Source organism: Edwardsiella piscicida, from assembly GCF_001896205.1.
GTDB lineage: Bacteria > Pseudomonadota > Gammaproteobacteria > Enterobacterales > Enterobacteriaceae > Edwardsiella > Edwardsiella piscicida.
Genome location: NZ_MPNU01000001.1, coordinates 2,274,240 through 2,331,910, shown reverse-complemented (window position 1 = coordinate 2,331,910; position 57,671 = coordinate 2,274,240). Strand labels below are relative to the sequence as shown.

Genomic DNA, 57,671 nt, shown 5'->3' with positions numbered 1-57,671 from the left:
GCCGCCGTCACGCTGTCGCGCCGCTACCTGACCGGGCGTCAGCTGCCGGATAAAGCCGTGGATCTGCTGGACACCGCCGCCGCCCGCGTACGTATGAGCCTGGATACCGTGCCGGAGGCGATCGCTCTCCTGAGCGCGCAGCGGACGGCGCTGGAATTAGAAGCGCAGGCGCTGCGGGACGATGCCGCCGTCGGCGACAGCCAACAGGGTGAGCGCCTGTGCGCTATCGCCCGGCAGCAGAGCGCGCTGGAAAACCGCCTGCAGCAGCAGCAGGCACGCTTTGAACAGCAAAAAGAGATCGCCCTGCAGCTGATGGCCAGCCGTCAAGATATCAGTCAGCGGGCCGACATGTGTGCGCTGCAGCGGCAGCTGGATCGGGCGCGGCAGGATGACGGGCTGATCCAGATTGATGTCGATCCCCGCGCGGTGGCCAACGTGATTGCCGACTGGACCGGCGTGCCGCTCTCCGCGCTGATGAAAGACGAGCAGAGTGAACTGCTGACCCTGGAGGCTGCCATCGGCCAGCGGGTGGTGGGGCAAGATATCGCCCTGATGGCCATCGCGCAGCGCCTGCGCGCGGCCAAAACCGGCCTGACGTCGGAAAACGGCCCGCAGGGGGTGTTCCTGCTGGTGGGGCCCAGCGGCGTCGGTAAAACCGAAACCGCCCTGGCGCTGGCCGATGTGCTGTACGGCGGCGAGAAGTCGCTGATCACCATCAACTTGTCCGAATACCAGGAGCCGCACACCGTTTCCCAACTCAAAGGCTCACCGCCGGGCTACGTCGGCTACGGTCAGGGCGGCATCCTCACCGAAGCGGTGCGTAAGCGCCCGTACAGCGTGGTGCTGCTGGATGAAGTGGAAAAGGCGCACCGCGACGTGATGAGCCTGTTCTATCAGGTGTTCGATCGCGGCGTCATGCGCGACGGCGAGGGGCGTGAAATCGACTTTCGCAACACCGTCATTCTGATGACCGCCAACCTGGGCAGCGACCCGCTGATGCAGCGGCTCGATGAACGGCCAGACGCCAGCGAGGCGGCGCTGTATGAGCTGCTGCACCCGATCCTGCGCGCCCACTTCCAGCCCGCGCTGCTGGCCCGCTTTCAAACCGTGATCTACCGGCCGCTGAATGAGCCTGCCATGCGCAGCATCGTGGCAATGAAGCTCGACCAGGTCAGCAAGCGCCTCAACCGCCACTACGGCCTGACCACGCAGATTGATGAAAGCCTATACGACGCGCTGACCGCCGCCTGCCTGCTGCCGGATACCGGCGCGCGCAACGTCGACAGCCTGCTCAATCAACAGATCCTGCCGGTGCTCAGCCAGCAGCTGCTGGCCCACATGGCGGCCAGACAGAAACCTCAGTCGCTATGCCTTAGCTGGAGTGAGGAAGAGGGTATCGGGCTGGAGTTTTTAGGCGCGGCTGAAGCTAATCCGGAGGTAGGGAATGTCCATTCATGATGCCAGTGGGAAGAAAAAGAAGGACGACAAGAAGCAGGAGGATGATTCTGTCAGAAAACTGACCACCGGGGAAATCGCCTTAGCCAGAACAGTATTCGGTAACCGGATCGATTACGAGATGGTGAAAATTCATCATGGCAGTTATCTGCCATTTGGATTGCAGGGTGAGAATGTGGCAATGACACCTAATGGTGAAATATATTTCATTAATCAGTACCAGGATGATTTTTCACAATCGACGTATTCGCTTCAACATCTGTTTATTCACGAAATGAGTCATATCTGGCAGCGTGAAAAAGGAATGAATGTTATTGGAAGAGGGCTTGTAAGCTGGCTTGTCAGCTACCGCTACACCCTTGATGGTCGTCTGTTAAGCGATTATCCAATGGAACAGCAGGCGCAGATAATTGCCGATAATTTTGTTTTACAGACATTTGGCTATGAAATCTGGTGGCACCTTGAAAATGGAAAATATCCCGATATTACGCTTGATGGTGACACGTCTGAGGCAGAAATACGCGAAGGGTATAAAAATTCCCTGAGAGGTTTTCCATGGTAAGCGTGAGCCATTTTCGAAAAATTATCTTTATCGTTTCATTAGGCATTTTTTCGGTAGCCCTGACAGGGTGTCCGGGGCCTGGCGACAGAATGAGCTTGGATGAAACTGCGCAGGTAAGCAGGCAGGGTAATGACGTTTGCATGAGTATTAATGATGCGCGAGATTATCAGCCTGCAGACATGGGAATCAATCTTCGGGGAACGCCGCCTAAAGAGAAAAAATTCAACTTCTCGCCAGGCCTTAAGATTATTGATGGTGCATTGTGCATTCCTTCGTCTTACTACCACTTTATGGATAGTAATAAATACATTGTTGAATTCGTGCTTCATTCAGCAGGCAACAAAGATGAATCCCGGAATTTTGTTGTCGGAGTAGGTGTTAATAAAGCCAAGGTATATAACTTTCCTTTAACCGATCGCGAAATCTCAAGACCTTATGGCTCAATTAAAGTTTCTGAATAGTACCCTAGCATAACATCATGAATATTTTTATCTTTTTAACTTTAGTGGTGGCGGGAGTGCTGTTTCTTCCGGATACATACTTTTACACATTTGTTAAGCGCTTTATCCCCATTAGTGGCGACGGTGAATACAGCATGAACAATTTTGAAATGACCGTTTTGCGATGAAAACCCTCGTCGGAGCCATCGGGGCTGGAGCCGTAATCACGCTTTTTCGTACTCGCTGAGTACCCCGATTAAACCTGTTACTTGCCCGTCGGTAAGAAAAGTAATGGACTGCAGGTTATCCCATGGAGTCAATAATCATGAGTCTGACAGATACGCTTAAGAACCCCCTGTCTGCGCTAACTGAAGGCGGACTTAATCGCTACCGTCTAGATATTCCGTCCTGCACAGCCTCACTGGATGTGGAAGAGTTTAACGGTAAGGAGTTCATGAGTGAGCTCTACTACTACGAAGTTATCTTTACCAGCAGCGATCAGAATATCAGTTCAGCGCAGTTGTTGACTAAGCCTGCCACGCTGACTATGGGAACCGGGCCACTGATGGGGCTGACCGGGCAGAAAGTGGTGCATGGCGTGGTGACGCATTTTAAGCGTATCAGTGGCTCTCGTGACCAGGCGACGTACCAGATTATTATTGAGCCGTTCCTGTCTTTGCTGCGCAAGCAATTCCGAACTCACCGCTTTTTTGTCAATAAGTCGGTCCCGGAAGTGGTGGCAGAGGTGCTCATGGAGCATGGGCTCAAAGGCTGGGAGTATGAGTTCACCCTCAAAGCCGACTATCCAAAGCGTGAACAGATTAACCAGTACAAGGAAAATGACCTCGCGTTTATTGAACGCCTGCTGGCCGAAGTGGGGATTTTCTATTTCTTTACCCTGCAGCCCGACACCCAGACCGAAGTGGTGCATTTCGCGGATAAACAGAGCGCATGGACGTTCGGTAAAAAACTGCCGCTCAGCAGCCCATCGGGAATGAGTGACAATGGGGTCGACTCGGTGTGGGATGTGCACGTCCGACAGAGCGTGGTGGAGCGCTCTGTCACCGCCAGTGATTACAATCACCGTGAAGCCCAGAATGTCCTGACCTCGGTACCGGCGGACATGACCCGCGGCGACGGTGACGGTGTTACCTACGGTGAGGTCTATCACTACCTGCCACGTCATCTTGAGCGTGGCGACAAAATCACGCCGACGGCGGAAACCGGTAACTTCTGGGCGCGTCTGGAGCATGAACGTTTCCTGTCTACCCAGACCACGGTGACTGGCAGCAGCACCGACCACACCCTCGGCCCGGCGCAGGTAGTGACTATTACCGACATGGCTATCCCGCCAACACTGCCCCGGGAAACGGAGAACGGTGTTGTTATCATCCGCACTGGTTACTACGCCAGCCGTAAGAATGCCCTGAAAGTGGCATGGGTAGCGATGCCGTACTACGAGAACCGCTGCTGGCGTCCTGCCGCTAAAAAGCGCCCAGTGGTCAGCGGCACCCTGACGGCGCGCGTAACCAGCGCCAAAGATAACGATATCTATGCCTGGCAGGATGCCTCCGGCATGTACCGGGTGAAGTTTGATGCAGACCGCGATGATAAACGCCAGGGCATGGAAAGTATGCCGGTGCGCTTTGCCAAGCCTTACGGCGGTGATAAATACGGCTTCCACTTCCCGCTGATACAGGGCACTGAGGTCGCGATTGCGTTCCATGAAGGCGACCCCGATCGTCCGTATATCGCCCATGCGATGCACGACTCCCGCCACGTTGACCACGTCACTGAGGCCAACAGCACGCGTAACGTTATCCGCACCGCTGGCCTGAACAAGCTGCGGATGGAGGACAAGCGCGGCGAGGAGCACGTCAAGCTCAGTACAGAGTACGGGGGAAAAACGCAGCTGAATTTAGGGCACAACGTTGATGCTGCCCGCGAACCGCGCGGCGAGGGTGCGGAGTTACGTACCGATCGGTATGTGTCCATCCGGGGTGGTGCCGGAGTGTTCATCACCGCTGATAAACAGCCGTTTGCCAGCGATAAGATGCTGTCCATGCGGGAAGCGATATCTCAACTGGAAAATGCATTAAGTATTGCCAGAAGCCTTTCTGATGCTGCCGAAACGGCAGACGCATTGCCAGCAGATATTCAGAGCCAGGTTAATCTGACAGATGCCCTGAAAGACCTTGTCCAGCCTGGAATGGTGCTGAATGCGCCTGAAGGTGTGAGCATCACTAGCCCACAGGCGGTTCGTATGGCATCGGGGAGTGCAAGCGTCGGGATTATGTCCCAGCAGAATACAGACATCAGCGCGCTTAAGCGTTTTACTGTGGCAGCGGGTGAAGCTGTGAGTATGCTGGCCCGAAAGGCCGGGATGAAGCTTTTTGCGGCGAAGGGCAAAGTAGAAATCCAGGCTCAGGATGATGCGATTGAGGCTATTGCAAAAAAAGACGTCACGGTGACCAGTGTGGAAGGCAAAGTAGTCATCACAGGGGCAACAGAGCTGGTTGTTAACTGTGACGGTGCATTTATAAAGCTGGCGGGAGGAGATATGGAGTTCGGTGCTCCAGGAAATATTCTACTGAAATGTGCCAACGTTCAGAAAATGGGAAGTGCGGACTATGACGCACCTAAACCGGAACTTCCGCAAGGATATAGTGAGAACTTTATTGCACAGGATAAGGAGTCTGGCGATATCCTGGCTAATACGCGATATCGGATAACCACTGCTGATGGTTCTGTTTATGAAGGGCGTACTGACAGTGAAGGTAAGACAGCTGAAATATTCGGTGTGGCAAAAAGCAAAATCAATATTGAACTACTCGGTGGCTAACTCAGGGAGTTAGAAAATGACTAAAGGTACACAGCAAAGTAGCCTGGATAACGTGAGTAAAAATACTGTCGTCAACGGAGAACATGGTCCTCAGGTTTATTTTCACCCGGGCAGTGCAACGCTACTTTGCGTTGATGTAAAAGATAACCGCTTCCTCATACAGGAACAGCTAAAAATGACAGCGTTGCTGGAAAATCAGAAGAGAGCGCAAATTGCATTGGATGAACTCAATTTCGAAATGTTGACTCAGGCAGGCAAGCAACCGCAGCGTACTTATGACAGCAAACTTCAGATCACCTATCAACAACTCAATGACGCTAACGAACAATTAAAGGCAGAGCTTAAAACGCTGACTGCAAAGATTCCCGAGGGGGAACTGCTTGATGAGAACTCCAAGGGTTCAGCGATAGGCCTTATTGAGTTGATTCCTCTCCAGAAGACTGCCGGGTTTAAGAGTACTTATGTTCGCTCCGATAAAATTCGCAGCCACTGGCGGAAGTACAAACTTAGTGAGGTAGATAAGGAAAGCGGTGAGGCCAGCTTCATTAAATATACAGATAAAGAAGTTACGGGTGTCGATGCTAATGGGAATGAAACAAAAAAAACAGTTCGATCGGGAAAGATTGATGCCGAAGAGTTAATAAAACAATTAAAAGAAGCATCAGTAAGCCTTAAGTTTGAAGATGAGCTATTAGAAGATAGCAATGTTGCGCTTACTGACTGGGCAAAAAAAATGAATAAAGGGCTTACCTGGCCCAAAGAAAATGATAAGCCTGACGATGAGTCTACTTATCATCAGTACGTCGACATCAGCGCACAGGCACAGTTGATGCGCTATAGCCAGGGGGCCGGACTGTCTGCTGAATTTAACCCTTTAGAAAAGAAAGCCTCCGCAAAGATGGAAGGCCACTCAAGTTTTGCACTGGGTGAGGCGAAAGCATCGACTGAACTATTTATTCCCGATCGACTTGGTATTGCATTGTTGTTTCCTGCCAAAGCATCTGCGGGGTTAGCGGGTGATGTCTGTAACATGGGTGCTATCCGCTACACGATTAATGCGGTGTTGTCCGGTAATGTCGGGGCAAGCCTGGGGATTGAGCTGGGTGTGGAAGCTGATTTTAGTGGAGAAATGGCAAAGGGCTATGGGATTAAGGGAAGCCCTGCGAAACTTGCACCTCCGCCACCTCCAGGTCAGAGGAAGATTAATTTGGCCATTCCACTGCCGGATGCTCAGGCTGGTGAAGAAATTGGCGCTTTTGCTGGCGTTCAGGCGGGTGGCAATGTCAGCGGTGCTATTGAATGGTTTGATCCGTATCCTGATGTCGACAAGCAAATCGCTCACGATAGTAACAAGAAAATTTTTGCTAAAGAGAAAAAATTCACAGCGATTGCCAAACTGTCTCTTGGTGTAACTGCTCAGGCTGGAGCTGGCGGATCCGCAGTTTTTTACGTGACGTATATTAACAGTCGCTTCAGAATTTATTGTAAGGCAGCACTTTGCTGGGGTGTTGGTGCCAAGGGGTCTTTAGGCTTTGAAGTTGACGGTAATTCATTTTCTGCATTTATGAAGAGTTTTATGTATATGCTCAGGAATGTTGACTACCAGAAGCTTGAAAAAATGATGCCGCCAGATACCTTTCAGTCGTTATGCGCGATACCAATAATATTAGCTGCCGAAGGGATTCAAGTGGGAATCGATATGTTTAAGAGCATTAAAAGCGATATTCAAGGTGTCTTGAAACAGCTTGATAACGCACTGGATAATGAAGAAAAAAGGGTTGTATTGATGAAGAATATTATAGATAACCCTGATCAGTTGAAATATACTCCACCAGAAACAAAAGGCTCTATAATATCACAATTAATGAATTTTAACGCCTTGGATGTTATAGATCAAAGAAACCAAAAAAAGGACACTAGTAAATGGGGGGTGATGCAGTTAAGGAAAACAGCAATAATGTATTGCTTCAAATGGGTGCAGAGTAAAGCAGATTATAATAATGTTATGCAACACATGACTGCTATACCGGCAGAAGGAAAGGGTAGTGCAGAAGTTAATGAAAAGGCATTGTTGAGTTTTTTAGGAATGACGGAGTTCGGATTGATGGGGAGTTACTCCACGCAATACGAACAAAATATCCATACTCTCTATGAAAGGCTTCCTGACACAGTTGACTCAGATGAACCTTTTAGACCAATTCCTCATGACGAAATGAAACAATATATTGCATTGATTAATGATTGTCACAATGTTAATACTCAAATGGCATAAGGCAGGTAGTAATGAAAAATAGAAATGTAGAAAAAACATTGTTGCTCCTTGTTTTCACAATTGTTGCTTGTGATGGTTCATCAAAAAAATCAGAATTAGCCAATAAGCTTATTGATAAATCAATTGCAAACATGGTGAGTGTTAATGGCGGTGATTTTCTGATGGGAGACTTTGGACCGTTGGTTGGGGAGAAATTACCTTTTAGTATTCAACAAGACGATAAAGTACTTCATAAGGTCGTTCTTGGAAGCTTTATGATCTCAAAATATAAGGTCACAAATGCCGACTATAAAATATATCTGGAAGTGACAGGCACACCCTCCCCGCTTGTTGACATTCTTTCCAAGAACTCTCCGTTGCTTCTGAGTGATGATTACTCTGCGAGTGTTACCTGGCAGCGAGCAAAGGATTATTGTATATGGCTAGGGGCGCAGTCAGGGAAAGAAATAGATTTACCGACAGAAGCTCAATGGGAGTATGCAGCTCGCTCAGAGGGTAAGTATTTACCTTTTGCAACCGATAATGGAAAGTTAGAGCGTGGCAGCAACTATCCAACATATGATGCATTGCAAAAGTTTACTGGTGGGTTATATTTACCAATATACCCAATTGGTAAATACCCCCCAAATCCATTGGGGCTTTATGATATGGGATTAAGTGGAAAGGAATGGACGAATGACTGGTATGCATCAGATTATTATTCGTATTCTCCAATGAAAGATCCACGGGGACCAACGAAAGGAGAAAGGAAAGTTCAGCGCGGAGCTGTAGGTGGGGATGACCAATATGCGTTAACGATGTTCAGGCAATCTTCACCACCAAGTCAAAAATCAGAAGACGATCATGATTATGACGATGGTGTTTTTCGTTGTGTGATTAATAAGTAACCACTTTTTCAGTGCTCAGGCCTAATTTCAAAACGTATCCGTTTTCAATTATGATAAAGATGGGATTCTGCCTACCTATGTTTTTCGGTATGTGGTTAACGACTAGATAAAATGGATTTATGTATGAAATTAACATTCCCTAAAGTTCTTGTTGTTTTTTGCTCATTGCTTTTTTCATTAAATTCTCTTGCGAGTAACCAGTATTATCTTGTTAGAGATATTAAGAACCTCAATCTGTACTTGTGGAACGGTCCAGATGTTAAAGAACGAATGCTAATTGGATACAATTTATCAGGTGGCATGGATTTTAATGCGACTACCGGGGTTATCTGGGGTGGGATAGGTGGAGCAAGTCATTATCTATGGGCTGCTGACGTTAAGTCCGGGGTTAAGAGAATACAGTTTCGACCGAGAGATGTGTACTCCAACGTTGCACCCATGAATGATGTTATCATTTCTTCAAGTGATAGCCATTGTATCTTTACTGACGGGAATGGTTTTTATTCTTACAGCATTGACGCCCCTGTATCTAGAATCATGTTTTCCGGGGCAGCAAGCAATGCCTCAGATAAAGCTCACCGAGTTTTCTTTGACGATAAAAATAATGTAACTATTGCTCTTTTTGATAAGCACTTTTCTCTTTTATCAAAGAGCACGAAGGGTAATAAGCTGACAGTGGCCCATTTTCTAAAAAAACATAAATTATTCACTTAAATCACTTGGCGACTTTGCCTCTCTTTCTGATAATGGAGATGCTTTATACACCAGTGCGTCTGTTTAATATAATGAGGGGTGTGGATTTTCTGCGATATTGTCAATGAATATGAGGAACGGTGTTGTTAATAAAATTATACTGCCGTATTTGAATGGTGTTAAATATAAAGTAAAACAATTTTATATAGTTGATGGTGAGCGTAAAATCGCAATGCTTCTTGAGGGGAGAGCAAAGCCTACATGGTATGCTTACACGGCAAATGCCACATCAGAAAATAACTCTGAAAACAGCAATGATAACTATCAGCAGCTTTTTAATAAGTACGATGCAGGATTAGAAACTGTACAATACCCAGTCGGTGATGACTACTTTTATTCCGTGACTACAGATAAGGGAGATTTAATAAAAATAGATCTTTCTGGTGGTTTTAATATCACTTCCTTTGAGGTTAAAGGTGAAATGAATGGTGCGGTTACGGTTTCGCATGGTGATGTTGCTTATCCGTTTGTAGAACCTAAACTATCCAGCCCAAAGAAAGGCAGTGCTGTGAAAGTGCTGGGTGATTATATGGTTTGTAAGGATTTGAATAACTCTCCTGACGAAAAGAACTGTGGCTCGGCAAGAACTGGTGTTGATGCCATTGTTCAGGAAATAAGAACTATTGAATCTCAGCAATTTGTGAAGATATCGGCAGAGAAAGATCCGACTCTGGTTTTCTGGATGGTTATTGAAAATGTACAGCCAGTCAATTAATTACTTTTTTATAGCAAAAGGAAGATTGTCATGTCCAAAGGATTCGTATTACTCGGTGATCAAACTACCCATGGGGGGCAGGTGCTTTCAGCATCCTCGACCATGATTGTTAATGGTAAAAAGGTTGCTCTGATCGGAGATAAAGTTAGCTGTCCGAAAGAAGGGCATGGTGTTAATACCATTATTGAAGGTTCGCCTGAATGGTCTTCAGACGGTAAAGCGATTGCTGTGGATGGTTGCCGCTGTGAATGTGGTTGTCAGCTGATATCCAGCGCACCGGATTGTGTTGTAGGATAATTAATGAGCTGGGAGCGTGAGAAATCAACGGTATCCAAGAAGCCTGAAGAGCCTTCTTTTGTTCTTTGGCTTATGTTGGGAGTTATCGCAGTTGTAGGGAGTGTGGTGCTGTTCGTCCTGCATGTTAATAAGCTTTCAGGGCCTTTACAGGAATTTAATATTTGGGTCGTCACAGCAAGCCCCATCGTTATCTGGTTTTTCTTCCTTTGCCTGCGGGGTTGGCTCTTCAATAGTGCATTTGATAAGCATGAGTTCGAGGCTAATGAGGCTGATTACGCCCAGCAACAATGGACTGAATGGGCCGGCAGAAACATTGCAGTGCTCCATAGCAGTGTCATTTTTCCGGAAGCCCTGACGCCATTTCGTTTTTTGCAGGCCTCAGCTGAGCAGGTGCAGCGCACAACATTGACGCAGCATTTTTATCACTCAACTCCAGAAAACTGTTTTTCACAACTACTTGAATGTGTCAGTGATGCCCTGGTCTGGGTTCCATCAGACTTACCCCTTGGTGCCACTTTGCTGACGGATTGGCAGGAAGATCCTCTGATACTTCAGGCCGAATTTGCAAAGGTCTGGCAGGAAATAGTTCCTTTATGCCCTGCACCTGTTTTGAATATACAGACCGCAAATACCTTTATCTGGCTGGAAGAACGGATCAAATCGCCAACGCTGGATGTGGATCTTATTCTGGTGCATCAGACTCAGGGGAAAGGGCGTTATAGCGACATCCTGGCCTCTTTGTTGCTGACATCAAATGATGTTGCCACAAAATATCAACTTACTCATGATGCCTGCCTGCTACGGCCAATGTCGTTAGATATGGGTGATATGAATAAATCACTGGATACGTTTTTCTCGACGCAGACTCAGGCCTGTGCCACCGCCAGTATTGTTGGCGACAACGTGGAATGGGGAAATGCATTCTCTGGTCTGCTTGAAGCAGCACAAAGTTATGGTGGTCACTGGAAACCTGAACAGCTCCACTGGCTGGAAAAATATGCCGGGCTCAGCGGCCCCTTTTCTCCATGGATAATGGCCGCAGTCGCCAGCGATATCGTGAATATACAAAAAGCAGACTGTCTGATTCTTTCTACAGATGGTGAGCGAAAATTTATTAATACAGTGCAAACAGGGAACCGAGATAATGACAACAGGTAATTCGTCATGGCGTGGAGGGTGGGGCAAGCTGGGATTCTCCGCTCTTATTGCAGGGGGGATTACCTGGTTAATCTGGCACTTTGGCGACCAGATTGGGCTGCACACTACGCTGCTGAAAAGCCTAGCGCTTGCCGGCGTTTTATTTCTGTTACTCATGTTCCGCCACGGCAAAACCATCACGCTCGCCATCAAACAGGGCTGGCATCGTTTTCAGGCAAAGCGTCTAAGTGTCCTGCCTGCCGATGAAGGCCGCGTCAAGCAGACCGCACCCCGCAACGTCACCGTCGACACCATCCGTGACGCCATGCGTAACCTCTATGGTCGTCGCTGGGGACGTAAAACACGCATCCTGCTGATAACCGGTACGGCCGCTGAAGTGGAGCAACTGACTCCCGGCCTTACCAGCCAGCTCTGGCAGGAAGACCGCGGCACGCTGTTGCTGTGGGGCGGTGATCTCAATATCCCGGCCGACAGCGTCTGGCTAAGCGCGCTGCGCAAATTGCGTCGTCGTCCGGTGGATGGACTGGTGTGGGTCACCTCGGCGTTTGACCAGCTCTCAGCGCCGGGGCTGGAACAGCCGCTGCCGCTGCCGTCGGAAAGCACTATGGATTCCCTCTCTCATGCCATCAGCGTCCGTATGGAAACGCTTGGCTGGCAGCTCCCGCTGTATGTTTGGTCCCTGCACCCGCGCGCTGGTAAGCCGGAAGGCCGCACCGTGCAGGCCACAGGTTGCCTGCTGTCAGCCGGATGCACTCCTGAAGGGTTGGCTGAACAGCTTGCGGCACTGACGCCAGATTTGACTTCACAGGGTCTGCAGCAGAGCTGTGGTGAGGTAAAACACAACTTCCTGCTGACGCTTGCCGACCAGCTTATTCGTGAGCCGGAAAGCGTGACCGCGCCGCTGTCGGTGATGCTCAATCCGTACCGTCCGCTGCCGCTGGCCGGGGTGGTGTTCAGTCAGCCTTCAGCCGGCGCCGACCGTGCCGTGCCGCACCACTGGGGCATGGATAAGCGCTGGGAGGCTCTGCCTGAAGCGGTACGGATGCTCCCTGCCGGACTGCGTCCGCGCAAGCCGGGCATGCCCTGGCGTAACCTGTTTGCGTCGGTTATTGCCCTGGCGATGGTGGGCTGGGCTGCATGGATGAGCATCGCGTATGTCACCAACCGCAGCCAGATTGACGGTGCAAATGCTCAGGCCGAACTTGCCGCCCGTCAGAATCAGCCGCTCCCACAGCGCCTGTACGTGCTGTTGGAGCTGCAGAAAACGCTGGCCCGTCTGCAGTACCGCGCTGAGCATGGGGTGCCATGGTATGAGCAGGCCGGGCTGAGCCAGAATGACGCCCTGCTGGCGGCGCTCTGGCCACGTTATCAGGACAGCGCGCTGCCTTTGCTGCGCGATACGGCCGCTGACCATTTGCAGAAACAGCTAAATATCTTTAATGCCCTGCCGCCGAGCAGCCCACTGCGCGAGCAGAGGGCAAAAACCACCTATGGCCAGCTTAGGCTCTACCTGATGCTGGCGCGTCCAGCGCATATGGACGCAGCCTGGTTCAGCGCTGCCTTGCTGAACGACTGGCCAAAGCGTGATGGCGTGAGAGACGGCGTCTGGCAGGGGATGGCACCGTCGCTGCTGTCGTTCTATGGCGCGCAGCTGGTCGCGCACCCAGAGTGGAGGATTCGAGCGGATGAGCGCATGGTCAGTCAAGTACGCTCCCTGCTGGTGCGCCTGATGGGCGTGCGTAATAGCGAATCGTCCCTTTATCAGACGATGCTCTCTGAGGTAGCCCATCTGTATGTCGACATGCGCCTTGACGATATGACCGGCGATACCGACGCATCCCGTCTGTTCAGCACCACCAACATCGTACCGGGAATGTTTACCCGTCAGGCCTGGGAGCAGGCGGTGCAGCCTGCCATTGAGAAGGTGGTGAAGGCGCGACGGGACGAGCTGGACTGGGTGCTTACGGACAACACTCGTCAGGCAAAAATGCAGGACGAAGCCTCGCCGGATGCGCTGAAAAGGCGCCTGACCGCGCGTTACTTTGCTGACTTTGGCGGGGCCTGGTTGTCGTTTCTCAACAGCCTGCGGCTTCGCCGGGCGACCACGCTGTCGGATGCCATTGATCAACTGACCCTGATGGCCGACGTGCGCCAGTCGCCGCTGGTGGCGCTGATGAATACCCTGAACGTTCAGGGACGCGCTGGGCAGACTGGCGAGGCGATTTCCGACTCCCTGGTGAAATCAGCCAAAAACCTGCTCGGTGGTGACAGCAAGAAGGCCATAGACCAGAGTGCCGGCGTTCATGGCCCGCTGGATGCCACCTTTGGCCCGCTGCTGGCGCTGATGGACAAGAACCGCACGGGGACACAGGAGCAGAGCCTGCAGTCGTACTTGACCCGGGTGACCCAGGTACGTCTGCGCCTGCAGCAGGTGACCAACGCCGCCGACCCGCAGGCGATGGCCCAGACCATGGCCCAGACGGTCTTCCAGGGCAAGGCGGTGGATCTGACCGAAACCCGTGACTACGGCAGCCTGATTGCCGCGGGTCTGGGTCAGGAGTGGAGTGGCTTTGGGCGTACGGTGTTTGTGAACCCGATGGAGCGGGCCTGGCAACAGGTGCTGACCCCGGCGGCCGAAAGCCTCAATGCCCAGTGGCAGCAGGCGGTGGTGGCCGAGTGGAACCGTGCCTTTGGAGGACGCTATCCGTTTAACCACTCCAGCAGTGACGTGTCCCTGCCGTTGCTGGCCAAATACCTCAATGCCGACTCCGGGCGTATTGCGCAGTTCCTGCAGACCCGTCTTAAGGGCGTACTGCACCAAGAGGGCAACCACTGGGTGCCGGACAGCATCAACGCGCAGGGGCTCGCGTTCAACCCGGCGTTCCTCAATGCCATCAATACCCTGAGTTATATCTCGGACGTGGCCTTCCCCGAAGGCAACGCCGGCATGAGCTTCGAACTGCGCCCAGGCACCGCCGCGGGCGTGATGCAGACCGACCTGATTATCGATAGCCAGACGTTGACCTATGTGAACCAGCTGCCGGCGTGGAAGCGTTTCACCTGGCCTGCGGATACGGAGGCGCCCGGCACGCACCTGAGCTGGATTAGCACGCAGGCGGGCACCCGTCAGTATGCGGACATTCCCGGCGCCTGGGGCTGGGTACGCCTGCTTGAGAAGGCGGCGGTGGAGGCTTACCCGGGGCTCGGCAGCGGTTACAGCCTGAGCTGGAGGGCACAGGACGGGCGCATGCTCAATTACACCCTGCGTACCGATGCCGGAGAAGGGCCGCTGGCGCTGCTGAAGCTGCGCAATTTCCGCCTGCCTGAGACCATCTTCAGCACCACCGGCGTGGCGGCGCCAGATCCGCTCGCCGGCGCAACCCGTGGTGCCGAGGAGGTCTACTGATGAGTACGCTGAATGCGTTATTGCAGGCCTGCCAGGCTGAGCCTGCATCACTGCTTGCCGCGACCCGTGAGCGCGTGGCGCAGTGGGATAACTGGCTGCAGCCGTTGCCCGGCTCATCCCCCGTCGGTGACGATCCGAGCTATGACGATGACTTCCAGCGGATGCGCGAGGAGGTCAATAAACTCTCCGGGGCAGACACGGATCTTATCTGCCGGCTGGCAGAGAAGCTGCTCACCACCCTCGCCAAAGATATCCGTGTTGCCACCTACTACTGCTGGGCAAAGCTGCACCGTGAAGGCGAGAAGGGATTGGCCGAGGGCTTTGAATTGTTGGCCGGTCTGATAGACCGCTTCGGCGCGCAGCTGCATCCGCAGCGTGACCGCAGCCGTAAGGCGGCGCTGGAGTGGCTGGCCGGCTCGCGTATGGCTGATTCACTTTCCCTGTATCCGGAAGTGGTCAGGAACGATGCGATGCGGACCAGCGGGGCGCTGCTGCTGATAGCGCAGCTTACCGAACATGAACCGGATCAAACCCGCCCGGAACTCAATGCGCTGTACGGTGCGCTGGAAAACCGTCTGCAGAAAGCGGGCGGGGTGGATGCGGTGGTGCCGCAGAACGCCGGTAGCAGCGAAACACCCTCAGCGGCCAGCCACCGCGATGCCCCGGCCATCGGGCGCATCACCTCCGGTCAGGATTTGCTGGCCCAGGCCCGCACGCTCACCGAATATTTGCGCGAACAGCCGGACGGCTGGCTGTCAGCACATCATCTGATGAAAAGCCTGCGTCACGACACCCTGCGGGCCATTCCGGCCCCGGATGCGCAGGGGCGTACACGCATCGAGCCACCAAGGGCGGACCAGCGTGCACTGCTCAAACGCCTCTATCTGCAGCAGAACTGGGCTGAAATGCTGGAAACGGCTGACAGCACCTTTTCCCGCGGTGCCAACCACCTGTGGCTGGATTTGCAGTGGTATATCCACCAGGCGCTGACGAAATCCGGCCAAGAGACGCTGGCCGACATTGTCGCGGCTGACCTGAAAGGGCTGTTGTCGCGCCTGTCCGGGCTGGAGACGCTGGCGTTCAGTGACGGTACCCCGTTTGCGGACGACGTGACGCTGAACTGGATCCAGCAGCGCGTGCTGGACACCGTCGGTGGGTGGGGTGATGACACGCCATCAGCCCCGGTTACCTCTGGTAACGACGACATTCTGGCGCTGGAGCCGGAAGCGGTGGCACTGGCCGACAGTGAAGGCCCGGATGCCGCGTTGGCCTGGTTACAGCGGCGTCCCGGTGTCACCACGGCGCGGCAACAGTGGCTGCTGCGTCTGCTAATGGGCCGTATTGCCGAGCAGTACGGTAAAAATGAGCTGGCGGTGCACCTGTTTGCAGAGCTGGGTGAACGTGCAAGAGAAGTGACCCTTAGCAACTGGGAGCCTGAGCTGCTGTTCGAGGTCCAGGCCCGTCATCTGAAACTCCTGCGCTTGAAAGCCGCTCGCAGTGAGGCTGACAAGGTGCGCCTGAATCCACTGATGGAACAGTTGCTGGCTGGACTGATTGCGGTTGATCCGGTTCGTGCTTCTGTCTTGTGCGCGTAATTTATTTTTAATAAGATTAATGAGAAAATAATGAGTAAAAAATATTTAGCTGTAATGCTATTTTTATCAACCGTGATATTAAGTGTGTGTACTCCAATCCTTTGGGCCTTGAATAATCCAAATGATAGTCGCAGACATTCTGAACGAGTTGAAGCATATAGTGATGAAATCCAGCCTGCTTTTGAATACAAAAATGTCAATCTGAGTACTAAGTCACTCTCAGGAGAAACAGGAAGTATTGAGCTTCCATCTGAAGGTGTCGGTTTTATTGGTAAGAAGAATGTGTATTTTGTCACTCAGAATGGCAATGCTTTGCTATCCCTCAATAAACTAATGAAAGATATTCCGCTTAAGGAAATTGGAAATGGTAAGTATGTAGATATTAGTCTTGTCAGCGATTATCAGGGTTATGGTAACGCCGGATTTAATTAGTTCATTCATGTAAAAACTCGGCAACCTGCGTCATCATTAACGATTAAAGAAAGAACCCGTCTTACGGATGCCTCTTTTCAATTAAAAGATGGATTCTATCAACGGTCTATCGAGATCAAAGGTGTGATTATCAATAAGTCAAGACTCGGAGGAGTTATACCGGGTGAAGCATCTCTCAATGACCGCTATCAGGCTCGTTTTTATAAATACACATCCAGTGTAGGTATGGGCGGAGGGAAGCTTGCATTCAATGTATTGATGACCCCCGTCACTCTGACCGGAGACATCCTGCTGCTTCCTTTATATCTCCTGATGACGATGAATTGATGATATACCACATCTCATCATGCTCGCGTTTGCCCTGGTCTGGTTATGTTGTAAACCAACAAAAATAAAATACCCGACCTCATCTTCTGATTCGATAAATTAATTACCCGGGATTTATTTTTATGAAAGATTTAACCCTGCGCTATTTCGATGCGGAAATGCGCTATCTCCGCGAGGCGGCAAAAGAGTTTGCTCAGACCCACCCCGATCGGGCCGCGATGCTGGATCTGGATAAGGCTGGCACACCCGATCCCTACGTTGAACGCCTGTTCGAAGGCTTTGCCTTCTCGATGGGGCGGCTGCGCGAAAAGATTGATGACGACCTGCCGGAACTGACCGAAGGGCTGGTCAGTATGCTCTGGCCACACTACCTGCGCACCATTCCGTCCCTCTCGGTGGTGGCGCTGACCCCCTCGCTCCATGCCATGAAAATGGCGGAGGTCGTGCCAGCGGGCCTTGAGGTGTACTCCCGTCCGGTGGGGCCGAAGAACACGGTCTGCCGTTACCGCACCACCCGTGATGTGATGCTCAACCCGCTGAGCATCACAGGGGTGACCATGGCCACGGAGCCTGACGGGCGTTCGTTGTTGCAGATGCGCTTTGCCTGCAGCCGCCAGGCGGACTGGTCCAGCGCTGATCTCCGCCGCCTAAGCCTGTATCTCGGCGCGGATGCGCCCGTCAGCAGCCAGCTGCATCTGATGCTGACCAAACGGCAGGCCGCCCTGTATATGCGCCTGCCCGGGCAGAGCGACCGTATCCGGCTTGACGGGTACTTCTCGCCGGGCGGTTTTGCCGAAGAGGAGGGGCTGTGGCCGAAAGGTGATACCGCCTTCAGCGGCTATCAGCTGTTGTTAGAGTACTTCACCTTCCGCGATAAGTTTATGTTCGTCCATCTCAACGGCCTGGACGGCATTACACCGCCTGTTGGAGCGGAGTATTTCGATATCGAAGTCGTGTTCAGCACACAGTGGCCATCAGAGCTGCCGGTCACCGATGACGCCATCCGCCTCCACTGCGTGCCGGTCATCAACCTGTTTACGCTGGAAGCCGACCCACTCACCATCACCGGGCTAGAAAGTGAGTACCTGTTGCGCCCTAAACGCCTTCAGGACGGGCATACCGAGATTTATTCGGTGGATTCGGTGACCGGCTCAAACCGGACCCATGACGCGGAGTATGTACCGTTCAGCAGTTTCCGCCACAAGGGCGGGATGATGCGCCGCCATGCCCCGCCACGCTATTACCACACCCGAGTAAAGCGCGGCGTCACCGGGCTGTATGACACCTGGCTGATTCTTGGTGGCCACCAATGGGAAGATGACCGCCAGTTTGAGCGCGAGGCCGTGTCGCTGCAAATCACCGGCACCAACGGCCAGCTGCCGCGCCGGGCGCTGCAGAGTACGCTGCTGGACCGCTGTGAGCAGGTGGTCCAGACGCCGCTGTCGGTGAAAAACCTCGGCAAACCCACGCTGCCGGTTTACCCGCCGGCGGAGGACCGTTTCCACTGGCGGGTACTGAGCCACTTGGGATCGGGGTTTCTGAACATGATGAGCACCGCCGACGTGCTGCGCGGCACGCTGGCGCTCTATAACTGGCAGGAGGATGAGCTGAATACCCGCCGTTTAGAGGCGATTCAGCAGGTGGCTCATCATCGGCTACAGCGCTTTGAACAGGGTTTTCTGCTGCGGGGGCTGGATATCGAGGTCACCCTCGATAGTAACGGCTTCACCGGCGAGGGGGATATTCACCTGTTCGGCGAAATGCTCAACCGGTTCTTCGCGCTGTATGCCGACATGAACCAGTTTAACCAGCTCACGCTTATCGTTCAGCCAGAAGGAAAATGCATCCGGTGGAAAGAAAACCACAGCCCGCGCCTGCCCAGCTGATAGCGCAGCTGGGCGACCGGCTGCCATACCTGAATTTTTACCGATTCTGCCAGTTACTGGAGCAGAGCCAGCCGGATAAGCCGCTCATCGGCAGCACCTGGCAGGTTCGGCACGAGCCGGTGCGCTTCCGGCCTCATCCGGGGATGGGGTTCCCGGCCGCTGAAATCAAAGGCGTAGAGCTGCCGGAGTATCCGCACCTGCCGCCGACGGTACGCATCACCTTTATGGGACTCTACGGCGTGGAGTCCCCGCTACCGATGCACTGTATCGATGATATCACCCAGCGGCGGGAAGGGTATGAAGCGACAGCCGATTTTCTCGATATCTTCAACCACCGGTTGATTGCCCAGTATTACCGAATCTGGCGGAAATACTCTTACCCGGCGAGCTTCGCCGCCGGCGGTAAGGACAATATCTCGCAGTACCTGCTGGGGTTGGCGGGACTGGGGCTAGATGGCTGCAGTGAAAGCATCGCGGCCCCGGCCTCACGTTTTTTGGCGCTGTTGCCGCTCATGTTGCTACCGGGACGTACCGCAGAAGGTCTAGCCTCACTGGTGCGTCTGCTGGCACCCAACACGCAGGCGAAAGTCTGGCACCACGATAAACGTCGGGTGCCGCTGAAGACGCCCCTGACCATGAGCGTCAGTCAGCCGATCGCCCTGATAAACCGCCCGGTGATAGGGCGCTATGCCACCGACGTGAACAGTCAGGTGCTGATGAGGCTCACGACCCCTGACCCGACGGAAGTGCAGGGCTGGTTACCGGGCGGGGCGCTTCACTCGGATTTAATGGCGCTGCTGCACGTCTATCTTGGGGCTCGGCTGGATGTGCGCCTGCAGCTGTGCGTCGACCTTAGCCTACTGCCGGACGCGACAATGAGCACTAAACCTGAGGCTGGCGCAGTGCAGCTGGGGCGTACCGCTGTGATGCGGCCGCTGAAGGCGGCGAACACGGCCACACAGTCCAAAACCATAACCATCAATCTTGGCCGCTATGAGCGGGTACAGGAAAATATTCACCGCAGGGAGACCGATGAAGATGGCGATTACCGCGGATAAATTGACTCTGGCTGCGCTGGCCGCCGGTATCACACTGGTACTGGCGGGCTGTGGGCTGACCCAACGCGTCACGGACGGCACCGTCGCGGTGACCAAATCGATTTTTTATAAGCAGATAAAGACCCTGCATCTGGATATTCGCGCCCGTGAAGCCGTCAACAGCAATGCTGGTGGTGTAGCGCTGTCGACGGTGGTGCAGATCTACCAGCTTAAGGGCCGTAAAACGTTCGACAGTACGGACTACCCGTCACTGTTTAACGATGACGGCCAGGCCATCAAAGCGGACCGAGTGGCAGAGAACGCTATCCGCCTGCAGCCGGGTGGGGCGGTGATGATCGATATGCCGATGGCGGAAAACGCGCAGTACGTGGCGGTGGCGGGGATGTTTATGTCGCCTGACCAGGAGAACAACACCTGGCGGGTGGTTCTGAGCCGTGACGACCTCGATCCGGATCACGCCCGGGTGATTGAGGCTGGCAACAACCGTCTGACCCTGAAGGCGCTGAAAGATGAGTGAGTCACCACGCCCGTCGCTGTATGAAACGCTCTTTGGCAACTTTACCGGCGGCCTCGACCTGAATCAGGTCAGTGAACAGAATCAGGTCATTCTCTCCGTACTCGACAACCTGCGGCGCATTGTTAACTGTCGCGCCGGGACGCTAGCGCATCTGCCGGACTACGGCCTGCCGGATATGACTAAAATTCTCCAGGGGATGCCGGGGTCGGCCCATGAACTGATGGGCACCCTGTCGGCTGTTCTGCTCAAATATGAGCCCCGTCTGAAAAAAATAGCCGTTGTCCTGCTGGAACCGAGCGTCCCCGGCGAGCTGCGCTATGCCATTGATGCCGAGCTCAAGGGCGTTGGCCTGGTGCGCTATGGCACCGAGTTTACGCCCGAAGGCCGAGTGCTGTTGCGACACCTCAAACAGCAGCAGTATCTCGATAATAGCGCCAGCGCATGAGCCTGTGGGCGGCGAAACGATGTAGCCAAATAGCCAAAGCGCACACGCGGCGCCGCATCATCCCCTGCTATGCAGCAAGGCCATAATAATATGTAAAGCGGAGAGGCTATAAACGGAATGGACAATATAGCGTAATTGAAAACAGGTAGCGTAATTAAAAACAGCCAGTAATGCCCTGATTGCACGGGAACCTGCGCCGTGCGCATTGATCATTGAGCATTTGAAACGTCGTATTTAAAGATCCCATTAAAATACCGAGCGCGGCAAATAGCGATGACTTTTTTGACGTCGACGTCTGCTATTTCCGAGCGCAGCTATGCCGGTCGGGTTAGCTACGCAGGCTGAACCCCGGCGCCCGATCGTCGCTGCATCGGGTGTCTTCCCGCGTCGGGTGCTCTGGCGCATCGGCACCGTTCTGACGAGGCGAAGCACCGCCGCATACACCATTATCTTCCACCGCTGTAGAGACCTCAGATGGATATCTGGTTATGAATGAGACCTCCCCCCGTAAAATTAAAACCGGCGGTGACCCGCGAACCCTGCCGGATTATGCCGCCCTGCGCGATGAAATGAGCAAATTAACCCATCCGGCGCGCCCGGATGTGAACTGGCACTATGTCGAAAAGCGTTGTCTCTCGCTGTTTGAACACAATGGCGTGGAGCTACAGACCGCGGTCTGGTACACGCTGGCCCGCACGCACCTGGCCGGGTTGTACGGACTCAATGAGGGGCTGGCGATTTTGGATGCCTTGATAAGCCATCAGTGGGGCGCGCTCTGGCCGCAGCCGATACATACCCGCATGGAGATCCTCGGCGGTCTGAGCCAGCGTCTGCAGCAGCTGATGCGTACGCTTCCGCTAAGCTACAGCGATCTCAGTCAGCTGTATCAGGCAGAGCAGCTGCTTAGCCGTCTCGGGGGCGTGTTACAGCGTCTGGAGCTTAAGCACCTGAGCCAGCTTGATCCCCTGCGAGCGATGATACACAACAGTGCGGTCCGGCTGGAAAACAGCGACGCCGCATCCCGCGCCGATACCGCTATTCAGGCCGGTATTGTCGTGCCAGCGACGGTCATGAGCGGCATGGGTGCCTCGGCTGATATCTTGTCCGGCGTCGGGCGTCAAGAGCGCAATGAGCCCGGCGGTTCGGTCAAGTGGGTGTATGTCGCGCAGCCAAGGCGACAGGCGAATGTGGAGGTGCTGGCGGCGCTACCGCCCCCGGCGAAAAAATGGCGGTTCTTCATCGCCGGCATCTGCTCGACGCTGGCGATAGGCGCGGCCACCGCGTGGGGCTGGCAGGCGATCAACCCGAATCCGCTCAGCCCGGTGCCCGTTGCGGCAAAGGGCGCCTCGCTGAAGACGCTTGAGCAGATGCCCGCGCTGTGGCGACAGGAGTATGGCTTTGCGCTGGCCGCGCGGGCGGTGCCCGCTGAGGCGGAGAAAATGCGGGAACAGTGGCAGCGCTATATCAGCGGAAACGCCCTGCCCGCCGAGTCGCTTTCCGGCTGGCATCAGGGCATGGCGGGGTTAACGGATTTGACCCGCCGCCTGAATGCCCTGGATGAGCGTAAAGGCAAATATCTGACCGGCTCAGAGTTGAAATCGATGGTCTTTACCATAACGCAAAGCTTCGGGCGGACGATCCCCGTAGAGGAGCGTCTGTATCGATTAAGTCAGAGAGATAAGGGGGCGGCGCTGCCGTCTGCGCAGATATTGCAGGAGGATATCTATTTTGAGCAACTATTAAATCGCTATGCGCTGATCAAGCAGCAGGCAATGCGCTGAATGGATATGCCGGCATAAAAATATGGGCAATACGCGCTTTCAGTGTGCCGAACGGTATCGGCGAGCGGCGCTGCCTGTGTCGCCGTCGCGGCGGTATTCGCGTTGAATACGGTGAGCGGACGCCGTCGGGGTCACGCCTCTATGAGGCCGTCGCCGAGGCATATCAAGCCTGAGTGGCTACACCGTGCAGTCAGAGCATCATGGGCGCTCGATTGATGAGGGCTTGATTGCCACGGTGCCAGTCGATGATGCTGAACGTCTGCTTTACCTTGGAACGGCCGGCGTTGGCGGGATGATGCGTGATCGGAACCTTCTATTTAGCAAAAGTCCGATTTATTCAATAACGCTGGGCTGTCCAACGATTGGGCCGGATCGTCTACCGAGGTGGGCGGCCCATTTTATATTAGAAACCCGTCACATCCATGAGTTGATTATCGCTTGGTATAATTCGTGTAATCATTCGCTCTCTGCAGTCTAACGCTGAGGCATAGGCCAGCGCTACGGAGTATATTTGTCCGTGAGGTGTGATTATGCTGTAAAATGCTTCAAATTCTGACTCTATGGGTACAAACGGGTCGAAGGCGTGTAATGGAGTGATTATGTTACTGTTTACCGCCGCCCGCCATGATGCCTTTGCTTGCTCACTGAGCTCAGCGCATAAGGATGTTCCAATATGCGCGACATAGCGCTTCCCGTGACTTTCGAATACAGAAACCCAGCAGCCTGACATTGGGCCTGTAAGTATATCGATGGTGCTTATCGGTGAGTATGTCACGGCGCCTTCAACCCATGGCAACCAGAGGAAGTTTCTGGATTGAGATTTTGCATGTGGGCCCTCAGCGATTAAACTGGTTTTTTGCCTATTGAAAAATGTTCCAGATTTTACGGATGTTTGAATATTATATATCATCCCCGATGCTTTTAAAAAATCAGGAGGGAGGCCAGGATCGGGTGCGGTGCATGAGTTATTAAACCCGTCAAGAATAATGCGGCGATTTGGGACGATCTTTTTTAGCATTTTGCTACCCTCGGCATTAGTTGGTTTAACATGCTGTTAACATAAGCACTATCGATGACGCTTGCTTTTGTTTTTCTGTAGACAGTTCTATAAAACTGTCTATTGCTATTAACCGCGGGGAGCGCGTGCTCTCTGAGTTTTTTAGAAAAAATTCATTACTATTGATTATTGAATCTGCATATGAAAAAAAGTTGACAGGGGAAATAGAGGGCTATAGCTTTAAGTTTAGAAAATAAACATATATACATCTGACATTTATTCCAAAATCAACGTGGTTAGATAATATACTCTACTTTGCGATAACCCCAAAGAGACCAAGGTTAGACGATAACGGCATCGATTAGCGATGCACTCGATCAACAGGGGGTGATGGTAATAGGTCATAGGATGAGTGAAGGCTTTGCCGTCAATATCGATATCGGTAAAGATTGGGGGGGTAGGGTGCACCAATTATCTATTGATATTAACATGGAATAGACTTTTAAGCGAAGTGCTTATAATGGCATAGACACTAACTTTAACTATCAGAGGTGAGGCCGAAAATGGATTTTTTCTACAAGGTAGAGATGTTTAACCAATGGAGACCTGGCGTCGGTGGCGTTATTGATCTTAACTGCGGGTGGTATTGCCAAGATGCGTTGTTAAAATGGTATTGCAAAAAAAACTACTTGCCAAGTGATATCTTCACCAAGACTGCAAAGTGTAATAGGATGAGCTTCGGCTTTGATCCGGAGGAAAGCTTTTGCCAAAAGATTAACATCATTAATAAGCCAGAAAAATATAAAGAAGAGTTACTGCGCCACGGACCCATTATTGCCGCTATAAAGTCAAGAATACCGGGGTTAAACCTTGGGCATTATGTGCTAATCGTCGGGGTTAGAGTTAAGCAGAATGAGATTATCATATATAACCCGCTAAGTATAAATCTACATAGCGTTAGAAAATCGAAGCCAACGGTAATGAAGTTTAAACAGTTCATGGCGATCTTGGAAGGCACGCTAATCCTTAATCAATTCTCCGTAAACTGTGCAATGAAAATGCAACCATTGCTTGAGCCAAATTAAATGGCTATTTTTGCTCAGCTCAATCATGGGTCGCGATCAGCGATCGGTGCGAATGACCGCCTCCCTTTGTTCCGTGTCAGCACATTTATGTCAATGCTATATATAAGATTAATTTGCTGATGATACATGGAATCCTTGCCTGGTTAACGATAGCCTATCGCGTGCAGTCCTGCGGTATTGATAATAAAGCATGGTGTGCTTCTTAAGCGCTGTTCATGAGAGCATGAAGGATAAAAGAAACAGAAGATCACGATTCTTTTATCCTGTGTATTAACGATACTCAGCGTGCATTTGTGGGCGCAGTTAAGCGTGCTGCGCCGATCTTATGCTGTAAAATAAAGAAACCCGCATAGGCAGGAGAAGCATTCGCTGGAATATCTAACTTTGCCACATTCAACGCATAAATGGTAATTTGGTAGTTATGGGGCTTTGCTCCAGCCGGAGGGCAAGCGCCGCCAAAGCCATCATAGCCGAAATCATTACGTAGCTGAATGGCGCCCTTCGGTAAAGTCTGGCTATTTTTTACCCCGGTATTTTCAGATAGATGGTGTACATTAGCGGGTATATTGATCATCATCCAATGCCACCAACCGCTTCCTGTGGGAGCGTCCGGGTCATACATGGTCAGCGCAAAACTCTTTGTTCCCTTAGGAATGTCGGTCCATGTTAGCGCCGGCGACTCATTCTTTCCCGTACATCCCCAACCGTTAAAGATTTGCGCATTCTGTAGCCCCTGGTTATTTTCTACCGTTGGGCTACTCAACTCCATTGCATGAGCGCTCAGACTAAATAAACCACATAGTATTAATGCTCTAGAGAGATTTTTTTTGGCAAACATAAGCTTATCTCCATACGGTGCGACTGTTATTGGCCATTATTATGTGATAATAATATGGGCCGGAATGAATAGGATCTGATTTTTTAACGCAATAAATTAATCAGCAAGGCGTAGTGGGTAACGGATGATGATGAGATAGTGCATGGTGATACTCCATGATAATTACTCAACTGAAGCAAGTCGCATCAGTCACCTTATGAAAATAGTTCTTCCAACGCTGCGTTGTTCATCGTGGGTGAGAACATGTCAATTCTTATAGCGAGAGATGCTTGATCGTTATGAGTGATATGGTTGGCCATATCCTCTATGCTTAGCACTAATTGTCAATGATAATAATATGTTTATTGTTGGCTGTTGGCTGCAGTTAAGGGCACGTCATGAAGTATGAACGTGTCCTTAACCAATGCGTACTTTTTCCCGCCTGTTAATATAAAATGCTATTGCGAAGATAAAAATAACCGTCTAGCAACATTCTAGCGGTGCGGTTTACGACTGATTTTGATAGTTTATATCCACCATCCTCTTGGATGACGGCGGTATCGATAAAGATAATTCCACTGGGATGGCCGATGTTCAAGCGTTCACGCTGATGAGCATGTAATGGTAATATATCATGGACTAACGTACCAGGAATACGTGCAGCGGCGCCTAATGCAATAGTCCCCGTAACAGGGTGAGCCTTATGCATCGTTTGCATAAAAACTAAGCGTGAAATAATATCGCAGTCGGGCTCGTCAATATCCCTACCGTTAAATGTAGTGTGCTTCTTGGGGGCACTAACGATTGAAAAGAACGGTGCAAAAGGAATCGTATTCGCAGCGTTGCGCCAATCGTCAACTAATCCTATCTTTTGTGCTGCCTTACCCCTAATTTCTTCAATTAGATTCATTCTGTCTGGATCGGCAATGATTTCAGCCGGTGTTTCTGTGCCCTGTAGACCTAAATCGGATGAGGAGATAAAAACAGTGACGTTACCCGCATCAACAATAGAAACTTTATATTTTCTATCCCTACATTCAATAACGTCATACGGCTGTCCGGTAGGCAATAGGCATCCGGTGGTAGCACCGCCGCTATCGGCCCAATCTAACTCAACGTTAGCAGCCGTTCCCGGCACACCATCAATCTGCAATTCACCATCAACGCTGGGCATCCCATTTTTAACAGGAACATGGGCGATTAGAATACGTCCCGTATTGACCATATGGATACGTATAGTGGTAATCGGCTCTTGAGCCTGCACTAGGCCTTTATGGATGGCAAAACACCCGACAGCAGAGGAGATATTACCGCAATTGCCTTTATAGTCGATAAAAGCATCGGTAATGCTTACCTGGCCAAAAATATAGTCAACATCGGCATCCGCTCGGCTTGACGGAGAGATAATGGCAAGCTTGCTGGTCAGCGGGTCAGCACCGCCCAGACCATCGATTTGACGCAGATCCGGACTACCAAAAACGGATAAAATGATCCGATCTCTTAACGCCTCATCATCCGGCAAGGCATTTTTCATAATAAAAATACCTTTGCTGGTTCCCCCTCTCACAATAGATACGGGAAACAGCGTTGTTTCAGTTTGCATGATTAGCTCCTACTTTTTTTAAATAGTTTACCAATCCCCCGGCACGGATCATCTCCATAATATTATCAGGTAGCTTGGTGCACTGATAAATCGTTCCCTGCGTTATGTTTTTAATCTCACCCTGAGTAATATCAATAACTAAATCATCCCCCTGATGAATCTCGCTTGCCTGATGTGTCGTTATTGCAGGAATACCAAGGTTAATGCAATTGCGATAAAAAATCCGAGCAAAAGAACATGCGACAACAGCCTGAATACCAAGGTATTTTAATGTTAAGGGAGAGGTCTCGCGGGAAGATCCTGAGCCAAGGTTATTTTCTGCGACAAAAATATCACCCACTCTAACCTGACTGGCAAAATCAGGATTGACCGCTGACATGCAATATGGAGCAGCATCTTTAATGCTTAGTTCCATATATTGAGGAGGGGAGATGATATCCGTGTTTATATTATCACCGAATTTCCAAACCTTACCTCGAATATGATTGTTCATTATCTCTTCCTCACATAAAGTTTTGCGGTGAAGCTATATATCCGGTTAATGCTGCTGCTGCTACAGATAGCGGTGATGCCAGGTAAATATTTGATGTTTTGCTTCCCATGCGGCCAATAAAGTTCCGGTTACTGGCAGAAATGCATGTTTCATCATCAGCTAACAGACCGGAATGTAGGCCGACACAGACGCCACAGGTTGGAGCAAGAATGGTCGCGCCGGCATCAGCAAGAGTGCTTAGGATCCCATCATGACTGGCTTTTTGCCATATTTTTTGTGATGCCGGGGAGACGAGGAAGCGGATACCACTGGCTATTTTTTTACCTTTCAAAAAATTGGCTGCCGCTTCTAGGTCACTATAACGACCACCGGTGCATGAGCCGAGGTAAGCCTGATCGATTTTTTTTCCGGCAACATTGATAATGTCTGTCACATTATCCACATTATGCGGGCAGGCGATTTGCGGAGGCAGATCCTCAGCATTAAAGTGGAGCGTGTTAATATAGTGTGCATCGGCATCAGGTTGATATATTTGATATTGTTCGGCGCTAATGCCCATACTCTCCAAGTATTCCTGAGCCAGTCTATCAACTGGCATCAAACCGACTTTAGCACCCATTTCGACGGCCATGTTGGTGATGGCCATACGCTGTTCAATTGGCATATCAGCAAATGTTGAACCACAGAACTCAACTGAATGATAGGTCGCCCCAGCATGGCCGATACGGCCGATCGTTTTCAATGAGATGTCTTTGGCCATCACTCCCGGCTGGAGTTTACCATTCCATTCGACCTTCTGGGTTTCAGGCACCTTTAGCCAGGTTTTCCCTGTGACTAAGATCCCCAGCATCTCCGTAGAGCCGACGCCACTGGCGAAAGCACCAAGCGCTCCCCCCATGCAGGTATGTGAATCTGTTCCCAGAATCAAAGTACCCGGAAGAACATGCCCTTCTTCAACCATGATCTGGTGGCATGGCCCTTTAAATTCATGATAATTACTGATGCCGTGGTCTCGGGACCAATCCCTGGTAAATTTGACAATGTCAGCCTGTCGGGTATTCGCCGGAGGTGTGTAGTGATCCGAGATAACAACGACACGATCGCGGTACAGAATTGGCATCTTGAGCATTTCCATCTGCTCTGCAATCTGCACCCGAGGCCCGAGGATGTCATCCATCATCGCCTTATCCACATTAACCCAAACGACATCACCAGCACTGACCTCTGCAACGCCAGCCTTTTCCGCGATAATTTTCTCAGCAATTGTTTTGCCCATACATCCTCACTCTAGCAGGGCAGTTTAACTATGGAAACTGCCCTTACATAACATATTAGTTAAAAGGAGAATTCGTCATAGCGTCTGGCTTTTACCAACATACCACTGATAGAGCATGGTACGAGTTCCCGGATTTGATTAGCAACATCTAAAAGCTTGGCTAAATCAATATTGCTGTTAATTTCCATGCGATTTAGCATGTTGACTAAATCTTCTGTTGCCGCGTTTCCGGCCGCACCCGGCGCAAAGGGGCATCCTCCCAGTCCACCGATAGCGCTTTCAAAGCGGTCAACCCCCTGCAGCATGGCGGCATAGATGTTTGCCAGAGCCATCCCATGGGTATTATGGAGATGTAGTGCTAGCTGAATATCAGAAAAATTCTTCTTGACTTCATGTAGTAAAGTTTCGACTTGCCGCGGGTTAGCAACACCGATGGTGTCGCATAAGGTGAAGCTATTGATACCAATATCTCGGGCGGCACGCATTAATGTAATAACATCATCGACGGGTACTTTACCCTGGAATGGGCAGCCAAAAGCCGTTGCAACACCTAAGGTCACATCTGCCTCTGGAAAGTTTTTCTTTAATTCACATAATGCTTCAAATGACTCCTGTGGAGTCCGATTCATATTTTTTTTATTATGTAGAGGACTTGCTGAAATAATATAGTTAACTTTTCTGATGCCGCATGAAAGCGCACGCTCCGCGCCCTTTACATTTGGAATTAGCGCCATGATATTAACATCAGTGTTTTTTGCCATGGCAACAGCGTATTCTGCAACTATCGCAGCATCCTTCATTTGAGGAATCGCTTTCGGGCTAACGAATGACGTTACTTCGATATTCTTTACACCACTGCGAAAAATCCCTTCAACTATATTGATTTTAGTTTCTGTTGGAATCCATTGCTCAATGTTTTGAAATCCATCACGTGGACTGACTTCAGTTAGCGTTACCGATGCAGGCAGGCTAAATAATGAACCGGTTGCAGCATTCATTTTTATAGTGCCCCCTTGTTGGCCAGTGCATTGACTTCTTCAATACTCAACCCAAGGTATTTCTGCAGAATTTCTACATTGTGTTCCCCCAGCTGAGGTGAGGACTCCGGCTGTACGTAATGATCTTCGCTAAGCTTAATTGGGTTGCCGGTAACTTTAATTTTCCCCGCGATCGGGTGTTCCATATCTACAAACATCTCACGGACATTGGCGATATGATGGTCATTAACGACGCGATCAATGGTATTGATTGGGCCAGCGGGAACACCAACGTCAAGGATCATATTGGTGGCGGTATCGATAGTTTTATCACTCAGCCATTCTTCAATGATTTCTTTCAGCGCGCTGTGATTTTTTACGCGCAGAGGGTTGGTCTGGAAACGCGGATCATCAATCAGATGAGGCATATTCATCAGATGGCAAAGGGCATGATACAGCTTATCGTTACCGGCCCCGATAACCATGCTTCCATCCGAGCATTTAAAGGAGTCGTACGGGTAGATCGATTCATAACGGTTACCGTTACGCCCAGGGAGACGACCGGAGCTTAAATAGATCTGATTAATGATTTCGAGTCCAGCGACGACGGAGTCAACCAGGGCAACATCCACTTTTTGTCCTTCGCCCGTCATTCTTGCACGATGCTCTGCGGCGAGAACGCCTACCGTCATAAACAAACCTGCGAGGACGTCAGAAATTGCGGTACCACATCGGGTAGCTTCGCCACCTGGCCAACCCGTGGTACTCATCAATCCTCCCATTGCTTGACCGATGATGTCGTAACCAGCTCGTTTTGAATAAGGGCCATAGTGACCGAATCCCGATACACAGCCATATACGAGGCGAGGATTAATTGCTTTTAATTTTTCATAGCCAACGCCTAGTTTTTCCATGGTACCTGGGCGGAAGTTTTCAATAAGAATATCTGCTTTGGCGACTAGTTTCAGGAAGATATCAACACCATCGGGATCTTTCAGGTTGATCGTCATCCCTTTTTTATTACGGTTTAAGTTCATGTAATAAGCACTTTCGCCATTAATAAATGGGGCAAAAGAGCGGCTGTCATCGCCATGAACCGGCGTTTCTATCTTGATCACCGTGGCACCCATATCAGCTAGTAACATCCCACTGAAGGGGCCTGCTAACACACGTGTCAGATCCAGTACCACCAGGTCACTGATTGTTTTGTTGCTCATAGCGCATCACTCTCTATAGGTGTTTGTTGATGATGTCATTAAGGTTGCAGATATCATGCCAACTTTTAATGCAATTAGAGTTGGTTGTAATATATTGAAAAATATTGACTTTTTGTTTTTGAGAAAAAAGGGGGGAGGGATATGCCTATAACAATATCGTTATCTATAAAACAATTTTGTTATGTGTCTGGATTCTGGTATCAACGCCAGCGCGAGGCTGGGGCAATATTCTGCCTACTCTACAGGCGCGGTTTTTATTGGCGTTAATGTGTCTTTACAACATTTACGGACAGGTTAACAGTACATACCCCTGCGAGCGGAGATGATATATTGGTTTCTTTTTCTAATATATTGCTTAATGTATTTTCAGTGAATAATAGCCTTGTTGCTAGAGTTGGTGGCGATGATTTTCTCGTCATCGTTAAGGCGGTTGAAGGTCGTGCTCATATTAAAAAACATATCTGTGATATCAGGGTGCTAGTTCATGCTGCGTTTAACAATTATATGGATGTTGGATTCGATTTTTCACTGGGCTATTGTGAATTTAAGACCAGTCTTGAAAAGACGCCCGCTGAGGTTGATCGTTTAATGTATAAAAATAAATTAGAAAAGAAAAATAATAAAGATGATAAATGTACAGAAAAGGTTAATGTTGTTATTGGTGAGCGGTATTATTTTCATTAACGGTGCTATAAATAGGGAGCATTTCTATTTTTCTGTTTTTGAATGGGAGCAGGAAACCTATTGCGCGGTGATAGAGAGACCGTGCTTGCTCATCTTAAGATTAAAAATTGCCATCCTAATCTAGGATGGCAATCTGTAGGGTGGGGAAAACGTTCTATCTTGTATTAATCAGGCATTTCACTATATTATGATTTTTGTGATGAAGCTACGGCGGTGGAAACTTTATTGCTTTTCTTCTTTGATGTCGCAAATATGATAATGATACCGCCAAAAATCAGCGTGACGCCCAGTAAATCTGTCGCGGATAACATATTTCCTAAAAAAATCATACCAGACATCATGGCAACTGCAGGAGCAGCAAGTGAGTTGATCGAGGCAATGTTAGCCGGGAGCTTGCTGGCAATAGCTGCCCAGCAGAACCAGCCTAATGCACTTACAACGATAGCGATATAGAGGAAAGATAAAATAAATGTCTGATTAAAAACAATCGGGGGATGTGGCATATACCATGCCAGTGCGATTAACGGAATGAGTCCATAAAGCATTTGCCATGCAGTAAGGTTTAATACATTGACGGTAGGATTCTTTTTAAGAATCCATTTGAGGATAAGCACGCTAATCCCCCAGGAGAGTCCACACAGTAACGCCATGACAGAGGATATGACTTGTTTGCTTTCATTAATACTCCAAGGTGCGACCACGATGACAAAACCAATAATAGGAATAGAGAGTTTAATCGCCTGACTAATGGCTAATTTTTGCTTTAAGACTAACGTGTTTAAGATAATAACCCAAATCGGCATTGAATAGGCTAACACCGATACTTTCCCGGCGCCGCCATGAGTTAGTGCAAAAACGGTCAGCGCAGTAAATCCAGTGGTTTGAGTCAATCCATAGAGTAGTGTTGGAAGGAACGGCGGCGGTGTCATTGACAGGCTTTTTCTTTTAATGAAAAGCGCGATGAACAATACGACGACACCCCCCGCTATCTTGAGTAGGCTTAGCATCCAGGCCCCCCCCATTACAGGGAGAGCATTCTTTGATACAACCCAGAAGTTACCCCAGACTAGCCATAGGACAACGAGAAGCAAATACGCTGTTTTTTTATCTTTAGACAGACCATCCATAATACCCTCACTCATTTATGTAATCGGAAGTGATTTGACGAAAAAGACGGAATGTATAAAGCACCTATCATGCCAATATTGCAACCCATTGAATATAAAGTTTTTTTGTTTTCCATTGGCGCGTGATATAGAATGTTAATAACTTTTTTGTTATCGCTCGATCCCAAATTAGATATTAATATTTATGATGGTTGTGATCGAGATCACTATCGCTGTGCTAAGGCTAAATTAGCGTTTTTTATTTCCTTTCGGTGATGATAATATCGCTTAATGAAAATACGTTGGCATAGCGCAGAGCGGTTTCCTGCTTTTATATTTAGATCTCTTTCTTTATTATTTGCTGGCTACGGGGGAGTGCTCTGGTACTATTGAGTAATAATATGCAGACATGTTAACGTAGCCGGCGCGTACAACGTGTGGTCGCACTTATCTAACCTGTGGCGATGGATGTTATAAGTTTGCGCTGCATGCAATTCAGCGGGACAAAATAGCCATATAATCTATGACGCCGAACTGATGCAGTAGAACGTGGCGCTATAAATTTTTGCTTAAGCTGATATCAGCGGCTGGGTGTAGATAGCGCATGCGCCATCTCTACATTATCGATCGGTTACGCCTGTGTAATAACCTGTAGCTCTATCGTTTTCGTAAGATAATATACTGAATTGCTTACAGCTTGTCCCCGTTAGCGTTGATGTGTTTTAGCCTATAGTGGGGCATCATTTAGAGGAATCGCTATGGCTGTCCCGTTTCATTTTGCCTTTATCGCGCCTTACCCCCAGCTGGCAACGCTAGCGCAGCAGCAGGCTGATGCGCTGAACTGTCGTTTGACGGTGATTGATGGGGCTTTTGATAGCGTAGCTCGCCAGGTTTCCTGCTTACCCAAAGAGATCGCGGCGGTGATCAGTCGCGGCGGAACCGCGGAGAAAATCCGCTTATATACGCATAAGCCGGTCGTCTCAATTGAGACGAGCGCGCTCGATCTATTGGCGCTACTGCTGCCGCTGCGTGGGCAGGCCGCGACCATCGGGGTGATCAGCTATCGCCAGCCATTACCTGGGGTCGAACTGATTGCTCAGGCATTGGAGATGCGTATCTGCCAGGACGTATTCCATAGCCGGGAGGATATCGATGCCTTACTGCAGCGCGATGAGATGCGCAATTTGGATATTATCGTCGGGGGGATCCTCGTGGTGCGCGCTGCACAGCGTTTGGGGGTGAATGCGCGGTTGTTGACCGCGGATGAGGATGCGATTCATCGCGCGCTGCAGCAGGCGATATTGTTGGCGCAGGCGGAGGATGAAAGTCGTCACAAGGCCGCACAGTTGGACACGATGCTATCGACGATTGCCGAGGCACTGATTGTGACCGACGATCAAGATCGCATCATCCAGGTCAATCCGGCGGCGCTGAAGATCTTGCAGTGTGAGGTATCTGAAGTGATGGGACTGGAGATTCGCTCTCTGATACCCGATTCCCAAACCCAGGATGTATTAAGAAGCCAACAGAGCCAGCTTGGACAAGTACTTGAGGTAAAAGGGGAAACCTTTGTGGCAAACCGAGTCCCCATTATCAGCCAAGGACGTAGCCTGGGCGTCGTCTGTACGCTGTCGGCCTCGCGTCTGATCCGCCACGCCGAGCACCGTCTCCGTGAGAAAGAGCGCCTCCGCCAAGGGTTTGTCGCGCGTTATAATATCGATGATATTCTGACATCATCGCCGAAGATGCAGGCGCTTAAAACGCTGGTGCTGCACTATGCGGCGACGCAGGCTAACGTATTGATACAGGGAGAGTCCGGTACCGGTAAAGAGCTGTTCGCTCAGAGTATTCACCGCAATAGTTCACGTAGCCATCGCCCCTTTGTCGCGATTAACTGTGCCGCCATTCCGGAAAACTTGTTGGAGAGTGAGCTGTTTGGCTATGTCGATGGCGCCTTCACTGGCGCGACCCGTAAGGGTAAGGCCGGGCTTTTCGAGCTGGCACATGGCGGTACGCTCTTCTTAGATGAGATCGGTGAATTGCCCTTGAATATGCAGACCAAGCTGCTGCGCGTTTTGCAGGAGAAAGAGATCATGCGTATTGGCAGTAACGAGGTCGTGCCTGTCGATGTCCGCATTATCACCGCAACCAATCAGGATCTGCAGGGGCAGATCGGTGAGCGTCTGTTTCGCAATGACCTGTACTATCGATTGAATACGCTTCATATTCAGATTCCACCTTTGCGTAGCCGAGATGATGATCTTTGCTTTCTGGGGCGTCGTTTTCTGCAAGAAATGGAATGTAGCTTAGCGGAGCCGCAAGAAAAGGCGCTTTTAGTGGCGCTGTGTCGGCATCCCTTTAATGGCAACGTCCGCGAGCTGCGGGCCATTATGGAGCGTTTTTCTATTCTATACCGCGTTTTCCCGGCGCTCTCACCGGCGCAGCTTTTGCAACGTTATTGCTTGACCGAGGAGACATCTCGCATAGATGAAAAAAACGGCGCTGAAGAGGGCGAGGTACTGACTTGCCAAGTCCCCTTGCTGGATGATTTCAAGTTAATGACTCACCATTGCCAATGTCAGATCATTCAGCACTATTTGGATAAAAATCAGCAAAACCATCAGAAGGTTGCACAGCAGCTAAAAATTAGCAAGATGAGTATATATCGTCATCTTCGGTGATATGAGAGGCTTACTGCCGTTGCACGGGCTACTGCCCCGTTGGGAAATATCAGCGCGCAGTACAACGCGGATGTCATGCTCGGCGGTGGTGCTTCCCTCTGAACGATAGTAACCCAGGTTGTCTTCGACATATTGAACGATGACGCGCTGCGATCATCCGCGATGCGGCGTGGACGCTCACCCCGCCTTTGCCGCCGTCAATACCTGCGACACCTTAGGCCGGCGCATCGGCGGAATATCCATCAGCGATGCGCCTTTATCTCGGGGATCGATCGGTTTTTCTCATTTTTTGATATCGGCGGCGCTCACCGACCGTGAGTGCGGGTGCTCTTCGCTGCTACTATGGGGGGCGATATCCATGACGTCTTACCCATTACGAGGTTTTTATGCGTTCTTCCTCCGGCAGTATTGTGCCCCGAGTGTCCCGCGATGGGGCCGAGCAGGGGGATGATGCGGATTTTATTCAGGGCGTTACCTGGCTCTCTTTTCCCGGTTATCCCGGCAGGATAGGCGCCTGCCGCTTCTCGCTCAGCCGCTATCGCGATGAGGGGGCATATCAAGGGATTGCGCTGCCGCTGTCGCTTCAGCAGGCGGCGCCGAAGCGGCAGGCCGAGTTTATTGCGGGACGCTGGGTCGCCCGCCAGGTGATGACGGCGCTCGGGATTTGCGATGGCGTGATCGCCCGCGGTGCGGACCACGCCCCGCAGTGGCCGCCGGGCATTGCCGGTTCGATTAGCCACGCTGCCGGGATGGCGCTGTGCGCTGCGCACCCGACCTCGCGGCGCGGCGGCGTGGGGATCGACGTTGAAACCTGGCTTGCGCCGTCGCGCGCGTGCACCCTTCAGTCGGCGATCGCCCATCCACACGAGCTGGCTGCGCTGCTCGGCACTGCACCGGCTAGCCGTCTGCTCATCACGCTCCTCTTTTCGGCCAAAGAGAGTCTCTTTAAGGCGCTGTATCCCGAGGTGAAGCGGTGGTTTGATTTTCATGACGCCCAGATGACGGCTATCGATTGGCGCCGGCGGACCTTTCGCCTTACTCTGCTGACGTCGCTGGCGTCGGACTATCCGGCCGGTCGGTGTTTCCATGGGCAGTTTCTGAGCGATGATGAGGCGGTCATGACCCTGATTTACTGTTAGCGCCGGGCCAACGGGCAGGCGCGGCGCAGGTGCGCTGCACCTGCGAGCGTTCACGCTGAAAATGCGCTGATTTATCTGATCGCCGGGCGCAATACTACGTCGTCCAAAGGGTGAATATGTGTCGTGGCCCAGCGTCAAATAAATCGTTAAATATATTGTTGAAACAAATCGTTAGCGAGCATGTGGAATTAATTAAATTCACCCGGGGATATTTTCTCGGCCTGTTGAAATATTTTCAAACAAAACGGAAATCGTCCTAAAAATTACCGATAGCTTCGTTCACCTGGCTTCGTTGCATGATTGTTTAATTTGCTTGGTTATATTTATTACTGTCACCAACCAAAAGACGAGGTCATTATGAAAAAACCATCTGACAGTAATTTAAAAAGAATCAAAGCAAAAACCATCGGCGGTGCTTTATCTCAACCTGCGGTCGAGCTCGCGGTGAGCGTTGACTATTTCGCAGAGAATAAGATATTTTTTGCCTTGAATAATTATGTTGAGGGGAAAGTTCACAACCCTGGCGCAGGTGAAGCTTACCTTCCTGAGTATCATATTGATGACGAGAAGGATGCCAGGATCGCGGAAGGCAGTATCAACGGTATCCGCGAGCCATTTGGTGAGGCATTTACCTATGCCACTGAGATTTTGGATAAATACGCTAATTACCATGGCGAACGGCTTTTTGATGGATTAGTTACGCTGTTGCTTGACAAGGATACGTCAATATATCAAGAGGCTGCTACAAGCTGGATGAATAAAGATAGGTCAATATCAATAAAAGTCGGAAAGGATAATTTTTCATTCAAAACACTCAGCGATAGAAGTATTATTTATCATGAGGTTGGTCATGCAATAAACTATCAAGGCGTATTCGTGGTTGAAAACTTCGCCGCGGCATTTGCTGAGGCCTGGGGTGACGTCTTCGCCTGCTTCTTTATCAACCAAAATGTAAATAGTTTTGATGAAATTGATTGGTCTATCGGGACCGGGTATGTATACCCCAGCTTTGGCTCAGATAAAGTTCGCTCACTGGATCACCCAGAGAATGACGTGCCAAAGTCGACCACGCGAGTAGATCAAATCACACCAAATATGACGCGTTACCAAAAAGGTGGGTTTATTAGATACTTTTTTCACCAACTGGTGAAAAAATTATCGGCAACGATGGCGGTGCGTGAGGCGCTCAGTACCGCATATGATTTGTTTTATGATTTGAGAAAGAATGCTTTTAGTAAAAGTATGAAGCTGGAGGACTTCGCTGGCGACATCTACAAGTTATACAATAAATTTGGACACAAAGATAAAATACCGGAGCATGTGCTAGTTGAAGCGATGGATGATGTCGGTTTAGATCCGGTAGTCACCTATCGATTTTACAATGGCGGAGGATACGTAGCCAGGATACAGGTGGTCTATATCGATCAGCAGGGCGAGACCCACACTATTGATAGCCATCAGGTTTCCGTTGGTATTTCAACGGACGTGCAGATCCCCATTGTCGGCTCAGAGAGCTGCACGATATTTGTGCAGATCGATCTGGAGGGTTTTAAAACCTTTAAGCTCCTGTTCCCGGAAAGCTTCAAAAGCCAGTGGATAAAAAGCTGGGGCACCATATTCTCGCCGCAGGCGGAGATCTTCCCCTTTGAATAAGCGTCACATAGATAGATCGCCATGTTAAAACTAAACTGACAGGAAGATATCAATACTATTGACTCCTGTCAGTTTATCACTACGGCGGACTCCGCCATGCCGCGAGCGCTGAACCGCTGGCAGCATCTCCCCGAGCGTCAATACATTATCTCCTTATTCCCTACGCCATTCCCTGCGCCGCTATGCGGGAGACGCCCCATCGCGGGGGCACCGCGCGTCAGGCCGAAGGCCACGGCCTTTCCTGTGCGTGGGCTCTGCATATAGATAGCGAGCGTAATCCCTATTTGCCTCTGTGCTTTAATTCTGCTGGGCATCGGGGGCGGGTGTGTCTGTGGCGTTGGGGCTTGCGGGGTTAAGGTGGACCCACGGGATGACCGGCATCCCGTGGGCGGGGGCTATGCGTGAGGCAACAGATCGCTTAGCTGACGGCTGGCGGGCAGCTGCAGCAGGGTGGTGCGGTAGTCATGCGCAATGCGTTCGGCCAACGCGGCGGAAAGCTCTGCGCTGTCATAGAACAGGCTGAACGGCATGCTGTCGGCGGGGAACTGGCACAGCACGATCTGGTGGTTACTGCCGCTGACGGTGCCCCGATGGTGGTACTGCACTTGATAGGGCTCCTGGCTTTTCTGCTCCGGGTAGTTCTCAAACACAAACAGGGTGCCAAAGGGGGCGGTGGGGCGCCAGCGCGCGTCATAGTGGTTCAGGTCGTAGAAGGCGTGCTCCGTGCGGGGTTCGCCGGCGTCGATCAGCTGCTGCGCCATTGCGTCCAGGCTTTCCGTGAGTTTGACCCGGAGCGGTGGGGTGGCGACAAACAGTCCAACCAAGTCGGTGACCCGGCTAATTTCCACCGGGCGCCGGGTTAAGGTCGTGCCGAACACGATATCGCGGCTGTGGGTATATTTTGCCAGCGTAATGGCCCAGGCCAATTGGCAGAGCTGGTTTAGCGTCAGGCCGCACCGGCGCGCAAAGGTCTGCAGCAGCGCGCCGTGCTGTGCCTCCAGATGGCCCTTGACCGACTGAACGCGCAGGGCATGGCTGCCGTCGTCGCAGACGTCGGCGGGGATGCGCATATTCATTGGGGCATCGGCCAGATAGGCGCCCCAAAAGTCGGCGGCGGCCGATTTATCCTGCGCGGCCAGCCAGCGCGGAAAGGCGGCAAAGCTGCTCGGCGGCTGGGTGACGCGCTCCCCGTGGGTGAGACGCTGGTAGTCCTGCATGATTTCGCGCAGGAAGATCTGCATGGACCAGCCATCGAATAGCACATGGTGGAAGGTGAACACCAGCAGATGGCGCGTGGCGCTCAGCCGGGCCAGCGCCAGGCGCAGGAGCGGCGGCGTGCTCCAGTCGAACGGGCGCTGCCGTTCATCGATGATGCACTGCTGTAGGCGGCGTTCGCTGTCCTGCCCCTCCCAGTCCATGATGCGCAGCGGCAGTGGCACCTGGCGCGCTATCAGCGCCAGCGGCTGCCCCGGATCGACGCTGTCGCTAAACCCGGCCCGCAGCATGTCGTAGCGGGCCAGCACGCGGCGCCAGGCGTCGGCAAAGGCCTGCCGATCCAGCGCGCCCTCCAGATGGAAAACCAGCTGATCTATCTGATAGTCGGGGTTAGCACGGTTAAAATAGAGCAGCTCGCGCTGGAAGTCGGTGGCGGGGTAGATCGTATCCAGCGGGCCGACCTGATGCTCTAACCGCGCGATGGTCGCCTGATCCAAGACCACGTCGTCCAGATCGCAGGGCACCAGCCCCCCGCGGCAGTGGGGATCGCAACAGTGCGTCAGCAGCTGGTCTAGCGTCTGGCCGAGGCGCTCGCAGAGCTGCGCTAACGTCATGCCGGCGACCTCTACGCCGGCCATCTCAATATCGATATAGAGCCGATCTGCGCTAATCCAGGCATTGATATCCAGATCGCGCAGCGGCTTATTCGATGCGGCCACCAGGTGGTGGTTAAAATGATGCTCGATCGCCCATTCGCCGTCGCCGCCGTGGCCGAAGCGGCCCAGGAAGTTGAAGCTGACGGGGAGCTGTAGCATCGCCTGCAGCGACTGCTGAACGTGCGGCTCCGGGTGGTGATAGGCGATGTGCAGGTAGTTCTCCCCCTTATCGGGAAGGGTGCGCAGCGTCTGTTTGGTTTGCTTGATCAGCGTATCCCAGTCGCCGGCGTGCGGCGGGAGGTGAAGGGGGAAGATACTGGTAAACCAGCCCACCGTCGCCTCGCTGCGGATCGCGTCGCCGAACGCTTTACGACCGTGCCCCTCCAGCAGGAGCCCCAGGCCGTGCTCGGGATGGTGCAAGAGGCGGTACAGCGCGCTGATTAATAGCTCATTGATCTGGGTGCCATAGGGGTGATTGGCCTGGCCGAGCAGCGCCTGCGTCTGGCGCGGCGTCAGGCTGATCTGGCGACGCTGCAGCCGGCTATCGGCGGCGCCGCGGCGGCAGGCGGCGAGGGCATCGGCATGACGTAGCCAGTAATCGACCTCGTGAGCGCGGGGCTGGAATGCCTCCCATTGGCTGCGGTAGCAGTGGGTGTTCGAGTAGGGGGCGGGGGTGAACGCGGCGCCTTGTTCATAGTAGCTCTGCAGATCCGCGGCGATACGGCGCCAGGATACGCCGTCCACAATCAGATGATGGGCGCAAAGATAGAGATAGGTGGCGTCGTCGTCCCCGAGGGTGAAGCGCAGTGCCCGGAGTAAGGGGCCCTGCTGCAGATGGAATGCAGCGTTAATCTCCGCGACCTGTCGCTCGACCTGCGACCAGTCGCTGGCGTCAAGGGTCGATAGGGTGACGTGAGTCGCCGCGGGATCGGCAAAAAATTGCCGCCCGCTCGGCGTAAAGCGCAGCCAGAAGCTGTCGTGATAGCGGGTCAACGCCTCAAGCGCCGCCGCCAGACGCGTATCCTCCATCCGCGCGGGCAGCCTCAGGGTGATCGCCTGGTTAAAATGCGCCGGCGCGTCGAACGCCTGCGCGAAGAACCAGCGCTGAGCGGGAAGCAGCGCGACATCTCCCGTCTGTTGACCGAGGCAGGTTTGGGCGCTGGCGACCCATGAGGCCTGGCGGGCCATATCGGCAAAGCAGCGGTATTTCATAATATCGGCGGTGGAGAGCCGGATCCCTTGCTCCTCTAACCCCACCGAGAACAGAATGGCGGAGATGGAGTCTCCGCCCTGCGCGACGAAGTCGTCGCTGAGGGTCAGCGAGGGCAGTGATAGAACGCTGGCGGCCTGGGCGAGCAGCGTCTGCTGTAGCGGCGTCAGGCTGTCATCCTGCTCGACGATGAGCTCCGGCTCGGGCAGGGCCTGGCGATCCAGCTTCCCGTTGCGGTTGAGCGGGAGCCGCTCCAGATAAATCAGCTGCGCGGGAACCATATAGCTCGGCAGGCGCTGCTGCAGCTGCTGGATGAGGTACGGGTTGTCCAGCGGCTGTGCCGCCTGATAGTAACCCAGCAGCCGTTTGTGCTGACCCTTGCGGCTGAGCACCGCGACGGCCATCGTTACCCCGTCGATCTGCTCCAGCGCCTGGCGGATCTCACCCAGTTCGATGCGGTAGCCTCGCAGCTTGATTTGGTGGTCGCGCCGTCCGCAGAAGACCAGCTCGCCATCTTCCCGCCAGTAGCCATAGTCGCCGGTACGGTAGATGCGGCGCGTGGATTCGCCCGTCGCATCGGGGAGCGGGATAGACGAGAAGGCTGCATTGTGCGGCTGTCCCAGATAGCCCTGCGCCAGCCCGTCGCCACTGACGATGATATGGCCGACCATGCCGATGCCTAACAGATTATCGCTATCGTCCACAATCCAGGTTTGGGCGTTCGGCCGGGGTTTCCCGATGGGGATGATCCCCGCCGCGAGATCCTGGGGGCCGCAGCGGTGGGCGGTAACATAAATGCTGGTCTCGGTCGGGCCATACAGGTTGATCAGATGCCGAATATTGCATTCAAGCCCCTGGGCCACCGCCTGCTGCGAGACGCTGTCGCCCCCAAAGCACAGGATCTCCAGCTGGCCGAAGATGTCGCGTTTGGCGGAGGCCATGTAGGTTTCAAACAGCCCGGTGGTCAGAAAGAGGTGATCTATCTGGTAGCGCTGCAGCAGCTGGGTCATGGCGTGCGGGTTGGCGATATCGCCCCGCTGGGGGATCACCAGCGTCCGCCCATGCAGTAAGGCGAGCCAGAGCTGGAGGGAGGCCGCGTCGAAGGCCTCATTGGCCGAATAGAGCAGGCGCTGCCCCACCGGGATGGCGTCATTCTGATACAGGGTGCTGACCAAGGCGCGGTGCGTCAGGGCGACCGCCTTGGGCTGGCCGGTGGTGCCGGAGGTAAAGATATACTGGCTGATCTGCTCGGCGGCGTCGGGGCGCGGCAGGTATCGACCGGGCGCCGGTGGGATGAGCTCCAACGCGGCGATATGGTGGGCGTGGCTCGCCTGTGCGCCGGGGATCGCGTCGCCGATCAGGAGTAACGGTGATAGCTGCTCCATGATCAGCTGCTTTCTGGCCATCGGGGCGCTGGCATCGACGCAGGTAAAGGCGAGGCCGCTGTACTGCGTCGCCAGGATGGCGATGACGGTATCCACCAGGCTCGTCAGGTTAATGACGACGCAGCCCTGCGCGCGTTGATCCGCCGGGGCCAACGTCGAGAGGTAGTGGGCGATATCCGAAACCCGCTCATGCAGCTGTGCGTAGTCGATCGCCTGATTATTTTCACTATCGATCAGCGCCGTCGCCGCGGGCGTCTCCTGAACCCAGCGCTGGACTCGCTGCGCCAGGCTGTCATCGGGGTAGGGCTGGCGCCGCTGATTCAGCTGCGTCAGCCTGTCCAGCTCCGCGCGGCCGAGAAAGGGCATCCGCGCCAGCGCCCCGTCATCCTGCGCTAACGTCCACGCGATCAGGCGCTGGAAACGCGCCAGGAAGTGGGTGAACAGGCCACACGCCTGAAAGCCTTGTAGGTAGTCGAAGCGGAAATTGAAGCTGTGCTGGCTGGACTCACAGAACAGGAGCTGCAGATCGGCGTTGAGATCGATAAAGCGGTAATCCTGTGCGATGCGGCACTGTGCGTCTAGCGGGTATGTTTCGCCGATCCCCACGGTGCTACCAAAGACAACGTTGCTGAGCATCGCCTCGGGGTCTTGGCTTTGTTTCTGTAGGGCGTGCACCAGTTGGGCATAGGGCAGCTCGGCGTACGGCTTGGTCGCCTTATTAAACTGCCTGATCTGCGCCCAATAGGCGCTGAGCGTGGCGATGCTGCGCAGGTCAAAGAGATCCAGACGGGTGTTGACGAAGCAGCCGATCTGTCGCCGCATTGCCTTGCTGCGTCTGTCCATTGGCGAGCTGATGGCAATCATGCGCTGATTCGCCATGCGACCGACGAGAAGGGCATATAGCCCTTTGAAGAACAGGTTTGGCGTTAGTCCGTGGCGTCGGCAGTAGGCCTTTACCCGCTGGCTGAGGTCGGTGCCCAACGCGCATTTCTCTGTGCAGGCGCGGCGCTGCTCTGAGTTAATGGCATGGTTAAAGTCGGTACGTACGGGCTGCCCGTCGAGGGCGCGACGCCAGAATGCCAATGCCTCCTGCTGCAGGGACTCGGACAGCGGCGGCGCCTGCTCCTGGGCTAACGGGGCGGCGATGGGGGCCAGCGCCTCGCCCCGGCGCAGTCGGCCATAGCGCTGGGTTAATTCATCAAAAAATCGCTGGAAACCCGTACCGTCCAAGCAAATATGGTGAACCATAATAATTGCCCGATAATGGGCCGGTGCAATTTGGCAGAGGCAGGCCTTAAAGAGCAGGGGATGTTCGAAGGTTAGCTTTTCACTGTAATAGGTCGTCAGTAATTGTTGGAACGCATATTCGGGGTCGCGCTGTGTGGTTAAGTCAATGTGCGGTATAGCGTATTCTTGGTGATTAACAAATTTGTATAGATGTTCACCCTGCAGCTCGTAGCGTACATGGAATTCAGGGTGGCTGAAGACATGGTGCATGGCCTGCTGCATTAATGCGGGATCGCACGCGCCCTCGATGTCCAGGGTCAGGAAGGAGTTGGATATAACGTTATGGCTTTCGGTCAACGCTTCAATATAGAACGACTTCTCGTAGCGCGAAGCTAACAATTTCATAAGGGGAGCCTTAAACTAAAGAGATTATATTTTAAAAATGTGCTGCAGCATCTGCGCGACGCCATCGTCAGCATTGCTCTGCGCGACGGGTAGGGTGCCCAGCTGCATTTTTAATTCGCGGGGGGCATTGTCCATGACAATTCCAAGGCCCGCCTGGCGTAGCATCTCTGTATCATTGTGCCCATCGCCGAATGCGATTGCCTGGCGCTGAAAGTCGATTCCTTTCTCCGCGAGTAGCGCCGCGACGGCGCTGGCTTTGGAGATGCCCCTGGGGCCGATCTCCAACTGCTGCGCGGAGGTGCGATAACACGCTAAATATTGCCCGAACTGCTGCTGCAGTCGCTGCTCTAGCGGCGCGATATCATTCGGGCTCCACAGTAATAATTTATTAATTTTTAATGAAAAAATATCTGACGGTGCGATCTGTAGATAGGAAAATCCAGAGAGCTTGACGTAGTCGTTGGCCATCTCGTTGACTTCGTAGAGTTTCCAGCCATGGCTATCGAATGCACTGAGGTGAATATGATAGGGCGCGATGAAGCGCATTATGTCGGCGATAATATCCTGCGCGATGACATGCTCGCAAAGAATAGCGTCGCTCTGCTGACATAGCGTCAGCGAGCCATTAAGTCCGACAATATGGGGTCGCTGCTCCAGCGCCTGCGCTATTCTCTGGGCATCGCGCGGGTGGCGTCCCGTGGCGAATACCAGCGTTATTCCTAACGCGCTGAGCTTTTTTAATATGACGAGGGTATGCGTAGAAAGTTGGCCCTGCGGATTCAATAACGTACCATCTAAATCAGTAACGACAGCCTTATATTTCAATATATGGTCCTCCATGACAATATTCCGCGCCTAGTATGCAAGCACTTCGCTGCTAAATCCATCGACTTTTGTCTTTTTAGTCTTAACCTATAATTATTATTTATATTGATTCTATTACTCATGGATTTATAAGATGGGTTACAGCCACGGCTGTAATAGCGCCGGCGCGGACGATCTATCTCCCGACGGCGCGCTATTGGTATGATAATAATTCGCGCACCGCGGACGCCTATTCGTCGATAAATCCTGTCGGGCAGGCATGATACCGCGACATTATTCTTTCTATTTAACCCTAAGTCACCAGTAATTGAAATATTCATTGCGTACTTCGAAGCAAAATGAAAGCTATTGGGGACGGTGCGCCGATTAACTCATCCGCCTGGCAGGCAGACCCCGCTGCCGACCCCGCGGGATAAAGCACCGCGCGGCGATCCCGCAGGCGTCCGCGCTGGCGCGGTCGCCCAACCGCGGGTAGCCGGGTTGCCTATGGCCATTTTTAGCGCGTTCCCACGCCGTCGGTACGGCCTCGCCGCCAGCGCAACGCGCCGTGGCGCGCGTAGGTGAGGGTCTCGCGATACCGCCATTGGGGAGACTTGCGCTGATCCCGGTTGCGTGGAGTGAATTCGCTAAACCGCGCCGGCGGATATTCATTGGCAATAATGTATTACTTATATTGGCATCGTTAGTCGCGTGTTTTTCACGCAATTAACGTCACGATTGAAATGAATCAATAGCGCGTATTTGGTAACAAAATATCACGTCAATGCGCACAATCTATTGGATTCCCGATAAGATAGGGCGGAGCTGCGGGGGATTGCGCTTATCACGGTGGTTATCCCACGCCTTCAATATTAGGCATCGTTTAAGGCAGGGTATTGATGTTATGATCGCCCCATCCGTTTTTTCGTCAGATTGCGTTTTCTGCGCGGGATAGACTATTGCGTATCGTTATTTGGCCAAACTTTCACATTGGTAACTATTTTTGTATTCAGTTATGAGGATGTTTATTTATGTCCAAATCGACTATCCGGCTGCAAGATTCTCTTGCCGCGGGATTGATTAATGGAGTGATCAATGGCGCGATTGCACACTGGCACTTCAAGGATGTTACGCGAGTCCCTTTATCACTCAATGCCATTGCAAATGAACAAACCTCCGTATGGGGAGAGGCGATTTCGCTGACGTTTGGGCTGGGGATCATCTTGTCGCTGATTACCGCAGCGCTGTTCGTGAAGCATCTGCACAAGGCATTGCCTGCGATGCAAAACAAATTTAATCCGTCGTTCTGGCGTACCATGCTTCCCATTGCGATAACCCAATGCGCTGCGCTATTCGGTTGGTTTGTGGCGCTTGCGGTGATCTGGACCAAATATATGGGGGAGATCATCGTCCCCAGTTCATGGGCAGCCTTCTTGGTCGGTGGATTTGCATTTGTCATCACGCTGTTCATTGAGTATCGCACCAAGCAGAGTCTGATTACTAAAAAAATTAGTCTGTTAGATTGATTGTGTACCCCTAATGATTGTAGAAAAGGAATAAGGTTAATGAGTGATTCCACTCCGTCGGAAGCGCGTAGTGCGGCGCCATCTGCGCAGGATAAGACGACGCAGGCGCGGTCGCTGACCTATAGTATTTTCCTGGCCGTTGTTATTCTGTGGATTTACAGCCTGTGGGCCGATCGCGTTACGCCGATGACCGACATGGGAAGGGTCAATGGAGAGATAATCCGTCTGGTACCGCAGGTCTCCGGCCCCATTGCTGATATTGATGTCGCCAATAACGATGAAGTGACGAAAGGGCAGCTGCTGGCCACCATTGATAAAACGCCTTTCGCGCTGGAGGTTAAGGCGGCCGATCTGGCTTTGCAGCAGGCCGCCCAGTCCTATCATGCGGACTCGGCATCCATCAAGGTCGCGCAGGCCAATGAGGCCTCTGCCCGCGCCGTTGCCCATAATGCCCGGCTACAGGTGGAGCGATATCGGGTGCTGCTGAAAAAGGGCACCATTAGCCAGGCTGCCATGGATGATACGTTGACCCAGCTGAAAACCGCCGAGGCCAATCTGGCGCAGACCACCTCTGCGCTGGAAAAAGCCCGCTTTGAGAGCGGCCCACGCGGTGAGGAAAACCCCGAAATTCAGACCGTGCTCAACAGGCGAGCCCAGGCTCGGCTCAATCTTGAATATACGGATTTGAGAGCGCCGGCCAATGGCGTCATCACCAATATGGCGTTGGCGAAAGGCAACTACGCCAGCGCCGGCCAGCCGCTGCTGACCTTTATTAATACCGATAAACTGTGGCTGACCGCGATGGTCAGGGAGAACTCGCTGGCGCATTTGAAGCGGGGGGATGGCGTCAAAGTGGTGTTGGATGCGTATCCTGGTCAGCGCTTCTCGGGCAAAATCAGCTCGATAGGCTTTGGCAGCAGCGGCAACGGCAATCTGCAGGTCGATGCGAGCACCGGACTGCTGGATTCACCGACCGCGAACCCGAGCGCCCAGCGCTTCCCTGTCAATATCCAGCTTGATCCCCTGCCGCCCGGTGTAAATCTGCGCTACGGTGGCCGTGCGGTGGTTGCCTTCTACCCGGGGCGCTCATACCTGGGCGAGCGGCTAGAAGATCTGTGGATATGGGCATGGAGCTATATCAGCTATGTTTCATAGTCCCGCTAACGCCTTGCTGCGGGTAGCGCTATTTCCGGTGCTGCTGCTGTTTTGGCAATATGTATTTGGGACGGACTTACCGCTGCTGGCTCCGGCCATGTGTGCGGTATTCCTCACCACGACGCACAATCCTCCGCCGCTCATCATGGTCTTTCTGATGGCCGTGGTATTGTACCTGACCTCGTGGGTGCAGGCCTGGCTGGCAACGTTATTGCTGGATTATCCCCAGGTCTATTATCTGGCGCTGCTGGGGATATTCTACTGGTGCATGGATCGAACGCGGAAAAATGCGCAGGACCTGGTGGCGATTTTGCTTATTGTGGCAACGGCGATGATCGCCGTTTTCGTTAAACAGAAAGCGATTTCGGTTGATCAAATACCGCTGGCTCTGTTGAAGAATATCTTCGTCGCAGGGTTTACCGCCTACCTCGCCTATTTTATTTTCCCGGGCGGAGAGCCATTAACCGATGCCAGTGCAGCCGCCAATAGCGCCAGCACGCGTCCCCATCGGCGTTGGCACACCCTGTTTAAGGCGGCACTGGTGCTGACGATTCTCTGTACCGGCATCTCGCTCGATCTGGAGCAGAGCACGATTATTACCATCGTGGTTGCGCTGATCATCAAAGATTCCAATCCCGCCCTGGGGCATAACTACGGCATCAGACGTTTACTGACGACCTATGCCAGCGTGCTCTACGCTGTTCCCCCGCTGATCATGTGCGTGCTACAGACCAATCTGATTGGGCAACTGGGCGTCACGGTGGTTTGCGCCTTATTTATGGGGATCCACGCGGTGAAGAAAAAGGCCAGCTACAACTCGATTCAACTGCTCTATTCGAGCTACGTGGTCTTGGTGTTTTACTCGATTACCTCAACCAGCATCGATGCGTTCAGCGATGGCCTGATCCGCTTTAGCTCCGTGATGCTGGCGGTAGCCCTGGGCGTCATGGCGCTGATTATCATGCAGCCAGCGCCATCCGCGGAACCCGAGATAAGATAGCCCTGTTGCAACGCCTGCGGCTTTTCCGCGCCCCTCGATGAGGCCGATACGGCATTAAGGGGCGCGCTATGTTGGATGGGTGCTCCTGAAAAAAGCGGGGGTTCCACCCGCGGGTCTTTCACGCCGTTGATCGCAGCGGCCGCCTTTCCCACGTATGCCCGCAGTCCGTGGATGAGCGGCGGGCGCAGGCGATCATCCGCTCACGGATAGCGATACGGCGCCCGCAGCGGCGCAAGCCTGATACAGCTGGCTCGCCTCGGGTAGCGCCAGGCGTGGATTAACCTTATCGATGACAAAAGGGACCACCCATAAGCGCAAAGGCGGTTTACCCGGCGTAGGGAACGCAAAATGCTGCGCGATCGGGGCGGTAAAATTGGCATGTGCCGGGTACACCAGAAACATCTCCCGCACCGTAATCTGCTGATCAAAATAATGATGACCATAGGCAAACATCGGATAGAAATCGCTCTGCTGCAGCGCATATTTATCAGCGCCATTGGCCAAGGTGGGATCAAGCAGCTTCCACTTGGTATCCAGAACGGCGATCACCTGCTTACCCTGTATCATCACCATGTCGGGTTTAAGCCTGAACCACTGCGCATCCGCATGGGTGACCAGGCTCTTGCTCTGAACCTGCGCGTGAACCGCGACCTGCGGCGCATACTGCTCACGCAGGGTCTTCGCCACGTAGTGTTCAAATACCTTCTCCATGGGAAACAACAGTGAGAAGGCCCGGTTATCGCCTTTCATGGTTTGGGGTGAAAAGCCACCTATCTTGACCCAGGGCGCGCGATGGCTCCGGCGCGGAGGCGCGGATAGCGCCGCCCCGGGCGGCCAATGGCGGGGGCAGCGGTGCGGGCCGGTCAGGGGCAGGGTAGCGCCATCAACGGCCCCGGGGCCGACGTGCGAGGCGAGTGGCTCCTGCGGCGGGGCGGCCCCGGGCCGCAGGGGGGCGTTCTGTGGTGCGGCAATGTGCGGCTGCGGCGCCGTAAAACGTCGCGCCGGCCGTGGCGATGGCGGCGTGGGCCGCGCCTGCGCGGGGTGGGGGGCATCCCGGCTGAAGCGTGTCGCTGGCTGGGGGATAACGGGCAGGCCGATGGGCGCGCCGACGCGCGCCCGCTCCGGTTTTAGCCGATCCTCTCCACGATCAGGGCGATCCCCTGGCCGCCGCCGATGCACAGCGTCGCCAGCCCCAGGGTTTTGTCCCGGGCGGCGAGCGCGTGCAGCAGGGTGACCAGGATCCGGGCGCCGCTGGCGCCGATGGGGTGGCCCAGCGCGATGGCGCCGCCGTTGACGTTGACCTTCTCGGCCTCCAGCCCCAGCGTCCTGCCGACGGCCAGGAACTGCGCGGCAAAGGCTTCGTTGGCCTCAATCAGATCGATATCGGCCATCTGCAGCCCGCACTGGCGCAGCGCCTTCTGGGCGGCGGGCACCGGCCCCATCCCCATCAGCGCCGGTGCGACGCCGGCGCTGGCATAGCCCTTAATCCGCGCCAGCGGCGTCAGCCCCGCCGAGCGAGCGGCGCTTTCCTCCATCACCACCAGCGCCGCCGCGCCGTCGTTGATCCCCGAGGCGTTGCCGGCGGTGACGCTGCCGGCCTGATCGAACGCCGGGCGCAGGGCGGCGAGCCCTTCCGCCGTAGTGTCGGCTTTGGGGAATTCGTCGCGCTCAACGAGGGTGGTTTTTTTCCGCGATGTCACGCTGACCGGGACGATCTCGGCCCGAAACGCGCCGCGCTGGAGGGCGCTGGCCGCCTTTTGCTGGGAGTGCAGGGCCAGCGCGTCCTGCATCTCACGGCTGATGCCGTATTCGCGGGCGATGTTTTCGGCGGTGATCCCCATCGGGTAGCCGTGGGTGGCGCACAGCAGGCCATCCTGCAGGATGACGTCGGTCAGCGTGCCGTCGCCCAGGCGGTAGCCCCAGCGCGCCTTTGCATTCAGCAGGTACGGCGCCTGACTCATGTTTTCCATACCGCCGGCGACCAGCGCCTGCGCCTGGCCCGCCTGAATGGCCTGGGCGGCCAGCGCCACGCTCTTAAGCCCCGATCCGCAGACCTTGTTGACGGTAAAACCGCAGACCGCCTCGCTGAGGCCGGCCCGCAGCAGCGCCTGGCGCGCCGGGTTTTGCCCCAGGCCGGCCTGCAGCACGTTGCCCATGATCACCTCATCCACCCGCTGCGGGTCGAGGCGGGCGCGTTCCAGGGCGGCCCTGATGACCGAGGCGCCCAGATCGATGGCGCTGACGCTGGACAGGGCGCCGTTGAAGCTGCCGATGGCGGTGCGTACCGCGCTGACGATGACACAATTTTTCATCTTCTGTTCCTTAAAAACGGGGAGAGGGCGCGGTCAGAACAGGGTCAGACCGATAACAAAAATGACGCCGGAGAACAGCAGGGCGGTGATGCAGTAGCCCATGATGTCGCGTACCCCGAGCCCGGCGATGGCCAGGGCGGGGAGCGCCCAGAAGGGCTGCGCCATGTTCATCCACTGCTCGCCGTAGGCGATGGCCATCACCGATTTCCCGAGATCGGCCCCCAGGGTTTGCGCGGCGGGCAGGACGAACGGCCCCTGAATGACCCAGTGGCCGCCGCCGGACGGCACGGCAAAGTTGATCAGCGCAGAGCTGAAGAAGGTCATCAGCGGGAAGGTGTCTTTATTGGCCACGTTGATGAAGAACTCGGTGATCAGGCCGCCCAGGCCGGAGTGCTCCATCATCAGCTGGATCCCGGCGTAGAACGGGAACTGAATCAGAATGCCGGCGGTGCTGCGCGCGGCGGCGCTGATGGCGCGCATATAGGCCATCGGCGTTTTGTGCAGCAGCAGACCGGCGATCATAAACATCATGTTGACGGTGTTGATGGTGATGTTGAACCCCTTCTCGACGAAGTAGACGCCCAGATAGGCGATGCCCAGCGCGCCGATGATCAGCGCCAGCGTCCGGCTCTCTTCCAGCTTCTCCGACGGGGGGCGTCGGCCGGTAATCTTTTTTGGAAATCGGCCTCCTCCTGCAGCAGGGTCGGATCGATGCTGACGACCTCCGACGGCCTGGGGGTCATCAGGCGGGTAATAAAGGGCATCACCACGATCAGGGCGAGGGTGATAAACAGGTTAAAGCCGGTGAAGAGGGTATCGCTGACCGGAATTAACCCGGCGACGTGCTCCACCGGGTTACCCGGGGTGGCCGCCAGCAGGGGCATCGAGCCGGAAAAGCCGCCGCCCCAGGTCAGAAAGCCGATGTAGGCGCAGGCGATCAGCAGCGGGTAGTCGGAGCCCGGCACGCGGCGGGCGACTTCGCGGGCAAACATCGCCCCCACCACCAGCCCAAATCCCCAGTTGATGACGCAGGCGACGGAGCCGAAAAAGGTCACCAGCATCACGCCCTGGGCGGGGGTTTTGGCGGCCGACGCGGCGGTGCGCAGCAGGCTTTTCACCGGGGCGGAGCTCGCCAGCGCGTGGCCCGTCACGATGATCAGCGCCATCTGCATGCCGAAGGCCAGCAGGTTCCAGAAGCCGTCGCCCCAGAAGCGCACCATGCTGAGCGGCGTTTGCGGGGTTAGCCACAGCGCGATGCCGAAGGTCAGCAGGGTCAGCAGCATGGCGAAAATCAGGGGGTCGGGCAGCCAGCGGCTGACGAAGCGCGCCATAAAGCGTGAGATGCGGCCAATCATGCGTCACCTCGCAGGATCTGCAGATCGGCGGCGACGTCAAAATGGGCCTCGGTCTTCGCGCGCAGGGTGGCCAGATCGCACCCTTCGGCGATGTCGGTCAGCCACATTTTGCCGTCGATAAAGCGGAATACCGCCAGCTCGGTGACCAGCACATGCACCGCATGGCGGGCGGTAAGGGGCAGGGTGCAGCGGCGGAGGATTTTGGCCGATCCATCCTTTGCGCAGTGCTCCATGGCGATGATCACCCTGCGCGCCCCGGTGACCAGATCCATGGCGCCCCCCATGCCCGGCACCATTTTGCCGGGAATCACCCAGTTGGCGAGGCTGGCCTGTTCATCGACCTGCAGCCCGCCCAGTACGCAGGCGTCCACGTGACCGCCGCGGATCAGGGCGAACGACATCGCGCTGTCGAACATGGCCGCGCCCGGCAGGATCCCACAGGGCTGTCCCCCGGCGTTTACCAGATCGGGGTGAGCGGTGGTGACCGGCCCCAGCCCCAGGAATCCGTTTTCTGACTGCAGGGTGATGTGGATGCCCTGCGGCAGATAATTGGCGACCCGCGTCGGCAGGCCTATGCCCAGGTTGACGATGTCGCCATCGCGCAGCTCTCGCGCCACGCGGCGCGCAATACGCTGTTTGGTATCCATTATGAATTCTCCTGAGGCAGGACGATATGGTCGATGACCGCGCCGGGCGTCACGATGTGGTCAGGCAGCAGCGCGCCGGTCTCCACCAGTTGGTCGGGCTCAGCCAGGGTGACGTCGGCGGCAAGGGCGATCAGCGGGTTAAAGTTGCGGGCGCTGAGCTGATAGGTCAGGTTGCCCAGGGGGTCGGCGCGATGGGCGCGGATCAGCGCCAGATCGGCGCGCAGCGGGCGCTCCAGCAGCCAGGTTTTGCCGTCGAGCTCAAGGGTCTGCTTGCCCTCGGCGGCGACGGTGCCGACGCCGGTGGGGGTCAGAAAACCGCCGAGCCCGGCGCCGCCGCAGCGGATCTGCTCAATGAGGGTGCCCTGCGGAACCAGCTGAACCGCCATCTCCCCGGCAATCATGCGCCGCCCGGTTTCCGGGTTGGTGCCGATGTGGGAGGCGATGACGCGGCTGACCCGCCCGTTGACGATCAGCGGGCCGATGCCCGTATCGACAAAGGCGGTATCGTTGGCGATCAGGGTCAGGTCCCTGACGCCGGACTCCAGTAGGGCCGAGATCAGGCGGGGCGGGCTGCCTACGCCCATAAAACCGCCCACCATAATGGTCATGCCGTCGCGAAACAGCGCGCGGGCACTCTGTAAGGTCATCAGCTTGGTTTTCATTATTGTTCCCTGTTGCTTACGCGAATGTGAGTACGTACAGGGAATAGCAAGCCGAATGCCAGAGTGGCCTGTGGACGAGATTATTGATTATCGTATTGAATAATATGGATTATGATGAATGCCGCCGCGCGGTGGCGCTGTGCAGAACGTTGCGCACTGTGCAAAATTCTGCATAGCAGATTTTGGCCGCGGGGGGCCCCGCAGGGCGATAGGCGGCGCCTAGCACCCGGCCGGATCGATGCCGTACTCCTGCAGCTTGTACATCAGGGCGCGGCGGCTGATACCCAGCATCAGGGCGGTGCGGGTGCGGTTTCCCGCCTGCTGTTCGAGCACCTCGCTGATGATGCGCCGCTCCTCGCGCTTGATCTCCTCTTTCAGATTGCGCTCGCCGGGCGGGGCGCTTTTGGCGCCAGCGCCGCCGCCGATGGGCTGGTGCAGCGGAGCCGGCAGATCGTCGGCAAAAATGACCGCGCCGGTGCTCATCACCACCGCGCGCTCGATGACGTTGGAGAGCTCGCGGATGTTGCCCGGCCAGGGCCAGGCGCTGAGCAGCGACATCGCCGCCGGATCGATCTCAATCATGTCGCGCTGGTTCTCCGAGCTGAACTTTTGTAAGAAATGGTTGGCGAGCAGGGCGATGTCCTGCCGCCGCTCGCGCAGCGGCGGCAGCGGCAGATGAATGACGTTCAGGCGATAGAAGAGATCGTTACGGAAGCCGCCCTCGCGCACCATCGCCTGTAAATCCCGGTTGGTGGCGGCCACGATGCGGATATCCACCCGAATGGTTTGGTGTCCCCCCACGCGCTCGAACTCCCTTTCCTGCAGGATCCGCAGCAGCTTGGCCTGCAGCGGCGGCGGCATTTCGCCGATTTCATCCAGCAGCAGGGTGCCCCGATGGGCGCGCTCAAACAACCCCTGGCGCTGGGTCTGCGCGCCGGTGAATGCGCCCTTCTCATGGCCGAACAGCTCGCTCTCCAGCAGCGACTCCGGCAGGGCGGCGCAGTTGACCTTGATAAAGGGGCCGCTTGCGCGCCGTGAGCCGTAGTGAATGGCGCGGGCAATCAGCTCCTTGCCGGTTCCGCTCTCCCCGCTGATCAGCACGTTGGCCTGCGAAAGGGCGATTTTCGCGGTGTCTTTGCAGATATCCATCATGCGCGGGCTGTTGGTCAGGATATGTCCCCACTGCCAGCGGGTGCTCAGGGCCTGATGCAGGCTGCGGATCTCCTGCTTCATCGCCTGCAGCTGCAGCGCGCGCTGGATCAGTAAGTTCAGCTCATCCAGATCGAAGGGCTTGATCACATAATCGAATGCGCCGCTGCGCAGCGCCTCGACGGCGGTCTCCACCTCGGCGTAGGCGGTCATCAGAATGACGGGGGTGCGCGGCTGCCGGGCGCGCATGACTTTCAGGGCGTCGATCCCGTTCATGGTCGGCATACGGATATCCATCAGCACCACGTCCGGCGGCGCGTCGGCAAAGCGCTGCAGCGCCTCGGCCCCGTGGCTGGCGGTGTGTGTTTCATGCCCCTGGAGCGTCAACGCGGTGGTGAGCATGCGGCGTACGTTATCTTCGTCATCCACGATGAGAATACGGTTGCGGGTTTTCATTCTGCTGGGCTCTCCGGCGGATTGCGCGGTAACGTGAGGGTAAAGGTCGAACCGCCTCCCGGCGTGCTGACCACGTCAATATCCCCCCGGTGGGCGTTGATGATGCGCTGGCTCAGCGCCAGCCCCAGTCCGGTCCCCGAGGCCTTGGTGGTGAAGAAGGGATCGAAGATTTTTTGCTGTAGCGCGATATCGATGCCGCAGCCGCTGTCCTCTATCGCCACCGCCTGCTGCGCCGGGGCGGGTTGCCAGGTGCGTATGCGAATCTCGCCGCGCGCGCTGATGGCCTGCACCGCATTGATTAAGATATTCAGCAGCACCTGCTTGAGCAGCTCGCGATCGGCCACGATCGCCGGCAGCCTCCTGTCCAGCGCGCAGTGGAAGGCGATCCGCGCCTGAACCCCGGAGGTTTGCACCAGGATCAGCGCCTCGTCGATCAGCGCGTTGAGCGACACCTGCTGCCACTGGCTTTGCCGCGGCCGGGAGAAGTCGAGCAGCTGCTGAATGACTTTATTAATAGAATCAATCTCTTTGAGTACCACGGACAGGTACTCCTGATGCGCTGGCTGGGTGGTCTGTTGGCGGATGATCTGCACGTAGCCGCGGATGGCGGTCAGCGGATTGCGCACCTCATGGGCGACGCCGGCCATCAGCTCGCCCAGCGTGGCAAGCCTTTCGGTTTGCGCCAGGCGGCGCTGGGTCTCTTTGCGGGCGGTCAGATCGGAAAAGATCACCAGCGCCCCCATCAGTTCGCCATGGGGATTGTGGATGCGGCTGGTGGTGACGCTGATCTCAATGGTGCGATGACGCGCCGGGAAGCTGACCTCTTGCGCCAGGTGGGCGGTGCCGTGCGCCAGGGTATCCAGCACCGGACTGGCGAAATGGGAGTCGGAGAACAGGGCGGCGTAGGGCTGTCCCACCAGCTCATCCCGCGTATAGCCGGTGATGGCCTCTGCCGCGGGGTTGATGGTGGTGACCGCACCCAGCCTGTCGATGGCGATCACCCCGTCGGCGGCGTTTTCAATGATCAGATCGTTAAGGGTTTTGGTCTCGCGCAGCGTTTGCGCCAGCGCGTTGATGCTGCGGCTGATTTGCCCCAGCTCGCCGGGCAGCTCGGGGAGCGGCGCCGGCGTTTTATGCGCCAGCGTCGAGATCCCCTCGGTGATGATGTCGATATTGGCGCTGAAGCGCCGTGAAAAGAGGACGATCAGCAGCAGGCTGCACAGCAGACCCGCCGCCAGCGCCGCCATAATGCGCAGATCCATCTGGCGAGCCTGACGGTGAATATCCTGCGTCAGCTCATTGGCCCAGATGTAGCCCGTCACCTCGCCGTCTCGCCGAATGGGGCGCATCGAGTTGAGAATATCGCCGCGCACCTGGTGGCCGGAAAAGACGATCGGCGTATCGCTGCGCATCACTTCGCGTCCGGGGTGGTCGGCGGCAATGGTCACGCCGACGTTGCTTTGATACAGCGCGAACGGGGCATAGGTAATAATCGCATCCAGCGTTTTGCTGTAGTAGCCCGCGCCGATGCCGGGAAACGCCTGGGTGATGCGCTCGGTGATGGGACTGAGCTCGGCATTCAGCGCCCGGATACGCTCAGCGCGCGGCAGCGCCGAGAAGTGGTCCAGGCGTTCGCCCAGCGCCTGGTCGAGCAGCTGCACGACGGCGGCCAGCTTTTTCTCTTTTTCGGCCAGCACCGCGGAGCGTCCCTCGATCTCGACGATATAGCCAATCGACAGCGTCGGTACGATGACCATCAGGATCGCCATGAGTATCATTTGATTGCGTAATCGTCGTGGGTATAACCCTCTTAAAAAGCGCATGCAGGTATCCCGGTGGCTCGGCGCAGGCAAACCCCGATTATCGAATTTTGCGCCGGCGGTTTCTCAGCGGCGCATCATATTCCGGCAAGTGCGGCGCCGCCGCGTCGCGGGGATGCCGCGACGGCAGG

42 protein-coding genes and 1 pseudogene (1 of these 43 only partly in view) are annotated in these 57,671 nt (G+C 54.1%); 26 read left to right on the top strand and 17 right to left on the bottom strand.

The annotated features are described in order from the left end of the window. The 18 genes from tssH to BRD58_RS10620 all read left to right on the top strand — a co-directional run. Window positions 1–1,458: the 3' portion of a type VI secretion system ATPase TssH gene (gene tssH, locus BRD58_RS10695; protein WP_073382884.1), read on the top strand. It extends 1,218 nt beyond the left edge of the window; the window shows 1,458 of its 2,676 coding nt (coding positions 1,219–2,676); the start codon falls outside the window, past its left edge; the stop codon is at window positions 1,456–1,458. Further along, entirely contained in the window at window positions 1,445–2,017 is a 573-nt protein-coding gene (locus BRD58_RS10690; protein ID WP_015461686.1) for a hypothetical protein, read from the top strand. Before tssH ends, BRD58_RS10690 begins: the two co-directional genes overlap by 14 nt. After that, window positions 2,011–2,478: a putative T6SS immunity periplasmic lipoprotein gene (locus tag BRD58_RS10685; RefSeq protein ID WP_078057742.1), complete on the top strand. Its 468-nt coding sequence runs from the start codon at window positions 2,011–2,013 to the stop codon at window positions 2,476–2,478. Before BRD58_RS10690 ends, BRD58_RS10685 begins: the two co-directional genes overlap by 7 nt. Before the next feature lie 304 nt (window positions 2,479–2,782). Next, window positions 2,783–5,299, top strand: a complete 2,517-nt coding sequence (locus tag BRD58_RS10680) for a type VI secretion system Vgr family protein (protein ID WP_015461684.1) — start codon at window positions 2,783–2,785, stop codon at window positions 5,297–5,299. 16 nt (window positions 5,300–5,315) lie between these two features. After that, window positions 5,316–7,571: a hypothetical protein gene (locus tag BRD58_RS17740; protein WP_078057741.1), complete on the top strand. Its 2,256-nt coding sequence runs from the start codon at window positions 5,316–5,318 to the stop codon at window positions 7,569–7,571. A gap of 11 nt (window positions 7,572–7,582) precedes the next feature. Beyond that, the gene (locus BRD58_RS10670) at window positions 7,583–8,458 is read left to right on the top strand and encodes a formylglycine-generating enzyme family protein (protein WP_071840969.1); all 876 of its coding nucleotides are present in this window, start codon (window positions 7,583–7,585) and stop codon (window positions 8,456–8,458) included. A 123-nt stretch (window positions 8,459–8,581) separates the two neighbouring features. After that, entirely contained in the window at window positions 8,582–9,172 is a 591-nt protein-coding gene (locus BRD58_RS17935) for a hypothetical protein (RefSeq protein ID WP_133175641.1), read from the top strand. Window positions 9,173–9,275: 103 nt separating this feature from the next. Continuing rightward, complete coding sequence (locus tag BRD58_RS10665; protein WP_015461681.1) at window positions 9,276–9,926, top strand: hypothetical protein; 651 nt, start codon at window positions 9,276–9,278, stop codon at window positions 9,924–9,926. A 30-nt stretch (window positions 9,927–9,956) separates the two neighbouring features. Beyond that, complete coding sequence (locus tag BRD58_RS10660) at window positions 9,957–10,223, top strand: PAAR domain-containing protein (protein WP_015461680.1); 267 nt, start codon at window positions 9,957–9,959, stop codon at window positions 10,221–10,223. 3 nt (window positions 10,224–10,226) lie between these two features. Beyond that, on the top strand, window positions 10,227–11,381 hold the full coding sequence (locus BRD58_RS10655; RefSeq protein ID WP_069578759.1) for a hypothetical protein: 1,155 nt from the start codon (window positions 10,227–10,229) through the stop codon (window positions 11,379–11,381). Continuing rightward, window positions 11,368–14,787, top strand: a complete 3,420-nt coding sequence (locus BRD58_RS10650; protein WP_073382879.1) for an ImcF-related family protein — start codon at window positions 11,368–11,370, stop codon at window positions 14,785–14,787. The genes BRD58_RS10655 and BRD58_RS10650 overlap by 14 nt, the downstream gene beginning before the upstream one ends. Beyond that, on the top strand, window positions 14,787–16,382 hold the full coding sequence (gene tssA / locus BRD58_RS10645; RefSeq protein WP_073382876.1) for a type VI secretion system protein TssA: 1,596 nt from the start codon (window positions 14,787–14,789) through the stop codon (window positions 16,380–16,382). Before BRD58_RS10650 ends, tssA begins: the two co-directional genes overlap by 1 nt. Window positions 16,383–16,412: 30 nt before the next feature. Further along, the gene (locus BRD58_RS17930; RefSeq protein ID WP_139263898.1) at window positions 16,413–16,814 is read left to right on the top strand and encodes a hypothetical protein; all 402 of its coding nucleotides are present in this window, start codon (window positions 16,413–16,415) and stop codon (window positions 16,812–16,814) included. 449 nt (window positions 16,815–17,263) lie between these two features. Continuing rightward, on the top strand, window positions 17,264–19,027 hold the full coding sequence (tssF, locus tag BRD58_RS10640; protein WP_015461675.1) for a type VI secretion system baseplate subunit TssF: 1,764 nt from the start codon (window positions 17,264–17,266) through the stop codon (window positions 19,025–19,027). Beyond that, window positions 18,982–20,085, top strand: coding sequence for a type VI secretion system baseplate subunit TssG (tssG, locus tag BRD58_RS10635; RefSeq protein WP_073382871.1), 1,104 nt, complete (start codon window positions 18,982–18,984; stop codon window positions 20,083–20,085). Before tssF ends, tssG begins: the two co-directional genes overlap by 46 nt. Continuing rightward, window positions 20,066–20,602, top strand: coding sequence for a type VI secretion system lipoprotein TssJ (tssJ, locus tag BRD58_RS10630; RefSeq protein WP_373694010.1), 537 nt, complete (start codon window positions 20,066–20,068; stop codon window positions 20,600–20,602). Before tssG ends, tssJ begins: the two co-directional genes overlap by 20 nt. Then, window positions 20,595–21,047 carry a type VI secretion system baseplate subunit TssE gene (gene tssE, locus BRD58_RS10625; protein WP_073382861.1) on the top strand — a complete coding sequence of 151 codons (453 nt, stop codon included), beginning with the start codon at window positions 20,595–20,597 and terminating at the stop codon, window positions 21,045–21,047. The genes tssJ and tssE overlap by 8 nt, the downstream gene beginning before the upstream one ends. 488 nt (window positions 21,048–21,535) lie before the next feature. After that, a complete protein-coding gene (locus tag BRD58_RS10620; protein WP_073382859.1) occupies window positions 21,536–22,828 on the top strand; it encodes a VasL domain-containing protein in 1,293 nt (430 codons plus the stop codon). A 403-nt stretch (window positions 22,829–23,231) separates the two neighbouring features. On the opposite strand, the gene BRD58_RS17925 is transcribed toward BRD58_RS10620, so the two are convergent. Next, window positions 23,232–23,846, bottom strand: coding sequence for a hypothetical protein (locus tag BRD58_RS17925; RefSeq protein WP_133175639.1), 615 nt, complete (start codon window positions 23,844–23,846; stop codon window positions 23,232–23,234). A gap of 542 nt (window positions 23,847–24,388) precedes the next feature. On the opposite strand from BRD58_RS17925, the gene BRD58_RS10615 reads away from it, so the two are divergent. Then, window positions 24,389–24,910 (top strand): papain-like cysteine protease family protein, encoded by a 522-nt coding sequence (locus tag BRD58_RS10615; protein WP_012848874.1) that lies wholly within the window; start codon window positions 24,389–24,391, stop codon window positions 24,908–24,910. 280 nt (window positions 24,911–25,190) lie between these two features. Here BRD58_RS10615 and BRD58_RS10610 read toward each other — a convergent pair whose 3' ends face one another. From BRD58_RS10610 to BRD58_RS10585, 6 genes are all read right to left on the bottom strand, one after another. Beyond that, window positions 25,191–25,748: a YbhB/YbcL family Raf kinase inhibitor-like protein gene (locus BRD58_RS10610; RefSeq protein ID WP_073382856.1), complete on the bottom strand. Its 558-nt coding sequence runs from the start codon at window positions 25,746–25,748 to the stop codon at window positions 25,191–25,193. Between the two features lie 424 nt (window positions 25,749–26,172). Next, window positions 26,173–27,330, bottom strand: a complete 1,158-nt coding sequence (locus BRD58_RS10605; protein WP_012848872.1) for a 2-methylaconitate cis-trans isomerase PrpF family protein — start codon at window positions 27,328–27,330, stop codon at window positions 26,173–26,175. Then, the gene (locus tag BRD58_RS10600) at window positions 27,320–27,823 is read right to left on the bottom strand and encodes a LeuD/DmdB family oxidoreductase small subunit (protein WP_015461669.1); all 504 of its coding nucleotides are present in this window, start codon (window positions 27,821–27,823) and stop codon (window positions 27,320–27,322) included. The genes BRD58_RS10605 and BRD58_RS10600 overlap by 11 nt, the downstream gene beginning before the upstream one ends. 10 nt (window positions 27,824–27,833) lie before the next feature. Next, on the bottom strand, window positions 27,834–29,099 hold the full coding sequence (locus BRD58_RS10595; RefSeq protein ID WP_015461668.1) for a 3-isopropylmalate dehydratase large subunit: 1,266 nt from the start codon (window positions 29,097–29,099) through the stop codon (window positions 27,834–27,836). 59 nt (window positions 29,100–29,158) lie between these two features. Beyond that, window positions 29,159–30,097 (bottom strand): hydroxymethylglutaryl-CoA lyase, encoded by a 939-nt coding sequence (locus BRD58_RS10590; protein WP_012848869.1) that lies wholly within the window; start codon window positions 30,095–30,097, stop codon window positions 29,159–29,161. 2 nt (window positions 30,098–30,099) lie between these two features. After that, window positions 30,100–31,293 (bottom strand): CaiB/BaiF CoA transferase family protein, encoded by a 1,194-nt coding sequence (locus BRD58_RS10585; protein WP_015683391.1) that lies wholly within the window; start codon window positions 31,291–31,293, stop codon window positions 30,100–30,102. A 327-nt stretch (window positions 31,294–31,620) separates the two neighbouring features. Here BRD58_RS10585 and BRD58_RS10580 point away from each other — a divergent pair, with 327 nt between their 5' ends. Then, window positions 31,621–31,977, top strand: a complete 357-nt coding sequence (locus tag BRD58_RS10580) for a diguanylate cyclase domain-containing protein (protein ID WP_265341135.1) — start codon at window positions 31,621–31,623, stop codon at window positions 31,975–31,977. 185 nt (window positions 31,978–32,162) lie between these two features. Here BRD58_RS10580 and BRD58_RS10575 read toward each other — a convergent pair whose 3' ends face one another. Further along, on the bottom strand, window positions 32,163–33,104 hold the full coding sequence (locus BRD58_RS10575) for a DMT family transporter (RefSeq protein ID WP_073382851.1): 942 nt from the start codon (window positions 33,102–33,104) through the stop codon (window positions 32,163–32,165). Window positions 33,105–33,937: 833 nt separating this feature from the next. Here BRD58_RS10575 and BRD58_RS10570 point away from each other — a divergent pair. From BRD58_RS10570 to BRD58_RS10560, 3 genes are all read left to right on the top strand, one after another. After that, window positions 33,938–35,764: a sigma 54-interacting transcriptional regulator gene (locus BRD58_RS10570; protein WP_236721623.1), complete on the top strand. Its 1,827-nt coding sequence runs from the start codon at window positions 33,938–33,940 to the stop codon at window positions 35,762–35,764. 386 nt (window positions 35,765–36,150) lie between these two features. Beyond that, on the top strand, window positions 36,151–36,903 hold the full coding sequence (locus tag BRD58_RS10565) for a 4'-phosphopantetheinyl transferase family protein (RefSeq protein WP_236721593.1): 753 nt from the start codon (window positions 36,151–36,153) through the stop codon (window positions 36,901–36,903). Window positions 36,904–37,260: 357 nt separating this feature from the next. Further along, window positions 37,261–38,556: a M4 family metallopeptidase gene (locus tag BRD58_RS10560; RefSeq protein ID WP_073383922.1), complete on the top strand. Its 1,296-nt coding sequence runs from the start codon at window positions 37,261–37,263 to the stop codon at window positions 38,554–38,556. Window positions 38,557–38,951: 395 nt separating this feature from the next. Here the strand turns inward: BRD58_RS10560 and BRD58_RS10555 are convergent, their stop codons facing one another. Then, a complete protein-coding gene (locus BRD58_RS10555) occupies window positions 38,952–44,654 on the bottom strand; it encodes a condensation domain-containing protein (protein WP_073382843.1) in 5,703 nt (1,900 codons plus the stop codon). Window positions 44,655–44,678: 24 nt separating this feature from the next. After that, the gene (locus tag BRD58_RS10550) at window positions 44,679–45,494 is read right to left on the bottom strand and encodes a Cof-type HAD-IIB family hydrolase (protein ID WP_069578740.1); all 816 of its coding nucleotides are present in this window, start codon (window positions 45,492–45,494) and stop codon (window positions 44,679–44,681) included. A 995-nt stretch (window positions 45,495–46,489) separates the two neighbouring features. Here BRD58_RS10550 and BRD58_RS10545 point away from each other — a divergent pair. From BRD58_RS10545 to BRD58_RS10535, 3 genes are read left to right on the top strand one after another with little or no spacing between them, the layout of a single operon-like run. Next, window positions 46,490–46,984 carry a permease gene (locus BRD58_RS10545; RefSeq protein WP_073382839.1) on the top strand — a complete coding sequence of 165 codons (495 nt, stop codon included), beginning with the start codon at window positions 46,490–46,492 and terminating at the stop codon, window positions 46,982–46,984. 39 nt (window positions 46,985–47,023) lie between these two features. Next, window positions 47,024–48,139, top strand: a complete 1,116-nt coding sequence (locus tag BRD58_RS10540) for an HlyD family secretion protein (RefSeq protein WP_034167967.1) — start codon at window positions 47,024–47,026, stop codon at window positions 48,137–48,139. Continuing rightward, window positions 48,129–49,139, top strand: a complete 1,011-nt coding sequence (locus BRD58_RS10535; protein ID WP_015461655.1) for a DUF2955 domain-containing protein — start codon at window positions 48,129–48,131, stop codon at window positions 49,137–49,139. The genes BRD58_RS10540 and BRD58_RS10535 overlap by 11 nt, the downstream gene beginning before the upstream one ends. Before the next feature lie 192 nt (window positions 49,140–49,331). Here BRD58_RS10535 and BRD58_RS18380 read toward each other — a convergent pair whose 3' ends face one another. The 7 genes and pseudogenes from BRD58_RS18380 to atoS form a co-directional block, all read right to left on the bottom strand. After that, window positions 49,332–50,318 (bottom strand): 5-methylcytosine restriction system specificity protein McrC, encoded by a 987-nt coding sequence (locus BRD58_RS18380; protein WP_330221155.1) that lies wholly within the window; start codon window positions 50,316–50,318, stop codon window positions 49,332–49,334. Beyond that, window positions 50,267–51,451: an acetyl-CoA C-acetyltransferase gene (locus tag BRD58_RS10520; RefSeq protein WP_073382827.1), complete on the bottom strand. Its 1,185-nt coding sequence runs from the start codon at window positions 51,449–51,451 to the stop codon at window positions 50,267–50,269. The genes BRD58_RS18380 and BRD58_RS10520 overlap by 52 nt, the downstream gene beginning before the upstream one ends. A gap of 33 nt (window positions 51,452–51,484) precedes the next feature. Next, a pseudogene (locus BRD58_RS10515) lies at window positions 51,485–52,806 on the bottom strand (TIGR00366 family protein). Continuing rightward, window positions 52,803–53,453, bottom strand: a complete 651-nt coding sequence (locus BRD58_RS10510) for a 3-oxoacid CoA-transferase subunit B (RefSeq protein ID WP_012848850.1) — start codon at window positions 53,451–53,453, stop codon at window positions 52,803–52,805. Before BRD58_RS10510 ends, BRD58_RS10515 begins: the two are co-directional and overlap by 4 nt. Continuing rightward, entirely contained in the window at window positions 53,453–54,115 is a 663-nt protein-coding gene (gene atoD / locus BRD58_RS10505; protein WP_015461647.1) for an acetate CoA-transferase subunit alpha, read from the bottom strand. Before atoD ends, BRD58_RS10510 begins: the two co-directional genes overlap by 1 nt. A gap of 219 nt (window positions 54,116–54,334) precedes the next feature. Then, window positions 54,335–55,720: an acetoacetate metabolism transcriptional regulator AtoC gene (gene atoC, locus BRD58_RS10500; protein WP_015461646.1), complete on the bottom strand. Its 1,386-nt coding sequence runs from the start codon at window positions 55,718–55,720 to the stop codon at window positions 54,335–54,337. Continuing rightward, window positions 55,717–57,543 carry a two-component system sensor histidine kinase AtoS gene (atoS, locus tag BRD58_RS10495; RefSeq protein ID WP_073382822.1) on the bottom strand — a complete coding sequence of 609 codons (1,827 nt, stop codon included), beginning with the start codon at window positions 57,541–57,543 and terminating at the stop codon, window positions 55,717–55,719. The genes atoC and atoS overlap by 4 nt, the downstream gene beginning before the upstream one ends. Window positions 57,544–57,671 lie beyond the last annotated feature (128 nt).

What these genes read in the sequence shown, in the direction of transcription:
- BRD58_RS10540 (WP_034167967.1), top strand. Translation starts at nt 47,024, where the DNA reads ATGAGTGATTCCACTCCGTCGGAAGCGCGTAGTGCGGCGCCATCTGCG.
- atoS (WP_073382822.1), bottom strand. Translation starts at nt 57,543, where the DNA reads ATGCGCTTTTTAAGAGGGTTATACCCACGACGATTACGCAATCAAATG.
- BRD58_RS10565 (WP_236721593.1), top strand. Translation starts at nt 36,151, where the DNA reads ATGCGTTCTTCCTCCGGCAGTATTGTGCCCCGAGTGTCCCGCGATGGG.
- BRD58_RS10585 (WP_015683391.1), bottom strand. Translation starts at nt 31,293, where the DNA reads ATGAGCAACAAAACAATCAGTGACCTGGTGGTACTGGATCTGACACGT.
- BRD58_RS10555 (WP_073382843.1), bottom strand. Translation starts at nt 44,654, where the DNA reads ATGAAATTGTTAGCTTCGCGCTACGAGAAGTCGTTCTATATTGAAGCG.
- BRD58_RS10510 (WP_012848850.1), bottom strand. Translation starts at nt 53,453, where the DNA reads ATGGATACCAAACAGCGTATTGCGCGCCGCGTGGCGCGAGAGCTGCGC.
- BRD58_RS10610 (WP_073382856.1), bottom strand. Translation starts at nt 25,748, where the DNA reads ATGTTTGCCAAAAAAAATCTCTCTAGAGCATTAATACTATGTGGTTTA.
- BRD58_RS10590 (WP_012848869.1), bottom strand. Translation starts at nt 30,097, where the DNA reads ATGAATGCTGCAACCGGTTCATTATTTAGCCTGCCTGCATCGGTAACG.
- atoC (WP_015461646.1), bottom strand. Translation starts at nt 55,720, where the DNA reads ATGAAAACCCGCAACCGTATTCTCATCGTGGATGACGAAGATAACGTA.
- BRD58_RS10535 (WP_015461655.1), top strand. Translation starts at nt 48,129, where the DNA reads ATGTTTCATAGTCCCGCTAACGCCTTGCTGCGGGTAGCGCTATTTCCG.
- BRD58_RS10545 (WP_073382839.1), top strand. Translation starts at nt 46,490, where the DNA reads ATGTCCAAATCGACTATCCGGCTGCAAGATTCTCTTGCCGCGGGATTG.
- BRD58_RS10660 (WP_015461680.1), top strand. Translation starts at nt 9,957, where the DNA reads ATGTCCAAAGGATTCGTATTACTCGGTGATCAAACTACCCATGGGGGG.
- BRD58_RS10600 (WP_015461669.1), bottom strand. Translation starts at nt 27,823, where the DNA reads ATGAACAATCATATTCGAGGTAAGGTTTGGAAATTCGGTGATAATATA.
- tssE (WP_073382861.1), top strand. Translation starts at nt 20,595, where the DNA reads ATGAGTGAGTCACCACGCCCGTCGCTGTATGAAACGCTCTTTGGCAAC.
- BRD58_RS10650 (WP_073382879.1), top strand. Translation starts at nt 11,368, where the DNA reads ATGACAACAGGTAATTCGTCATGGCGTGGAGGGTGGGGCAAGCTGGGA.
- BRD58_RS10550 (WP_069578740.1), bottom strand. Translation starts at nt 45,494, where the DNA reads ATGGAGGACCATATATTGAAATATAAGGCTGTCGTTACTGATTTAGAT.
- BRD58_RS10560 (WP_073383922.1), top strand. Translation starts at nt 37,261, where the DNA reads ATGAAAAAACCATCTGACAGTAATTTAAAAAGAATCAAAGCAAAAACC.
- BRD58_RS10665 (WP_015461681.1), top strand. Translation starts at nt 9,276, where the DNA reads ATGAATATGAGGAACGGTGTTGTTAATAAAATTATACTGCCGTATTTG.
- BRD58_RS10595 (WP_015461668.1), bottom strand. Translation starts at nt 29,099, where the DNA reads ATGGGCAAAACAATTGCTGAGAAAATTATCGCGGAAAAGGCTGGCGTT.
- BRD58_RS10685 (WP_078057742.1), top strand. Translation starts at nt 2,011, where the DNA reads ATGGTAAGCGTGAGCCATTTTCGAAAAATTATCTTTATCGTTTCATTA.
- tssG (WP_073382871.1), top strand. Translation starts at nt 18,982, where the DNA reads ATGCATCCGGTGGAAAGAAAACCACAGCCCGCGCCTGCCCAGCTGATA.
- BRD58_RS10615 (WP_012848874.1), top strand. Translation starts at nt 24,389, where the DNA reads ATGGATTTTTTCTACAAGGTAGAGATGTTTAACCAATGGAGACCTGGC.
- BRD58_RS17930 (WP_139263898.1), top strand. Translation starts at nt 16,413, where the DNA reads ATGAGTAAAAAATATTTAGCTGTAATGCTATTTTTATCAACCGTGATA.
- BRD58_RS10605 (WP_012848872.1), bottom strand. Translation starts at nt 27,330, where the DNA reads ATGCAAACTGAAACAACGCTGTTTCCCGTATCTATTGTGAGAGGGGGA.
- BRD58_RS10655 (WP_069578759.1), top strand. Translation starts at nt 10,227, where the DNA reads ATGAGCTGGGAGCGTGAGAAATCAACGGTATCCAAGAAGCCTGAAGAG.
- BRD58_RS10690 (WP_015461686.1), top strand. Translation starts at nt 1,445, where the DNA reads ATGTCCATTCATGATGCCAGTGGGAAGAAAAAGAAGGACGACAAGAAG.
- BRD58_RS10520 (WP_073382827.1), bottom strand. Translation starts at nt 51,451, where the DNA reads ATGAAAAATTGTGTCATCGTCAGCGCGGTACGCACCGCCATCGGCAGC.
- atoD (WP_015461647.1), bottom strand. Translation starts at nt 54,115, where the DNA reads ATGAAAACCAAGCTGATGACCTTACAGAGTGCCCGCGCGCTGTTTCGC.
- tssF (WP_015461675.1), top strand. Translation starts at nt 17,264, where the DNA reads ATGAAAGATTTAACCCTGCGCTATTTCGATGCGGAAATGCGCTATCTC.
- tssJ (WP_373694010.1), top strand. Translation starts at nt 20,066, where the DNA reads ATGGCGATTACCGCGGATAAATTGACTCTGGCTGCGCTGGCCGCCGGT.
- BRD58_RS17925 (WP_133175639.1), bottom strand. Translation starts at nt 23,846, where the DNA reads ATGCTAAAAAAGATCGTCCCAAATCGCCGCATTATTCTTGACGGGTTT.
- tssA (WP_073382876.1), top strand. Translation starts at nt 14,787, where the DNA reads ATGAGTACGCTGAATGCGTTATTGCAGGCCTGCCAGGCTGAGCCTGCA.
- BRD58_RS17740 (WP_078057741.1), top strand. Translation starts at nt 5,316, where the DNA reads ATGACTAAAGGTACACAGCAAAGTAGCCTGGATAACGTGAGTAAAAAT.
- BRD58_RS10680 (WP_015461684.1), top strand. Translation starts at nt 2,783, where the DNA reads ATGAGTCTGACAGATACGCTTAAGAACCCCCTGTCTGCGCTAACTGAA.
- BRD58_RS10575 (WP_073382851.1), bottom strand. Translation starts at nt 33,104, where the DNA reads ATGGATGGTCTGTCTAAAGATAAAAAAACAGCGTATTTGCTTCTCGTT.
- BRD58_RS10620 (WP_073382859.1), top strand. Translation starts at nt 21,536, where the DNA reads ATGAATGAGACCTCCCCCCGTAAAATTAAAACCGGCGGTGACCCGCGA.
- BRD58_RS10670 (WP_071840969.1), top strand. Translation starts at nt 7,583, where the DNA reads ATGAAAAATAGAAATGTAGAAAAAACATTGTTGCTCCTTGTTTTCACA.
- BRD58_RS17935 (WP_133175641.1), top strand. Translation starts at nt 8,582, where the DNA reads ATGAAATTAACATTCCCTAAAGTTCTTGTTGTTTTTTGCTCATTGCTT.